The 54,637-nt window shown below is 66.2% G+C and carries 56 protein-coding genes, 2 tRNA genes and 2 pseudogenes (2 of these 60 cut by a window edge); 37 read left to right on the top strand and 23 right to left on the bottom strand.

Features of this window, described 5'->3' with window-relative positions:
• The 3 genes in view from ssuC to INR38_RS10625 are tightly spaced (at most 55 nt apart) and all read left to right on the top strand, a layout consistent with a single transcriptional unit that may run on beyond the window.
• A protein-coding gene (gene ssuC / locus INR38_RS10635) for an aliphatic sulfonate ABC transporter permease SsuC (protein ID WP_207443363.1) crosses the window boundary here: on the top strand, positions 1-783 show its 3' portion. It extends 69 nt beyond the left edge of the window; only the last 783 of its 852 coding nucleotides appear in the window; the start codon falls outside the window, past its left edge; the stop codon is at positions 781-783.
• Positions 784-798: 15 nt separating this feature from the next.
• Positions 799-1,779 (top strand): ATP-binding cassette domain-containing protein, encoded by a 981-nt coding sequence (locus INR38_RS10630; RefSeq protein ID WP_047218081.1) that lies wholly within the window; start codon positions 799-801, stop codon positions 1,777-1,779.
• Between the two features lie 55 nt (positions 1,780-1,834).
• A complete protein-coding gene (locus tag INR38_RS10625) occupies positions 1,835-2,050 on the top strand; it encodes a molybdopterin-binding protein (RefSeq protein ID WP_012206434.1) in 216 nt (71 codons plus the stop codon).
• 28 nt (positions 2,051-2,078) lie between these two features.
• On the opposite strand, the gene INR38_RS10620 is transcribed toward INR38_RS10625, so the two are convergent.
• Genes INR38_RS10620 through INR38_RS10605 form a run of 4 tightly spaced genes read right to left on the bottom strand, consistent with a single transcriptional unit; the run spans position 2,079 to position 4,414 of the window.
• Positions 2,079-2,558 carry a DUF2269 domain-containing protein gene (locus INR38_RS10620; RefSeq protein WP_012206433.1) on the bottom strand — a complete coding sequence of 160 codons (480 nt, stop codon included), beginning with the start codon at positions 2,556-2,558 and terminating at the stop codon, positions 2,079-2,081.
• Positions 2,555-2,959, bottom strand: a complete 405-nt coding sequence (locus INR38_RS10615) for a DoxX-like family protein (RefSeq protein ID WP_012206432.1) — start codon at positions 2,957-2,959, stop codon at positions 2,555-2,557. The genes INR38_RS10620 and INR38_RS10615 overlap by 4 nt, the downstream gene beginning before the upstream one ends.
• Positions 2,952-3,821, bottom strand: a complete 870-nt coding sequence (locus tag INR38_RS10610) for an NAD-dependent epimerase/dehydratase family protein (protein ID WP_207443364.1) — start codon at positions 3,819-3,821, stop codon at positions 2,952-2,954. Before INR38_RS10610 ends, INR38_RS10615 begins: the two co-directional genes overlap by 8 nt.
• A gap of 32 nt (positions 3,822-3,853) precedes the next feature.
• Positions 3,854-4,414, bottom strand: coding sequence for a MarR family transcriptional regulator (locus INR38_RS10605; RefSeq protein ID WP_207443365.1), 561 nt, complete (start codon positions 4,412-4,414; stop codon positions 3,854-3,856).
• A gap of 187 nt (positions 4,415-4,601) precedes the next feature.
• On the opposite strand from INR38_RS10605, the gene INR38_RS10600 reads away from it, so the two are divergent.
• Both INR38_RS10600 and rlmD read left to right on the top strand, forming a co-directional pair.
• On the top strand, positions 4,602-4,919 hold the full coding sequence (locus tag INR38_RS10600) for a hypothetical protein (protein WP_013801667.1): 318 nt from the start codon (positions 4,602-4,604) through the stop codon (positions 4,917-4,919).
• A gap of 76 nt (positions 4,920-4,995) precedes the next feature.
• Positions 4,996-6,468: a 23S rRNA (uracil(1939)-C(5))-methyltransferase RlmD gene (rlmD, locus tag INR38_RS10595; protein WP_034395354.1), complete on the top strand. Its 1,473-nt coding sequence runs from the start codon at positions 4,996-4,998 to the stop codon at positions 6,466-6,468.
• 101 nt (positions 6,469-6,569) lie between these two features.
• On the opposite strand, the gene INR38_RS10590 is transcribed toward rlmD, so the two are convergent.
• Together INR38_RS10590 and INR38_RS10585 are read right to left on the bottom strand one after the other, a co-directional pair.
• On the bottom strand, positions 6,570-6,929 hold the full coding sequence (locus INR38_RS10590; protein ID WP_198820203.1) for a hypothetical protein: 360 nt from the start codon (positions 6,927-6,929) through the stop codon (positions 6,570-6,572).
• A gap of 135 nt (positions 6,930-7,064) precedes the next feature.
• A complete protein-coding gene (locus INR38_RS10585; RefSeq protein ID WP_012206426.1) occupies positions 7,065-7,757 on the bottom strand; it encodes a Bax inhibitor-1/YccA family protein in 693 nt (230 codons plus the stop codon).
• Between the two features lie 190 nt (positions 7,758-7,947).
• On the opposite strand from INR38_RS10585, the gene INR38_RS10580 reads away from it, so the two are divergent.
• On the top strand, positions 7,948-8,355 hold the full coding sequence (locus tag INR38_RS10580; protein WP_063325750.1) for a heme-binding protein: 408 nt from the start codon (positions 7,948-7,950) through the stop codon (positions 8,353-8,355).
• A 260-nt stretch (positions 8,356-8,615) separates the two neighbouring features.
• Here the strand turns inward: INR38_RS10580 and INR38_RS10575 are convergent, their stop codons facing one another.
• The 7 genes and pseudogenes from INR38_RS10575 to INR38_RS10545 form a co-directional block, all read right to left on the bottom strand.
• Positions 8,616-8,837, bottom strand: coding sequence for a hemin uptake protein HemP (locus tag INR38_RS10575; protein ID WP_012206424.1), 222 nt, complete (start codon positions 8,835-8,837; stop codon positions 8,616-8,618).
• 200 nt (positions 8,838-9,037) lie between these two features.
• Positions 9,038-9,451, bottom strand: coding sequence for a biopolymer transporter ExbD (locus INR38_RS10570; RefSeq protein WP_013801671.1), 414 nt, complete (start codon positions 9,449-9,451; stop codon positions 9,038-9,040).
• Positions 9,452-9,454: 3 nt separating this feature from the next.
• The gene (locus INR38_RS10565) at positions 9,455-10,177 is read right to left on the bottom strand and encodes a MotA/TolQ/ExbB proton channel family protein (protein ID WP_207443366.1); all 723 of its coding nucleotides are present in this window, start codon (positions 10,175-10,177) and stop codon (positions 9,455-9,457) included.
• A gap of 15 nt (positions 10,178-10,192) precedes the next feature.
• Positions 10,193-10,504 (bottom strand): annotated as a pseudogene (locus INR38_RS10560) (energy transducer TonB); the annotation flags it as partial.
• Positions 10,494-11,513, bottom strand: a pseudogene (locus INR38_RS10555) (alpha-hydroxy acid oxidase); the annotation flags it as partial. The pseudogenes INR38_RS10560 and INR38_RS10555, both read right to left, overlap by 11 nt.
• Positions 11,514-11,631: 118 nt before the next feature.
• Entirely contained in the window at positions 11,632-11,931 is a 300-nt protein-coding gene (locus INR38_RS10550) for an SWIB/MDM2 domain-containing protein (RefSeq protein WP_012206418.1), read from the bottom strand.
• 216 nt (positions 11,932-12,147) lie between these two features.
• Positions 12,148-13,098, bottom strand: coding sequence for a DMT family transporter (locus tag INR38_RS10545; RefSeq protein WP_207444478.1), 951 nt, complete (start codon positions 13,096-13,098; stop codon positions 12,148-12,150).
• Between the two features lie 362 nt (positions 13,099-13,460).
• Between INR38_RS10545 and aceA the strand changes: the two genes are divergently transcribed.
• The 10 genes from aceA to INR38_RS10495 all read left to right on the top strand — a co-directional run bounded on the left by aceA (position 13,461) and on the right by INR38_RS10495 (position 23,282).
• The gene (gene aceA / locus INR38_RS10540) at positions 13,461-14,792 is read left to right on the top strand and encodes an isocitrate lyase (RefSeq protein WP_013801675.1); all 1,332 of its coding nucleotides are present in this window, start codon (positions 13,461-13,463) and stop codon (positions 14,790-14,792) included.
• 308 nt (positions 14,793-15,100) lie between these two features.
• Complete coding sequence (thrS, locus tag INR38_RS10535) at positions 15,101-17,032, top strand: threonine--tRNA ligase (RefSeq protein WP_013801676.1); 1,932 nt, start codon at positions 15,101-15,103, stop codon at positions 17,030-17,032.
• A gap of 80 nt (positions 17,033-17,112) precedes the next feature.
• On the top strand, positions 17,113-17,730 hold the full coding sequence (gene infC / locus INR38_RS10530) for a translation initiation factor IF-3 (RefSeq protein ID WP_012206414.1): 618 nt from the start codon (positions 17,113-17,115) through the stop codon (positions 17,728-17,730).
• 203 nt (positions 17,731-17,933) lie between these two features.
• Entirely contained in the window at positions 17,934-18,137 is a 204-nt protein-coding gene (rpmI, locus tag INR38_RS10525) for a 50S ribosomal protein L35 (protein ID WP_012206413.1), read from the top strand.
• 26 nt (positions 18,138-18,163) lie between these two features.
• Positions 18,164-18,523 (top strand): 50S ribosomal protein L20, encoded by a 360-nt coding sequence (gene rplT, locus INR38_RS10520; RefSeq protein ID WP_012206412.1) that lies wholly within the window; start codon positions 18,164-18,166, stop codon positions 18,521-18,523.
• A 110-nt stretch (positions 18,524-18,633) separates the two neighbouring features.
• On the top strand, positions 18,634-19,686 hold the full coding sequence (gene pheS, locus INR38_RS10515; RefSeq protein ID WP_012206411.1) for a phenylalanine--tRNA ligase subunit alpha: 1,053 nt from the start codon (positions 18,634-18,636) through the stop codon (positions 19,684-19,686).
• 75 nt (positions 19,687-19,761) lie between these two features.
• Positions 19,762-22,209 carry a phenylalanine--tRNA ligase subunit beta gene (pheT, locus tag INR38_RS10510; RefSeq protein ID WP_207444479.1) on the top strand — a complete coding sequence of 816 codons (2,448 nt, stop codon included), beginning with the start codon at positions 19,762-19,764 and terminating at the stop codon, positions 22,207-22,209.
• A gap of 33 nt (positions 22,210-22,242) precedes the next feature.
• Positions 22,243-22,575 carry an integration host factor subunit alpha gene (locus tag INR38_RS10505; RefSeq protein ID WP_012206409.1) on the top strand — a complete coding sequence of 111 codons (333 nt, stop codon included), beginning with the start codon at positions 22,243-22,245 and terminating at the stop codon, positions 22,573-22,575.
• 189 nt (positions 22,576-22,764) lie between these two features.
• The gene (locus tag INR38_RS10500; protein ID WP_013801679.1) at positions 22,765-23,175 is read left to right on the top strand and encodes a MerR family transcriptional regulator; all 411 of its coding nucleotides are present in this window, start codon (positions 22,765-22,767) and stop codon (positions 23,173-23,175) included.
• Positions 23,176-23,205: 30 nt separating this feature from the next.
• Positions 23,206-23,282: transfer RNA gene (locus tag INR38_RS10495), tRNA-Pro, on the top strand.
• A 100-nt stretch (positions 23,283-23,382) separates the two neighbouring features.
• On the opposite strand, the gene INR38_RS10490 is transcribed toward INR38_RS10495, so the two are convergent.
• Complete coding sequence (locus INR38_RS10490; protein WP_207444480.1) at positions 23,383-24,381, bottom strand: LysR substrate-binding domain-containing protein; 999 nt, start codon at positions 24,379-24,381, stop codon at positions 23,383-23,385.
• A gap of 53 nt (positions 24,382-24,434) precedes the next feature.
• Here INR38_RS10490 and INR38_RS10485 point away from each other — a divergent pair, with 53 nt between their 5' ends.
• From INR38_RS10485 to INR38_RS10470, 4 genes are all read left to right on the top strand, one after another.
• Positions 24,435-27,488, top strand: a complete 3,054-nt coding sequence (locus INR38_RS10485; RefSeq protein WP_207444481.1) for an FAD-binding and (Fe-S)-binding domain-containing protein — start codon at positions 24,435-24,437, stop codon at positions 27,486-27,488.
• Between the two features lie 107 nt (positions 27,489-27,595).
• Positions 27,596-27,672 (top strand) — tRNA-Pro (locus INR38_RS10480).
• A 272-nt stretch (positions 27,673-27,944) separates the two neighbouring features.
• A complete protein-coding gene (locus tag INR38_RS10475; RefSeq protein ID WP_017407326.1) occupies positions 27,945-28,253 on the top strand; it encodes a single-stranded DNA-binding protein in 309 nt (102 codons plus the stop codon).
• A 134-nt stretch (positions 28,254-28,387) separates the two neighbouring features.
• The gene (locus INR38_RS10470) at positions 28,388-29,206 is read left to right on the top strand and encodes a MetQ/NlpA family ABC transporter substrate-binding protein (protein WP_012206404.1); all 819 of its coding nucleotides are present in this window, start codon (positions 28,388-28,390) and stop codon (positions 29,204-29,206) included.
• 203 nt (positions 29,207-29,409) lie between these two features.
• On the opposite strand, the gene INR38_RS10465 is transcribed toward INR38_RS10470, so the two are convergent.
• The 6 genes from INR38_RS10465 to INR38_RS10440 form a co-directional block, all read right to left on the bottom strand.
• Positions 29,410-30,135 carry a nitroreductase gene (locus INR38_RS10465; protein ID WP_016453292.1) on the bottom strand — a complete coding sequence of 242 codons (726 nt, stop codon included), beginning with the start codon at positions 30,133-30,135 and terminating at the stop codon, positions 29,410-29,412.
• A 4-nt stretch (positions 30,136-30,139) separates the two neighbouring features.
• Positions 30,140-31,348: a thiolase family protein gene (locus INR38_RS10460; RefSeq protein WP_207444482.1), complete on the bottom strand. Its 1,209-nt coding sequence runs from the start codon at positions 31,346-31,348 to the stop codon at positions 30,140-30,142.
• The gene (locus tag INR38_RS10455; RefSeq protein WP_207444483.1) at positions 31,345-32,841 is read right to left on the bottom strand and encodes an AMP-binding protein; all 1,497 of its coding nucleotides are present in this window, start codon (positions 32,839-32,841) and stop codon (positions 31,345-31,347) included. Before INR38_RS10455 ends, INR38_RS10460 begins: the two co-directional genes overlap by 4 nt.
• Positions 32,834-33,427, bottom strand: a complete 594-nt coding sequence (locus INR38_RS10450; protein ID WP_207444484.1) for a biotin transporter BioY — start codon at positions 33,425-33,427, stop codon at positions 32,834-32,836. Before INR38_RS10450 ends, INR38_RS10455 begins: the two co-directional genes overlap by 8 nt.
• Before the next feature lie 70 nt (positions 33,428-33,497).
• Complete coding sequence (locus tag INR38_RS10445) at positions 33,498-34,091, bottom strand: energy-coupling factor transporter transmembrane protein EcfT (protein WP_013801686.1); 594 nt, start codon at positions 34,089-34,091, stop codon at positions 33,498-33,500.
• Between the two features lie 17 nt (positions 34,092-34,108).
• Positions 34,109-34,849: an ABC transporter ATP-binding protein gene (locus INR38_RS10440; protein ID WP_207444485.1), complete on the bottom strand. Its 741-nt coding sequence runs from the start codon at positions 34,847-34,849 to the stop codon at positions 34,109-34,111.
• Between the two features lie 386 nt (positions 34,850-35,235).
• Here INR38_RS10440 and INR38_RS10435 point away from each other — a divergent pair, with 386 nt between their 5' ends.
• From INR38_RS10435 to INR38_RS10420, 4 genes are all read left to right on the top strand, one after another.
• The gene (locus INR38_RS10435; protein WP_034395395.1) at positions 35,236-36,117 is read left to right on the top strand and encodes an ATP-binding cassette domain-containing protein; all 882 of its coding nucleotides are present in this window, start codon (positions 35,236-35,238) and stop codon (positions 36,115-36,117) included.
• 67 nt (positions 36,118-36,184) lie between these two features.
• Positions 36,185-36,850: a methionine ABC transporter permease gene (locus INR38_RS10430; protein ID WP_012206396.1), complete on the top strand. Its 666-nt coding sequence runs from the start codon at positions 36,185-36,187 to the stop codon at positions 36,848-36,850.
• 61 nt (positions 36,851-36,911) lie between these two features.
• Positions 36,912-37,742 carry a MetQ/NlpA family ABC transporter substrate-binding protein gene (locus tag INR38_RS10425; protein WP_013801689.1) on the top strand — a complete coding sequence of 277 codons (831 nt, stop codon included), beginning with the start codon at positions 36,912-36,914 and terminating at the stop codon, positions 37,740-37,742.
• A gap of 95 nt (positions 37,743-37,837) precedes the next feature.
• Positions 37,838-38,386 carry an NAD(P)H-dependent oxidoreductase gene (locus INR38_RS10420; protein ID WP_065345080.1) on the top strand — a complete coding sequence of 183 codons (549 nt, stop codon included), beginning with the start codon at positions 37,838-37,840 and terminating at the stop codon, positions 38,384-38,386.
• A gap of 100 nt (positions 38,387-38,486) precedes the next feature.
• Here INR38_RS10420 and INR38_RS10415 read toward each other — a convergent pair whose 3' ends face one another.
• Together INR38_RS10415 and INR38_RS10410 are read right to left on the bottom strand one after the other, a co-directional pair.
• Complete coding sequence (locus INR38_RS10415) at positions 38,487-38,975, bottom strand: hypothetical protein (RefSeq protein ID WP_034395398.1); 489 nt, start codon at positions 38,973-38,975, stop codon at positions 38,487-38,489.
• A 335-nt stretch (positions 38,976-39,310) separates the two neighbouring features.
• Positions 39,311-39,949, bottom strand: coding sequence for an FMN-dependent NADH-azoreductase (locus tag INR38_RS10410; RefSeq protein WP_012206392.1), 639 nt, complete (start codon positions 39,947-39,949; stop codon positions 39,311-39,313).
• A gap of 176 nt (positions 39,950-40,125) precedes the next feature.
• Here INR38_RS10410 and INR38_RS10405 point away from each other — a divergent pair, with 176 nt between their 5' ends.
• From INR38_RS10405 to INR38_RS10375, 7 genes are all read left to right on the top strand, one after another.
• Positions 40,126-41,055, top strand: coding sequence for a LysR family transcriptional regulator (locus tag INR38_RS10405; protein ID WP_207443664.1), 930 nt, complete (start codon positions 40,126-40,128; stop codon positions 41,053-41,055).
• Between the two features lie 115 nt (positions 41,056-41,170).
• Complete coding sequence (locus tag INR38_RS10400; protein ID WP_013801694.1) at positions 41,171-41,830, top strand: alpha/beta hydrolase; 660 nt, start codon at positions 41,171-41,173, stop codon at positions 41,828-41,830.
• A gap of 158 nt (positions 41,831-41,988) precedes the next feature.
• The gene (gene rpsI, locus INR38_RS10395; protein ID WP_013801695.1) at positions 41,989-42,990 is read left to right on the top strand and encodes a 30S ribosomal protein S9; all 1,002 of its coding nucleotides are present in this window, start codon (positions 41,989-41,991) and stop codon (positions 42,988-42,990) included.
• A 74-nt stretch (positions 42,991-43,064) separates the two neighbouring features.
• Positions 43,065-43,970, top strand: coding sequence for a sulfate ABC transporter permease subunit CysT (gene cysT, locus INR38_RS10390; RefSeq protein WP_013801696.1), 906 nt, complete (start codon positions 43,065-43,067; stop codon positions 43,968-43,970).
• 1 nt (position 43,971) lies between these two features.
• Positions 43,972-44,979 (top strand): sulfate ABC transporter permease subunit CysW, encoded by a 1,008-nt coding sequence (gene cysW, locus INR38_RS10385; RefSeq protein WP_099733236.1) that lies wholly within the window; start codon positions 43,972-43,974, stop codon positions 44,977-44,979.
• 43 nt (positions 44,980-45,022) lie between these two features.
• Entirely contained in the window at positions 45,023-46,150 is a 1,128-nt protein-coding gene (locus tag INR38_RS10380) for a sulfate ABC transporter ATP-binding protein (protein ID WP_013801698.1), read from the top strand.
• Positions 46,151-46,248: 98 nt separating this feature from the next.
• Positions 46,249-46,755 (top strand): disulfide bond formation protein B, encoded by a 507-nt coding sequence (locus INR38_RS10375; protein ID WP_012206385.1) that lies wholly within the window; start codon positions 46,249-46,251, stop codon positions 46,753-46,755.
• 3 nt (positions 46,756-46,758) lie between these two features.
• Here the strand turns inward: INR38_RS10375 and dhaL are convergent, their stop codons facing one another.
• A complete protein-coding gene (dhaL, locus tag INR38_RS10370; protein ID WP_207443663.1) occupies positions 46,759-48,555 on the bottom strand; it encodes a dihydroxyacetone kinase subunit DhaL in 1,797 nt (598 codons plus the stop codon).
• Positions 48,556-48,849: 294 nt separating this feature from the next.
• Here dhaL and rpiB point away from each other — a divergent pair, with 294 nt between their 5' ends.
• From rpiB to INR38_RS10340, 6 genes are all read left to right on the top strand, one after another.
• A complete protein-coding gene (rpiB, locus tag INR38_RS10365) occupies positions 48,850-49,323 on the top strand; it encodes a ribose 5-phosphate isomerase B (RefSeq protein WP_012206383.1) in 474 nt (157 codons plus the stop codon).
• A 2-nt stretch (positions 49,324-49,325) separates the two neighbouring features.
• The gene (locus tag INR38_RS10360; protein ID WP_207443662.1) at positions 49,326-50,822 is read left to right on the top strand and encodes a sugar ABC transporter ATP-binding protein; all 1,497 of its coding nucleotides are present in this window, start codon (positions 49,326-49,328) and stop codon (positions 50,820-50,822) included.
• Positions 50,823-50,885: 63 nt separating this feature from the next.
• Positions 50,886-51,941: a substrate-binding domain-containing protein gene (locus INR38_RS10355; protein WP_126312055.1), complete on the top strand. Its 1,056-nt coding sequence runs from the start codon at positions 50,886-50,888 to the stop codon at positions 51,939-51,941.
• Positions 51,938-52,702, top strand: coding sequence for a GolD/DthD family dehydrogenase (locus INR38_RS10350; protein WP_207443661.1), 765 nt, complete (start codon positions 51,938-51,940; stop codon positions 52,700-52,702). Before INR38_RS10355 ends, INR38_RS10350 begins: the two co-directional genes overlap by 4 nt.
• A gap of 48 nt (positions 52,703-52,750) precedes the next feature.
• On the top strand, positions 52,751-53,731 hold the full coding sequence (locus tag INR38_RS10345; protein WP_012206379.1) for an ABC transporter permease: 981 nt from the start codon (positions 52,751-52,753) through the stop codon (positions 53,729-53,731).
• A gap of 48 nt (positions 53,732-53,779) precedes the next feature.
• On the top strand, positions 53,780-54,637 hold the 5' portion of the coding sequence (locus tag INR38_RS10340; protein WP_207443660.1) for an alcohol dehydrogenase catalytic domain-containing protein. It continues 264 nt past the right edge of the window; the window shows 858 of its 1,122 coding nt (coding positions 1-858); it begins with the start codon at positions 53,780-53,782; the stop codon falls past the right edge of the window.

Here is a 54,637-nt window from a genome sequence, read left to right as displayed (position 1 = left end):
CCGCTGCTGCGCTTTGCGGCCGGCGTGGGCCGCCGCCTGGTGCCCTGGCTGGTGCCGCTGGCGCTGATCGCCGTCTGGCAGGCCGCCTCGGCGTGGGGCTGGCTGTCCACGCGGGTGCTGCCCGCTCCGCTGGATGTGCTGCGCGCCGCGCAGGCGCTGGCCGAGTCGGGAGAGCTGCTCAAGCATGTGCAGGTGAGCGCGGGCCGCGCGCTGGGTGGCCTGGCCATCGGCGGCGGGCTGGGGCTGGCGCTGGGCCTGCTCACGGGCTCGCTGCGCTGGGCGGAGACGCTGCTGGACTCCACCATCCAGATGGTGCGCAACATCCCCGCGCTGGCGCTGATTCCGCTGGTCATCCTGTGGTTCGGCATCGACGAGAGCGCCAAGCTGTTCCTGATCAGCGTGTCGGTGTTCTTTCCCATCTACCTGAACACCTTCCACGGCATACGCAATGTGGACCCTGCGCTGATCGAGATGGGGCGCAGCTACGGCCTCACGCGCTGGCAGCTGTACCGCGAGGTCATCCTGCCGGGCGCGCTGTCCTCCATCCTCGTCGGCCTGCGTTTTTCGCTGGGCCTGATGTGGGTGATCCTGATCGTGGCCGAGACCATCTCGGCGCAGTCGGGCATCGGCTACCTGACCATGAACGCCCGCGAGTTCCTGCAGACCGACGTGGTGCTGGTCGGCATCCTGCTGTACGCCCTGCTGGGCAAGCTGGCCGACTGGTTTGCGCGTGCGCTGGAGCACTGGTGGCTGCGCTGGCATCCGGGCTACCAGCCCAAGTGACACAAGGAGCACGACATGAGCCGATGGAACCGTATGAAGACCACGCTGGCACAGGCCGTGGAGCTGAACACCACCGCGCCGGCGATGGCCTGGGAGGCCTCGTTCGATGCCGATGGCCTGGACGTCAGCGACCGCCTGGCCCAGAACGACGATGCGCCGCAGTCCGCATCCCCCCAATCCGCACCGCGCCGTGGCGTGCGCCTGCAGGCCGGCGGGCTGACCAAGCGCTACGGCCAGCGCGAGGTGCTGCACGAAGTGCAACTGCAGGTGGAGCCTGGCGAATTCGTCGCCATCGTGGGCCGCAGCGGCTGCGGCAAGAGCACCTTGCTGCGCCTGGTCGCAGGCCTGGAGCAGGCCACGGCCGGCACCTTGCTGCTGGACGGCGAGCCCGCCCGCGCCGTGCAGGGCGCGCAGGGCGGCACGCGCATCATGTTCCAGGACGCGCGCCTGCTGCCCTGGCGGCGTGTGCTGGCCAATGTGACGCTGGGCCTGCCCGCCTCGGCCCAGGAGCGTGGCCGCGAAGTGCTGGCCCAGGTCGGCCTGGCCGACCGCGAGGGCGAATGGCCGGCACGCCTGTCCGGCGGCCAGCGCCAGCGCGTGGCCCTGGCACGCGCCCTGGTGCATCGCCCGCAACTGCTGCTGCTGGACGAGCCGCTGGGTGCGCTCGATGCGCTCACCCGCATAGAGATGCACCGCCTGATCGAAGGCCTGTGGCAGCGCCACGGCTTCACGGCGCTGCTGGTCACGCATGACGTGCAGGAGGCAGTGGCCCTGGCCGACCGCGTGGTGCTGATCGAGGACGGCCGCATCGCGCTGGATGAACGCATCGCCCTGCCACGGCCGCGCGTGCACGGCAGCGTGGCGCTGGCGGCCATCGAGCAGCGCATTCTCGACCGCGTGCTGCAAAAGCCCGCCGCCGAGCCCGACTCCAACCCGCTGACCGACACCACGGCCTGGCCCGGCGTACCGGCCCATGGCCTGCGCTGGGCCGTCTGACTTTTCGTTTTCCCCCAACCTTCCTTTGATTCCTTTTGATCCCCAGGAGAAAAACATGTCCATTCAAGCCATCAACGTGCGCAACCAATTCAAGGGCCAGGTGCGCGAAATCATCCGTGGCGATGTCGTCTCCGAAGTCGACGTGCAAACGCCCTGGGGCGTGGTCACCTCGGTGATCACCACGCGCTCGGTGGACGAGCTGGGCCTGGTCGTGGGCTCCGACGTGGTGGCCCTGGTCAAGTCCACCGAAGTGTCCATTGCCAAGCTCTGAGGCCAGGCACTGAAGGCACTGCCGATGCTCAGCCGCCCCAGAGCATCGGCTTGTTGACCATGAGGTAGTAGGTCACGGCCATGGCAATGAAGGCCGGGTAGCCCAGCGCCTCCCAGCGCCGGGCGTAGACGGCATACAGCGCGGGCAGGGCGGCCTGCGCTGCGTGCGCGCCGCGCGCCATGGCAGCCATGCGCACCTGCAGCCAGACCACGGGCAGCCAGCAGGCGCCGGCCAGCAGGTACAGGCCCAGCGACAGTGCCAGCCACGGCGTGGTCAACGGCCAGCCCGCCATGTGGGCCAGGGCAATGCCGCTCACAGGCTGTATGACCACGCAGGGCGTGGTGAACCACCAGTCCGCACGCACCACCAGGCGGCTGACCACGGCCTGGGCAGCGACGCTGCCGCTGCGGTTGGCGAAGAACATGTAGAAGGCCGAGCCCAGGCCGGTGCCGACCAGCAGCACGCTGGACGCGATATGCAGCGTCTTGAGCAACAGGTAGAGATTCATGCGGACTCCTTCGGGGTGACAGGTGCCGACATCAGGTGCAGAAGCATGGCGGCGATCGGCAGGTTCTTGAGCAGCGGCCCCAGCGGATGCAGCCACAGCGTGGGCTGCAGCACTGTGGCCAGCACGGTCATGGCGGCCATCAGCAGCAAGGCCGCCAGATAGCTCTCCCGGCCGGGCCGCAGCCACAGCGCCAGGCCCACGGCCAGGTCGGCGAGCAGGCCGCTCCAGATCAGGAATGTCTGCCAGCGCGCATCGTGGATGCCGGCATCGGCCAGCACCTGCACGCTCAGGCCGCGGTGCTCAATGGCGCTGACCAGGGCCGTGCCCAGCCAGACGGCGATCAGGCTCAAGTGCATGGTGCGCTGTGAAGGGGGCACCTGGCGCAGGCGGTGTTCACCCATGGCGCAGCGTGGCCAGCAACTGGGCGGGCGCAATGCCGGGCCGGCCCAGCAGGGCTTGCAATCCCGCCGGATCGGTGACGTTGTCGCTGGCCAGCAGTGCCAATGTCTCGCTGCACCAGGGTGAGGCGCTGACCCAGTCGCCAGCGCGTGCGCTGGCGCGGGTGAGCCAGCCGGGCAGCGTGCCCACGCGGGCTGGAGCGCGGCCCATCTGCGCACGCAGGCTGGCAATCAGCGCGGCCAGCGGCAAGGGCAGGGGGCCACCGATCTCGATCATGCCCACGGGTTCGGGGCTCGTCACCAGGCCGGCCACGGCCTCGGCCAGGTCGCGCACGGCCACCGGCTGCACGCGGGCCTGCAGCACGGGGCGCGGCAGCAGCAGCGCCGGCAGGCGCGCCATGGACAGGAACATCTCGCTGCTGGCGCCGCCAGCGCCGAACACCACGCTGGGGCGCACCACGCAGCCTTGCAGATGTCCGGCTGCCGTGAGTGCCAGCAGATGCTCGTCAGCGGCGCGCTTGGTGGTGGCGTAGCGCGTGGCACTGCCTTCTATGCCCAGGGCAGAGATCTGCACCACGCGCCGCACGCCAGCCGCCGCGCAGGCATCGAACAGGGCGATGGGGGCCTGGGCGTGCATGGCATCGATGGGCCGGGAGGCGCTGTCGCGCAGCACGCCCACGGCATTGACCACGGCATCCACGCCCGCCAGGTGCGGCAGCCAGGCGTCGGGCGTGGTGGCCTTGGCGTAGTCGAGCGCAGGCAGGGAATGGCGGCTGCGCGCCACGGGATCGTGGCCGGCCAGGGCCAGCAGGTTGACGATATGGCGGCCGATGAAGCCGTTGCCGCCGCAGACCAGAATGCGCATGGTGACCTCCAGTTTCTCTTGTGACGGAAATTTCAGGCTCGGCGTCTGCGCTTGACGCGGGTGTCAGCGGCCTCGGAGCGCACGAAGCGCTGCACGCTGGCGCCCAGGCGCAGCAGCTTGTCCAGCGTGGAGGGCGACAGCCGCAGCATCTCGTCGGTCCAGATGCCCAGTGACTCCATGAGGCGCAGCGTCTCGTGCACGCGGTCCTGGGTGTCGGGGGATTCGTCGTCGAAGCCAGGCTCGGCGATCAGTTCGCGCAGCATCTCGGAGGTCGGGTCGAACTCGCGCTGCTTGCGCTCTCGCACGATGGTGCGCAGCAGCTCCCAGACATCGGACGAGGTCTCGAAGTAGTCGCGGCGGTCACCAGGCCTGCGGCTGGTGCGGATCAGCTCCCAGCCTTGCAGTTCCTTGAGGCTGTTGCTCACGTTGGAGCGAGCGGCGCCCAGCGTGTCGGCAATCTCTTCCGCGTTGAGCGGGCGGCCATGGAAGAACAGCAGGGCGTGGATCTGGGCGACCGTGCGGTTCACCCCCCAGGAGCTGCCCATGTCGCCCCAATGGTGGATGAAACGGTGTGCGATGGAACTCAGTTGCATGGCCTCAGTGTCTGCAGGCCTGAAATTTCTGTCAAGAGAGAAATTTATGAAAGCTGAAAAATCAAAACCGGCTGCAGAGCGGAGGCGGCGCCTGGCGTGGCGCGGCATGTGCTGCTCCATAATGCTGGGCAGCTTGGCCTGCCACCCAGTACATACACAGGCGGGCCGCCGTTTTGAGGGTAACACCATGACTGCTGTGCAAAACCTGCGTGCCATCACCGTGCTGGCCGCCTGCGCGCTGGCGCAGGCCGCGTCTGCTGCCTGCTATTCCGTCTACACGCCCGAGCAGGAACTGATCTACCGCTCCAACCGCCCGCCGGTGGACCTGACCTTGCCGCTGCACCAGACCGTGGACAAGATCGAGCGCGGTGCCACCATGGTGTTCACGCTGGACGAATTCAACTGCATCACCGAAATCAACCTGCTGGCCGAACGCGAGCAACTGGCCCGGGCGCGCCAGGAGCGGCAGCGGGACCTGGGCCGCAGCAGCACTCCGCGGTCCTGAGAGGCAAAAGCGAGTTGGGGGCTTTTTTGGGGAGCCGCCAACAGGGCAAGGGGAGAGCCTGAGACAATCGTGCCCCATGAGTGAACCCCGCGACAACAAGATCCCCGACAACCTGCCCGAAGCCGACATCGACGCCCCTGCACTGCCCGAAGGCTGGCTGCAGGTGCTGTCCATGGATATGGACGCCCAGGGCGTGGCCCGCAAGAGCGATGGCAAGGTGGTATTCATCGACGGCGCCCTGCCGACCGAACTGGTCAGCGCCAACACCCATCGCAAGAAAAACAACTGGGAAGCCGCCAGCCTGACGGCCATCCACCGCGAATCTTCCCAGCGCGTGCGCCCCGGCTGCCCGAATTTCGGTCTGCATGCCGGTGCCTGCGGCGGCTGCAAGATGCAGCATCTGCACGTGGGCGCCCAGGTGGCCATCAAGCAGCGCGTGCTGGAAGACAATCTCTGGCATCTGGCCAAGGTCAAGCCCGAGACGCTGCTGCGCCCCATCGAAGGTCCGTCCTGGGCCTACCGTTTCCGCTCGCGCCTGTCGGTGCGCTATGTGGCCAAGAAGGGCAAGGTGCTGGTGGGCTTTCACGAGCGCAAGAGCCGCTACATCGCCGACATGGAGACCTGCAAGATCCTGCCGCCCCATGTGGACGCCATGCTGCTGCCCATGCGCGCGCTGATCGCCTCCATGGATGCGCGCGAAACCTGCCCGCAGATCGAGGTTGCCTGCGGCGACTCCGTCACGGCCCTGGTGCTGCGCCATCTGGAGCCGCTGTCCGAGGACGACCAGGCCCGGCTGCGCGCTTTCGCAGTCGAGCACAACGTGCAGTGGTGGCTTCAGCCCAAGGGCCCGGACACCGTGCACCTCATGGAGCAGGGAGGCGCCCAGCTCGACTACGGCCTGCCCGATTTCGGCATCACCATGCCGTTCAAGCCCACGGACTTCACCCAGGTCAATCCGCACATCAACCGCGTGCTGGTCACGCGCGCGCTGCGCCTGCTGGATGTCAAGAAAGACGAGCGGGTGATCGACTGGTTCTGCGGTCTGGGCAACTTCACCCTGCCCCTGGCTACGCAGGCGCGCGAGGTGCTGGGCATCGAGGGCAGCGATACTCTGGTCAAGCGCTCCCATGAAAACTACGCGGCCAACAACGCACAGCGCGCAGAGGGCGACAAGCTCGCGCCCACGCGCTTTGTGGCGCGCAACCTGTTCGAGATGACGCCCGAGATGCTGTTCGCCGACGGCGTGGCCGGCAAGTGGCTGGTGGATCCGCCGCGTGAAGGCGCGTTTGCGCTGTCCAAGGCCCTGGCCGACATCCACCAGGCGCGCATCGGTGCCGAAGGCGCCGAGCCCCTGCCGGCAGGGCATGAGGCCTGGCGCTTTCCCGAGCGCATCGTCTATGTCAGCTGCAATCCCGCAACGCTGGCGCGCGATGCCGGCCTTCTGGTGCATCTGGCCGGCTATCGCTGTGTGTCGGCAGGCGTGGTCAACATGTTCCCGCACACGGCCCACGTGGAGAGCATGGCGGTGTTCGAGCGCTGCGCAGACTGACGGCTTGGCTGCCCGTGCCATGAAAAAAGCCGTGGAGCCCTCGGGCGGCCACGGCTTTTTGACGGGCAGATCCAGATCTCAAATCCGGATCTCAAAAGGGGTCAGCTGCGATTGCGGCCTGAGGTCGGCTCGGCAGGTGCCTCGTCCTTGTCGCTGCGGCGGCGGTCGCTCTGGCCCAGGACCGAAGGCGTGCCTTCCATCTTGTTGGCGCGCATGTATTCGTCCATATCCTTCCAGCCTGCAAACACCAGGGCCTTGGACGATTTGGGGTTGAGCGTGTAGCAATCCTCCAGCCCGCGCAGGGCATGGCGGCACGCCCCGCCGATGGCCTTGGCCTCGGCCTCCTTGGCGACGGTGCGGGGGTCCGGTCCCAGGCCCGGAATATCATCCAGCTTGCAGCCGGCGAGCAGCGTGGGCAGCAGCAGGATGGCGAAGGTGCGGGGAAGATTAGGCATGGTCATCTTGAGGAGATTATCGGCAGGCCTCGGAAGAAGTTGAGTCCGCTTTGCACAAATGATGATCCCGGACATGCAAAAGGCCTCCCGAAGGAGGCCTCTGGTGTGCAGCAGGGAAGGCGAAGCCTTCCGCGTGCGGCATCAGTCGCGTTCGCCGCCCATGATGCCCAGCAGGGCCAGCAGGCTCTGGAACACGTTGAACAGGTCCAGGTACAGAGCCAGCGTGGCGCTGATGTAGTTGGTCTCGCCGCCGTCCATGATCTGCTTGAGGTCATAGAGCATGTAGGCGCTGAAGATGCCGATGGCCGCCACCGAGATCGCCATCATGCCGGCCGTGGAGCCGATGAAGACGTTGATGATGGAGCCCACGAACAGCACCAGCACGCCGACGAACAGGAACTTGCCCATGCCCGACAGGTCGCGCTTGATCACCGTGGCCAGCGAGGCCATGACCAGGAACACGCCGGCCGTGCCTGCAAAGGCGGTCATGATCAGCTCGGAGCCGTTCTTGAAGCCCAGGATCATGCCGATCATGCGCGACAGCATCAGGCCCATGAAGAACGTGAAGCCCAGGAGCACGGGAATGCCGGCTGCCGAGTGCTTTGTCTTCTCGATGGCGAACATGAAGCCGAAGGCGCCGCCCAGGAAGACGATGAGCCCCAACCCGCCGCTCAGCGAGCGCGTGATGCCCGTGGCCACGCCCAGCCAAGCGCCCAGCACGGTGGGGAGAAGACTCAGGGCCAGCAGCCAGTAGGTGTTGCGCAATACGCGATTGCGCTCTTGCTGCGAGACACCGTAGCCCGCAGAGCCCAGTGTGGTGACTTGATCATTCATGTGGCCAGTCCTCCGAAGGAGTGTTGTTGCGACTTGCCCATTCTAGGTGGCGGCTTGCGCGCGACTTGCAATACCCCGAGCCGCCGCCATGGTTTGGTTTCGAATGTTTTGTTCTGCGCATGCATTGTCAGTCCTCATACGATTGCTATGCTTATAGGACATTTGTGATGGAATGGATAATTGGAATCTTATGAAGACCAAGCATGAACTCGAACTGGCCGACGTGAAGGCCATTGCCGCCGCCGCAGAAGCCGAGGCGCTGAAGAACAAGTGGGCCGTGACCATTGCCATCGTCGATGACGGCGGCCACCTGCTGTGGCTGCAGCGCCTGGATGGCGCCGCCGCCGTGTCGGCCCACATCGCTCCGTCCAAGGCCCGCTCGGCGGCCCTGGGCCGCCGCGATACCAAGGGCTATGAAGACATGATCAACAACGGCCGCACGGCCTTCCTGAGCGCGCCCACGCTGGACGGCCTGCTCGAAGGTGGCGTGGCCATCATGAAGGACGGCCAATGCCTGGGCGCCGTGGGCGTCAGCGGCGTCAAGGCCAGCGAGGATGCGCAGGTTGCCAGCGCCGGCATCGCTGCTCTGGGCCTGTAATAGCCCTTGTGCACCCATGCTGCGTGAATCGGTCCCTGGGGACTGATCCATGCAACCAAGAAAAAGCCCCTGTGCCGATGGACAGGGGCTTTTTCTTTGGTCAATCTGCGCTGCAGCACGGGGAAAAAATGCTTGGCTACGCAAAATCCGAAGATTTTGTTGGCTGGCTAATCGACCTCTGAGACTGGAAGTCCCAAGGTCGCCCCACGATGAAACGAAGAAGCCGCCGGTCGGGCATCCGACGACGGCCGGAATCTTGCTTATTTGGTCAGGATGAGCTTGCCCAGCTTTGTGGCCTGCAGGCGGTAGGGCGTGCCGTTGTGCACGATGGTCACAGCCTTTTGTCCATTGAGCAGCAAGGTGCTGTCGAGTCCGCTGGCGGCCCCGGTCAGGGCTGCAGATGCTGCGGCCTGCAGCGCTGCAAAGGCCTGGGCGTTGGAGTTGCCGGACAGATGCGAGGTGGCGGCGGAAGTGGCAGACATGCAGGGAATTCCTCAAAAATTGGAAAGTTTTGTGAATGATAACAATTCTCAATTAAAAATCAAGTGAGACTTACTCGCATTGTGGTTTCTGGGACCAGTCCTATCCCTGCGACTCGATGCACTGCCAACGCAAAGAGAATGAAAAACGGCCCCGAAGGGCCGTTGTCGTTGATCGCCAGGCAAGGAATGCCTGCCACGGCCTACTTGGCCGGGTCCGTCACGAAGCCGATCTTGCGCACGCCTGCACGCTGTGCGGCGGCCATGGCCTGGGCCACGCGCTCGTAGCGCACTTCCTTGTCACCCTGGATATGCAGGTCAGGTTGCGGCTCCTTGGCCGCCTCGGCCTTGAGGTTCTCCTCGAACTGCGTATCGCTGACGGCAACGCCATTCCAGTGGTACTGGCCATCGGCGGAGACGGCTAGGCGCACGGTGGCGGGCTTGACGTCCTCTGGCTGGTTGGTGGCGCGGGGCAGGTCCACGTTCACCGAATGCTTCATCACCGGCACGGTGATGATGAAGATGATCAGGAGCACCAGCATGACGTCGACCAGCGGCGTCATGTTGATCTCGTTCATTACCTCTTCGCCGTCATCGTCCATTGTTCCGAATGCCATGGCTTACGCGCCTTTCTTCAGCGGCAGCACGTTGCCGGCTTCCTTGCCGTCGATGGACACGCGGGCGCCGGTCACGAAGTAGGCGTGCATGTCGTGGGCAAAGCTGTTGAGGGCGTTGAGGATGGACTTGTTGCCACGCACCACGGCGTTGTAGCCGAGCACGGCGGGAATCGCCACGGCCAGGCCCAGGGCGGTCATGATCAGCGCTTCACCGATGGGGCCCGCGACCTTGTCGATCGAGGACTGGCCGGACAGGCCGATGGCGACCAGCGCGTGGTAGATGCCCCAGACGGTGCCGAACAGGCCGATGAAGGGAGCGGTCGAGCCCACGGAGGCCAGAATGGCCAGGCCCGATTGCAGGCGGGCGGTGAATTCGCTGATGCCGTTGCGCATGCAGCGGGTCACCCAGTCGCTGATGTCCAGCGTGTCATGCAGGTGGGCGCTGGTCTTGCGGTGGTGGGCGGTGGCTTCGCGGCCTTCGAGCACCAGGTAGCGGAAGGGGTTGGAGCGGTCATTGCCCAGCTTTTCCAGGCCGCTGGCCAGGTCGGGGCTGTGCCAGAAGTCCTGGGCGTTGCGCGCCAGCTTCTTGAACTTCACGATGTCCAGGGCCTTGATGATCATCACGAGCCAAGAGGCCACCGACATGGCCAGCAGGATGATGGCGACGGCACGGGTGACGAAGTCTCCCTGCGTCCAGACGTGGGCAATGCCGAATTGGGAATCCATGGATACTCCTGAGAATCAATTGAGGGTGAATTTGACCGGGACGGTGACCCACATGGGGGTTGGCGTGCCGTTGCTCTTGCCGGGGACGAATTTCCAGTTCTTGACGCCGTCCACGGCCTGCTGGTCCAGACGGTCGTAGCCGCTGGATTTGCTGACCTCGATCTTTTGAGGCAGGCCTTGCGCGTCCACGAAGATGCGCAGCGTGACCGTTCCCTGTTCCCCCATGCGTCTGCTGATGGCGGGGTAGTTGGGGGCCGGGTTGTTGAGGTAGGCCGCGTTGTTGGACGGCAATTCGATCTTGGGCGGAGCCGGTGGTGCCGGCGGCGCCCGCATTGGCCAGCCCCCAGAGTACGGGGCGGCCTATCAGAACCGCCGTCGCCCCGAGGGCGATCGCCTTGAGCACGTCTGTGCCGCGCCGTATGCCCCCGTCGGCCAGCAAGGGGAGCTCGTGGCCCGCGCCGCGCACGGCCCTGGCCACGCGGGCTAGGGCTGTTGCCGTGGCCGGTGCGGTGTCCAGCGTGCGCCCTCCATGGTTGGAGACGATGATGCCCGCTACTCCCAATCTCGCGGCCTGCAGCGCATCGGCCGGGTGGAGCACTCCCTTGAGCAGCAGCGGCAGTCGTGTCTGCTGCTGCAGCCAGGCGACGTCATCCCAGGTAGGGGCATGGTGGAGCAGGCCGTCGAACAGGGGGCTATGGCCTGATGCGAGTTGCATGGCTGCAAGTGGCGCCATCCCCTGCAGATTGACGGCCGACACTCCCGGCGGAAGACAAAAGCGCGCGCGGCGTTCACGGTCCCGCACACCGCTGGTGGGCGCGTCCACCGTCAGCACCAGCGCTTCGTAGCCTGCGGCCTCTGCGCGCTTGATCAGTTGCGTGGTGAAGCCACGGTCATGCTGCAGATAGAGTTGGAACCACAAAGGGCCATGGCCCGGCGTGAGCCGTGCGGCCTGTGCCACTGTCTCCAGCGGCAGGCTGGCCTGTGTGCTGAGCACCATGCCCGCGCCCAGCGCCGCAGCGGCATAGGCCGTTGCAAGCTCTGCGTCCTCATGGGCCATGCGCTGGAAGGCCATGGGGGCCACCAGCAGCGGGCAGGCCAGCTCCCTGCCCAGCAACTGCAGCCGGGTATGGCCGCCTGCAAGGGGGCGGAGCACGCGCGGCCACAGTGTGAGCGCGTCCCAGGCGCTGCGGTTGGCCGCAAGACTGCGCTCATCGGCCGCGCCGCCCGAGAAATAGGCCCAGGCGTTGTCGTCCATCCGCTGCCGCGCATGCGCCTCGTGGTCGGCCAGATTGATGATGCCGTCGGGAACGGCTTGCAGCGCGGGCACTTGGCTCATGGCATTGGAATGTTGTCGGTGTGCAGCATCTCCGGCAAGAAGAGGAGGTGGCATCCCGGAAAAAAGAAAAGCCGGCCCAGGGGGCCGGCTTTCATCCGTCGTGGCGCAGGCCCGAGGATTACTTGACGTGCTTGCCGATCAGGCCAGCCATCTCGAACATCGAGACTTGGGGCTTGCCGAACACTTCCTTGAGCTTCGCGTCGGCGTTGATCATGCGCTTGTTGGCAGCGTCTTGCAGCTTGTTGGCCTTGATGTAGACCCACAGCTTGCTGATGATCTCGGTGCGGGGCAGGGGAGTGGAACCCACCACGGCAGCCAGAGCGGGGCTGGGGGTGAGGGGTTTCATGAAGGCGGCGTTGGGAGTGCGCTTCTTTGCGGGAGCTGCCGGAGCAGCCGTTGCCTTCTTTGCAGTTGCCATGTTGCTTGTTCCTAGTATGGAGTGGATTCTTTACCAGCGAAAAACCGTCGCTATCCACTGGCAGGCTGATGCTAATGGGAAAAAAACGCTCTTCCAAGCTTACCCGTCAAATTTTTGCCTCGATTTGTTGCTGTGGCGCTGTTTTTTGAGGAGTTTTTGCATTCTGGCTCGCTTTCGAGGGGCGCACTGGCAGGTTGGCCGTCGGCGGCAGCGTCTTCAGAGGGGGCTGGCACCGCTCGCGGAAGGGTGTTGTGCAAGGCGTTTTCTGCCCGGCCAGGTGGCCACGAGAATGCCCAGCAGGGCGATCGCAAAGGCCAGCGCCTGCATGGATGTGACCCGTTCGCCCAGCACGCACATGCCGACCACGGCAGCGCTGATCGGCAGCAGTACCGTAAAGGTGCCGGCCTGGGAGGCTGGCACGTTGCGCAAGCCTGTCATCCACAACCACACGGTCCACACGCAGGCGGCAAGGGCGTAGAACAGCAACAGACCCCAGATGCTCCATGCCACGCTGCCGAAGTCGAAGCGCCACGCCAGATACAGCCCGAAGGGCGTAGACAGCGCAAATCCCCAGAGATTGACGATGGATGTGATGCGCTTGGGCCCCAGGGACGTGGTCAGGCGCTTGCCGATGACGGCGTAGAACGCCTCGCAAAGCACGGCACCGACCAGCAGCATCTGCCCCAGCCACGCCTGCGGTGAGGCTGATGCTGCCGAGGCGGCGCCAGCGTCCGGGCGGGACAGTGCATACAGGCCGATGCCCGCCACGGCCAGCGCGATGGCCAGCCAGGTGCGCGCAGCCACGCGCTCGCGCAGAAACAGCCAGCTCATCAAGGCCACGGCAGCAGGGATGGCAGCCATGGTCACGCCGGCCGTGACGGCGCTCGTCAGGCTCACGCCAGTCACCATGCAGATGGTGAAGAGAAAGTTGCCGAACAGCGACTCAAGAAACAGCAGGCCCTGCGTGCGCCGAGACAGGGGTGGCTCGTCAGTCGGCTTGCGCAGCCAGCGCAGCATGGCGATGGCCCCGATGCCAAAGCGCAGCCAGGCCAGCAGGAGCACTGGAAAAATGGCCGCCAGAGGCTTGGAGAGGGCGACATAGCTGCCGACCAGGGACATGCTCAGCGCCAGGCAGGCATAGGCAGATCTGCGATGGGAGGTGTTCACGGCAAGTGCAGGTTTGAGAGGCGGGAGCGCCACCTGAACGCGCGATGGTACCTGTGAGCGCGTCCGGTGTGCGTGACATGTGCCTGTCGCGGACGCTTGCCATGCTGTGGTGACTTTTCATGGCATGGAATTCATGTTTTGCATTGTGAAATATTGAAATGCTGCAATGCGTCAATTTTTCTCAATACGAGAAATGTGATTTCATATTGAAAAATATGAAAATAACTCGTTGATTTATATGATGAAAAATTTAGTCTTGTATAAGACACAAGATGTTGATGAGGTCTTCTATAAGACTTAAATTTGATCCCAAGGCCGACGCAAGAAAGCCGCTTGTTTCAACCACCTCCCAGGAGAGCAACATGCCCCAATCCCTGACCCAGCAACTGAGCCGTGAACAGCAGATTTCCGCCCTTGAGAAAGACTGGGCGCAGAACCCCCGTTGGAAGGGCGTCAAGCGCGGCTACAGCGCCGCCGACGTGGTGCGTCTGCGCGGCAGCCTGCAGCCCGAGTACACGCTGGCCCAGCGTGGCGCGGAACTGCTCTGGGACAGGATCAACGGCGGTGCCAAGAAAGGCTATGTGAATGCCTTTGGCGCCATCTCCGCAGGCCAGGCCATGCAACAGGCCAAGGCTGGCCTGGAAGCGGTGTACCTGTCGGGCTGGCAGGTGGCTGCCGATGGCAACACCAGCGAAACCATGTACCCCGACCAGTCGCTGTACGCCTATGACTCGGTGCCCACCATGGTGCGCCGCATCAACAACACCTTCAAGCGTGCCGACGAAATCCAGTGGGGCCGTGGCATCAACCCCGGCGACAAGGAGTTCATCGACTACTTCCTGCCTATCGTTGCCGATGCGGAAGCCGGTTTTGGCGGCGTGCTCAACGCGTTCGAACTGATGAAGAACATGATTGCCGCTGGCGCAGCCGGCGTGCACTTCGAGGACCAACTGGCTGCCGTGAAGAAGTGCGGTCACATGGGCGGCAAGGTTCTGGTGCCCACCCAGGAAGCCGTCGAGAAGCTGATCTCCGCCCGCTTTGCCGCTGACGTGATGGGCGTGCCTACCATCGTGCTGGCCCGCACCGATGCTGAAGCCGCCAACCTGATCACCTCCGATCACGACGCCAACGACAAGCCGTTCCTGACCGGCGAGCGCACACAGGAAGGCTTCTACCGTGTCCGCAATGGCATGGAGCAGTCCATCAGCCGCGGTGTGGCCTATGCGCCCTATGCCGACCTGGTGTGGTGCGAAACCGGCGTGCCCGACATCGGCTTTGCCCGCGAGTTCGCCCAGGCCGTGCATGCCGCCTGCCCAGGCAAGCTGCTGAGCTACAACTGCTCGCCTTCGTTCAACTGGAAGAAGAACCTCAACGACAGCCAGATCGCCTCCTTCCAGGAAGACCTGTCTGCGCTGGGCTACAAGTTCCAGTTCATCACGCTGGCCGGCATTCACATCAACTGGTTCAACACGTTCAAGTTTGCCCACGCCTACGCCAACGGCGAAGGCATGAAGCACTACGTGAACATGGTGCAAGAGCCCGAATTCGCAGCCCGCGAACAAGGCTACACCTTCGTGTCGCACCAGCAGGAAGTGGGCGCAGGCTACTTCGACGACGTGACCACGGTGATCCAGGGTGGCTCGTCCAGCGTCAAGGCACTGACCGGCTCCACGGAAGAGGAGCAATTCCACTGAAGCGCGGCTTCGGTGAGTGCAACTTCAGGTAGATAGGGGTGAAGAAGCGTCCGGGGCCTTGTGCTTCGGGCGCTTTTTCTTTGCTGGGGTTAAAATGGCGGAAGTTTTCAATTGACAACAACTGACAAGGGCGAGAAAGGCATCATGGTTATGACACCGCGAACTACATCGGAGATGTACACCGGCCGCTAGCGGCTGGCGGTTCGCGCCTGCACGAGATTCACTCGACCCCAAGAAAGCGCGGACCTGGCTCCGCGCTTTTTGCTTTTGGGGGATGCGCGCCCCCTGAGAAATATTTTAGGAATCCCATGATCCACATTACGCTTCCCGATGGTTCGCAACGTGAGTACCCCGGCCCGGTCACCGTGGCCGAAGTGGCCGCATCCATAGGCACGGGCCTTGCCAAGGCTGCACTGGCTGGCAAGGTTGGCACGGGCGACGACGCCAAGGTGGTGGACACCAGCTTCGTCATCGACAAGGACATGCCCTTGTCCATCGTGACGGCCAAGGACGCCGATGGCCTGGAGGTGATCCGCCATTCCACGGCCCACTTGCTGGCCTATGCGGTCAAGGAACTGTTCCCGGAGGCCCAGGTCACCATCGGTCCCGTGATCGAGAACGGCTTCTACTACGACTTCTCGTACAAGCGCCCCTTCACGCCCGAGGACCTGGTTGCCATTGAAAAGCGCATGGCCGAACTGGCCGCCAAGGACGAGCCCGTGGTGCGCCGCGTGCTGCCGCGCGACGAGGCCGTTGCGTACTTCAAGGGCATCGGCGAGAACTACAAGGCCGAGATCATCGCCAGCATCCCCTCCAATGAGGATGTGAGCCTGTACCGCGAAGGCAGCTTCGAGGATCTGTGCCGCGGCCCGCACGTGCCCAGCACCGGCAAGCTCAAGTTCTTCAAGCTGATGAAGGTGGCTGGCGCCTACTGGCGTGGCGACCATCGCAACGAGATGCTGCAGCGCGTATACGGCACGGCCTGGGCATCGAAGGACGACCTGCAGCAGTACCTGCACATGCTGGAGGAGGCTGAAAAGCGCGACCACCGCAAGCTGGGCCGCGAACTGGACCTGTTCCACATCGACGAGCATTCGCCGGGCACCGTGTTCTGGCACCCGAAGGGCTGGTCCCTGTGGCAAGAGGTCGAGCAGTACATGCGCCGCGTGTACCGCGACAACGGCTATCAGGAAGTCAAGGGTCCGCAGATCCTGGACAAGACCCTGTGGGAGAAGACGGGTCACTGGGACAAGTACCGCGAAAACATGTTCACGACCGAGTCGGAAAAGCGCGACTACGCGCTCAAGCCGATGAACTGCCCTGGCCACATCCTGATCTTCAAGCAGGGCATCAAGAGCTACCGCGACCTGCCGCTGCGCTACGGCGAATTCGGCCAGTGCCACCGCAACGAGCCCACGGGCGGCCTGCACGGCATCATGCGCGTGCGCGGCTTCACGCAGGATGACGGCCACGTCTTCTGTACCGAAGACCAGATCCAGCCCGAGGTGCTGGCCTTCACCACGCTGCTGCAAAAGGTCTACGCGGACTTCGGCTTCAGCGACATCATCTACAAGGTCGCCACGCGCCCCGAGGCGCGCATCGGCTCCGATGAAAGCTGGGACAAGGCAGAAGCTGCGCTGATCAACAGCCTGGAGGCTTCGGGCTGCGAGTACGTGATCTCGCCCGGCGATGGCGCGTTCTACGGCCCCAAGATCGAGTACACGCTCAAGGACGCCATCGGCCGCCAGTGGCAGTGCGGAACCATCCAGGTGGATTTCTCCATGCCCGAGCGCCTGGATGCGGAGTACGTGGGCGAGGATGGCGACCGCCATCGCCCCGTGATGCTGCACCGTGCCATCGTCGGCAGCCTGGAGCGTTTCATCGGCATTCTCATCGAGCAGCACGCTGGCGCCATGCCGACGTGGCTGGCTCCCGTGCAGGCCGCCGTGCTCAATATCACCGACGCGCAGGCGGACTATGTGCGGGAAGTCGCACAAAAGCTGCAAAAAGCATTTCCGAATCAAGGCCTTAGGGTGGCGACAGATCTGCGCAACGAAAAGATTACGTATAAAATACGGGAGCATTCGTTGCAAAAGCTGCCTTACATCCTTGTTGCTGGCGACAAGGAGAAGGCCGCTGGTGCAGTGGCAGTGCGCGCACGGGGCAACAAGGACCTCGGTGTGATGTCGGTTGATGCGTTCATTGAACTCGTGGCCAAGGACATCGCGGCGAAGGCCTGATGGAGCATCTCCAAAGGCGGTAGCCGCTTGCGTGTACTGCACACAAGCGGCTACGCTGTTGTAGCAACTTAAATCCAAGGGTGAGAACCATAGCTACTGAATTTCGTGATCGGCGCCACCGTGAAGAGCGCAAGCATCGTCTCAACCGTGAAATCATGGCGCCTGAAGTGCGTCTGTCCGGCCCGGAGAACGAGCCGCTGGGCATCGTGCCTCTGCAGGAAGCGCTGCGCATGGCGGGCGAGCTGGACGTGGATCTGGTGGAAATTGCCGCCACTGCCACTCCACCTGTCTGCCGGTTGATGGACTATGGCAAGTTCAAGTACCTTGAACAGAAGAAGGCTGCCGAAGCCAAGGCCAAGCAGACCGTCATCGAAATCAAGGAAGTGAAATTCCGCCCTGGTACCGACGACGGCGACTACAACATCAAGCTGCGCAACATCCGCCGTTTCCTGGCCGATGGTGACAAGTGCAAGATCACGCTGCGGTTCCGCGGCCGTGAAATCACGCACCAGCAGATTGGTCTGGATCTGCTGAACCGTCTGCGTGACGATCTGGCGGATTCCATCCAGGTGGAGCAGTTCCCCAAGCTGGAAGGCCGCCAGATGGTGATGATGATCGCCCCTGCGCGCAAGAAGCCCACAGCTGGCGGCAAGCCGGCAGAAGTTTCTGCTGCACCTGCGGTGGCTGATAAGGCATAATCGCGGTTTCGCCCTTCGTTGAGGGGCGACAGAATTTGCAGGCCGTGCGCGAGTTGATTGCGCTGGGCGTGCGATGCAAGGGACATGGTTTCCATGTCCCTTGTTCTTGCCGGCCTCCGGGCTGGCACAGAAGTGTCTCGGGGCCAGCAAGTGCGCGCAGTGTTGCGAGCCGCCTCACGAGCACAAACAACAGGAGCATTCAAATGCCCAAAATGAAGACCAAGAGCAGCGCGAAGAAGCGTTTTCGCGTTCGTCCCGGTGGCACCGTCAAGCGCGGTCAAGCCTTCAAGCGTCACATCTTGACCAAGAAGACCACCAAGAACAAGCGTCACCTGCGTGGTGCAGTGTCTGTGCATGAGACCAACATGGGCTCTATCGCACAAATGCTGCCGATGGCTGGCCTGTAATTCACTGACGAACAAGGAGAAAACACATGCCTCGCGTCAAACGTGGTGTAACGGCCCGCGCCCGTCACAAAAAAGTTCTGGCCCTTTCCAAGGGTTTCCGCGGCCGCCGCGGCAATGTCTTCCGCATCGCCAAGCAGGCGGTGATGAAGGCTGGGCAATATGCCTACCGTGACCGCCGTGCCAAGAAGCGCGTGTTCCGCCGTCTGTGGATCGCCCGTATCAACGCCGCTGCACGTGAACTGGGCCTGACATACAGCCAGTTCGCCAACGGCCTGAAGAAGGCAGCCATCGAGATCGACCGCAAGATGCTGGCCGATATCGCGGTGCACGACAAGGCTGCGTTTAGCAGCATCGTTGATCAAGTCAAGGCCAAGCTGGCTGCTTGAGATAACGGTCTGCGGCCATCCTCGTGATGGTCTGCAGCGCAAACAGCAAGGGCTAGGGCTTGAAAAGGCTGCTAGCCCTTGTTTCTTTTCACAGTCGATAAAGAGTCGATATGAACGAGTTGGATTCTCTGGTCGAGAGCGCGCAGCAGCTGTTCGCGCAGGCACAAACCCCCGCTGATCTGGAAAACGCCAAGGCGCAGTTTCTGGGCAAGTCGGGCAAGGTGACCGAGCTCATGAAGGGCATGGCGCAGCTTTCCGTCGAAGAGAAGAAGTCGCGCGGAGCCGCCATCAACGTGGCCAAGCAAGGCATCGAGGCCGCGCTGACCGCGCGCCGCAAGGCCCTGGCCGATGCCGAACTGCAGGCCCACCTGAAGGCCGAGGTGCTGGATGTGACCTTGCCGGGCCGTCGCCGCGGGCAGGGCGGCCTGCACCCCGTGTCGCTGACGCTGGAGCGCATCGAGGGCATCTTCGGCTCCATGGGCTTCGATGTGGCCGAGGGCCCCGAGATCGAGTCCGACTGGTTCAACTTCACGGCGCTGAACACGCCTGAAGACCATCCCGCCCGTTCCATGCACGACACCTTCTACGTGGAAGGCGGCACGGAACAGGCTCCCAATCTGCTGCGCACGCACACCAGCCCGATGCAGGTGCGCCACGCTGTGCAGCACGTCAAGAAATACCGTGAGCGGCTGGACGCCGGCCAGGGCATGCCCGAGATCCGCGTGATCGCGCCGGGCCGCACCTACCGCGTGGACAGCGATGCCACGCACTCGCCCATGTTCCACCAGTGCGAAGGCCTGTGGATCGGTGAGAACGTCAGCTTCAAGGACCTGAAGGTGGTCTTCACCGACTTCTGCAAGACCTTCTTCGAGAGCGACGACCTGGTGCTGCGCTTCCGTCCCAGCTTCTTCCCCTTCACCGAGCCCAGCGCCGAGATCGACATCCAGTTCCAGAGCGGCCCGCTGGCCGGCCGCTGGCTGGAAGTGGCTGGCTCCGGCCAGGTGCACCCCAACGTGGTGCGCAACATGGGGCTGGACCCCGAAAAGTACATCGGCTTTGCCTTTGGCATGGGGCCTGACCGCCTGACCATGCTGCGCTATGGCGTCAACGATCTGCGACTGTTTTTTGACGGCGATATCCGCTTCCTGTCGCAATTCCGTTGATCCGGCTGCAAGCCTTCGCCAAAGAGTCCGCCAGCGCCACGGCGCGCGGACTGAACCAACGCCAAAGAGTCTGATATGCAATTTCCCGAATCCTGGCTGCGCGAGTTCTGCAATCCGCCGCTGACCACCCAAGAACTGGCCGACACCCTGACCATGGCCGGCCTGGAGGTGGAGGAGCTGGAGCCCGTGGCGCCGCCGTTCACCAAGATCGTCGTCGGTGAGATCAAGGCTGCCGAGCAGCATCCCAATGCCGATCGCCTGCGCGTGTGCCAGGTCGATGTGGGCGGACCCGAGCTGCTGACCATCGTCTGCGGCGCGCCCAACGCGCGCGTGGGCATCCGCGTGCCCTGCGCCACGGTGGGCGCCGAGCTGCCGCCCGGTGAAGATGGCAAGCCTTTCCTGATCAAGATCGGCAAGCTGCGCGGTGTGGAGAGCTTCGGCATGCTGTGCTCGGCACGCGAGCTCAAGCTGTCCGAGGATCATGGCGGCCTGATGGAGCTGCCGCTGGACGCGCCCCTGGGCCAGAACATCCGCGAGTACCTGAACCTGGATGACACGCTGCTCACGCTCAAGCTCACGCCCAATCTGGCGCATTGCCTGAGCGTCTACGGCGTGGCGCGCGAAGTGGCTGCGCTGACCGGCGCGCCGCTCAAGCCCCAGTCGTTCACGCCTGCCGCCGTGGGCGTGCAGGACAGGCTGGCCGTGAAGATCGAGGCGCCCGACCTGTGCGGCCGCTTCTCGGGCCGCGTGGTGCGCAATGTCAACACCCAGGCGAAGACGCCGCAGTGGATGGTCGATCGCCTGGCGCGCTGCGGCCAGCGCAGCGTGGCGCCGCTGGTGGACATCTCCAACTATGTGATGTTCGAGCTGGGCCGTCCTTCGCACATCTTCGACCTGGACAAGATCCACGGCGGCCTGCAGGTGCGCTGGGGCAAGGAAGGCGAGCAGCTCAAGCTGCTCAACGGCAACACCGTCACCGTGGATGGACAGGTGGGCGTGATCGCCGATGAGCGCGAAGTCGAGTCGCTGGCCGGCATCATGGGCGGCGACGCCACGGCCGTGTCCGACGACACGCGCCACATCTACATCGAGGCCGCATTCTGGTGGCCCAAGTCGATTGCCGGCCGTTCGCGCCGCTACAACTTCTCCACCGATGCGGGCCACCGCTTCGAGCGGGGTGTCGATCCCGAACTGACGGTCGAGCACATCGAGCGCATCACCGAGCTGGTGCTGCAGATCTGCGGCACGCCCGAGACCGTCTGCGGCCCCATCGACGACCAGCAGGCCAACATGCCCCAGCCCAAGCCCGTCACGCTGCGCGTGGCGCGTGCGGCCAAGGTCATCGGCATGCCGCTCACGCAGCAGCAGTGCCACGATGCGCTGGCCGGCCTGGGCCTGCCGGTGGAGCAGGGCGATGGCGTGCTCACCGTCACGCCGCCCAGCTTCCGCTTCGACATCAACATCGAGGAAGACCTGATCGAGGAAGTGGCGCGCATGGTGGGTTACGAGAACCTGCCCACGACCAAGCCGCTGGCGCCCATTGCGCCCAAGCTGCGCGCCGAAAACCGCCGCAGCCAGTTCGCCGTGCGCCGCGCGCTGGCCGATCTGGGCTACCAGGAAACCATCAACTTCAGCTTTGTGGAAGCCGCGTGGGAGAAGGATCTGGCCGGCAACGCCAATCCCATCCAGCTGCTCAACCCCATCGCAAGCCAGCTCAGCGTGATGCGCTCCAGCCTCATCGGCTCGCTCATGCAGGTGCTCAAGTTCAATGCCGACCGCAAGGCCGAGCGCGTGCGCGTGTTCGAGCTGGGCCGTGTCTTCCTCAAGGATGACAGCGTTGTTGACAGCGACACCACGGTCAAGGGCTTCTACCAGCCCATGCGCGTGGCGGGCCTGGCCTGGGGTGCTGGAGAACAGCTGCAATGGGGCCGCGCCGAAGCCAAGGTGGACTTCTACGACGTCAAGGGCGATGTCGAGGCGCTGCTGGCGCCGCGCAAGCCCGTGTTCGAGCCGGCCGAGCATCCGGCCATGCACCCGGGCCGCTGCGCGCGCGTGCTGCTCGATGGTCAGTCCATCGGCTTCATCGGCGAGCTGCATCCCCAGTGGCGCCAGCAATGGGATCTGGCCCAGGCGCCTGTGCTGTTCGAGCTGGAGCTCGATGCCGTGCTGGCGCGCGAGGTGCCGGTGTTCAAGCCCGTGGCCAAGCACCAGGCCGTGGAGCGCGACATTGCCGTGGTCGTGAACGAAAAGGCCACGCATGCCCAGCTGATGCAGGCGGTGGAAGCTGCCCAGACCGGCGGCCTGCTGCGCTCCGCCGTGCTGTTCGATGTGTTCCGCCCCAAGGCGCTCAAGGCCGGCGAGACAGCGGCACCGGGCGCGCTGGCGCAGGACGAAAAGAGCCTGGCCGTGCGCCTGACGCTGGGCCATGACGACAGCTCGCTGACCGATGTGCAGATCGAACAGGCCGTGCAGGCCGTGCTCGAGCAGCTGCAGCAACGCCTGGGCGCGCGCCTGCGCGCCTGATGGAAGGCCCATGCCGTGAAAGGAGATCCCGTGATGGAACTGACGGTGGAAAGTCTTGATTCGCCCGCGCTGACCAAGGCGCAGCTGGCGGACCTGCTGTTCGACGAGATCGGCCTGAACAAGCGCGAATCCAAGGAAATGGTGGATGCGTTCTTCGAGCTGATCTCGCAAAGCCTGGTGACGGGCGAGGATGTGAAGCTGTCGGGCTTCGGCAACTTCCAGATCCGCACCAAGGCACCGCGTCCGGGGCGCAACCCGCGCACGGGCGAGGCCATTCCGATCGAGGCGCGCCGCGTCGTGACCTTCCATGCGAGCAGCAAGCTCAAGGAGCAGATCCAGGAAGGCACGACGGGCTCCGCGTCCTGAAGGGTCGCCCCCCGGGGCCCGGCTTGCCGTGGCCCAGCTGTCGTCAGCCTGTCTGCCTTGCGGTGGATGGGCTGTTTTTACGACAGGGTGCTGGCCTGCAAGCGAGCTGTGCAGTAGGCTCGGCCTTCTTCCCGGATCGGCGTCCGCGCACCAGCGGCATTGCACATCCTGACCTCATCCACATTTGCCATGGCTTCACTTCTGCCCCAGATTCCCGCCAAGCGCTACTTCACCATCGGTGAGGTCGCGGATCTGTGCGACGTCAAGCCGCATGTGCTGCGCTATTGGGAGCAGGAGTTCACGCAGCTGCGTCCCATGAAGCGGCGCGGCAATCGCCGCTACTACCAGCACCACGAAGTGCTCATGATCCGGCGCATCCGTGAGCTGCTGTACGAACAGGGCTTCACCATCAACGGCGCGCGCAACCGCCTGCGTGAGGCCTCGGGGTCTGCCGTGGTTCCCGCGCTGCAGGCCGGTGTCGTGGTGTCGGCGCCGGCTGCCGCGCCGCTGCTCGGCGGCGATGCCGCGGCCAGCGTTCCGCTGGAACCGGAGGCCGTGCGCGAGGAGCTTTTGCAGATTCGTGCGCTGCTTTCTATTTGAGAGCAAAAAGCTGTATATAATTGAATTCTTCGGCGTGTAGCGCAGCCTGGTAGCGCACTTGCATGGGGTGCAAGGGGTCGCGAGTTCGAATCCCGCCACGCCGACCATAAATGAATACGGACCACAGCTTCTGGCTGTGGTCCGTTTTTCTTTGTGCCATTGCCAACCGCTACCAACCGCTGAAGGGGAGCGGCCGTTGCGCAGAGATCAGCCCTGGGCGCAGGTTGCAAGCAGCCATTGCCGGAAGGCTGCCAGCGCCGGCAGTGTCGCGTTCCTCTCGGGATAGACCAGGTAGTAGCTGCGCTGGCTGGGGATGGCGTCTCCCACCACGTGCAGCTCACCGCGCGCTATCTCCTCTTCCACCAGCACCCGTGGCACCAGGCCCACGCCCATGCCTGCCAGCACGGCCTGTATCAGGTGCGAGGTCAGCTCGAAGCTCGGCCCTATCCGCATCTGCCGGTGATCGAGCCGATAGTGCGTGAACCACTCGCTCCAGGCCTGCCGGTTGCTGGCCACCGTGAGCAGCACCTGCTGGCCCGCCCAGTCCGGCGAGGCTGCTGCCTGCCCGGCCTGCTGCAGCGCCTGCGGGCTGGCCACCGCCACCAGAAACTCGTGGTACAGGCGATGTGCGGTCAGCCCGGGCCAGTCTCCCGTGCCCACGGTGATGGCGGCGTCTATCTCTGCGCTGTCGAAATCGATATCGCCGATGCGCGAGTGGATGTGCATCGTCACCCCGGGCTGCGCCTGGTAGAAGCCATGCAGGTGCGGCAGCAGCCATTTGGAGCCGAAGGTGGGCAGGGTGGCCAGATTGAGGGTGCCACCGCCGGACTGGCGTGACATGGCCTGCAGGGTGGCGCTGCGTATGCGGCCCAGCGCGGCGCCCAGGTCGATGAAGTAGCGGCGCCCCACGTCGGTCAGGCGCACCGTGCGGCCCTCGCGGCGGAACAGGCTGATGCCCAGCTGCGCCTCCAGCGTCTGCACCTGCCGGCTGATGGCGCTCTGGCTGAGCGACAGCTCCTCGGCCGCACGCGCATAGCTTTCGTGGCGCGCGGCCGCCTCGAAGACCAGCAGCAGGGACATGGAGGGCGTCAGGCGTCGGTAATTCATGAGTTTTATGCAGTGTTTACGGCAGCAATTTTCGTTTGTTCCAGAGGAAGAGTGTAGAGATACTTGCGGCCATGGTCGGCCTGAAATCGTGTATTGCATGCATGGGTTTCCTGGGCTGATCGCCTGCAACAAAACTCCCCACCTTGCCCTCCATGTCGATTGCCCCACTGCCCCACGCCGGCGCCCCCGTGCCTGCCCAATACCTTGAGTTTCTTGAAGCACTGAAGGCCGCCGGCTTCGAGGGCGACGTGGACACGGACCATGCCAGCCGCACCGTGCTGGCCACGGACAACTCCATCTACCAGCGCATGCCGCAGGCGGCCATCTACCCGCGTCACGCCGAGGATGTGGCCAGGGCGGCGCAGGTGCTGGCGCGGCCTGAGTTCCGCGATGTGGTGCTGACACCGCGCGGCGGCGGCACGGGCACGAACGGGCAGTCGCTCACGCATGGCGTGACCATGGACTTGTCGCGGCACATGAACGGCATCCTCGAAATCAATGCCGAGCAGCGCTGGGTGCGCGTGCAGGCCGGCGTGGTCAAGGACCAGCTCAACGCCGCGCTCAAGCCATACGGGCTGTTCTTTGCCCCCGAGCTGTCCACCTCCAACCGCGCCACCATCGGCGGCATGATCAACACCGATGCCAGCGGGCAGGGCAGCTGCACCTATGGCAAGACGCGCGACCACGTGCTGGCGCTGGACTTCGTGCTGCTCGGCGGCGAGCGCCTGCACAGCGTGCCGCTGGATGCCGAGGCGCTGGAGCGCATGTGCGCCGATTCGGGCCGCATCGGCAAGGTGCACCGCACGGCACGGCGCATCAGCGAGGACCAGGCGGAGTTGATCGAGGCCAGATTCCCCAAGCTCAACCGCTGCCTCACCGGCTATGACCTGGCCCATCTGCGCGAAGGCGACGGGCGCTTCAACCTCAACAGCGTGCTGTGCGGCGCCGAAGGCTCGCTGGGCTTCGTGGTGGAGGCGCGGCTCAACGTGCTGCCCATTCCCCGCTACTCGGTCCTGGTCAACGTGCGCTATGCGGGCTTCATGGATGCGCTGCGCGATGCGCGCGCGCTGATGGCGCACCGGCCGCTGTCCATCGAGACGGTGGATTCCAAGGTGCTGTTGCTGGCCATGAAGGACTTCGTCTGGAGCAGCGTGGCCGAGTACTTCCCGCAGGACGGCCAGCGCCCTACGCTGGGCATCAACCTGGTGGAATTCAGCGGCGACGATCCGCAGGAGGTCGATGGCCGCGTGCAGGCCTTCCTCGGCCACCTGGGCGCCGACGCCTCGGTGGAGCGGCTGGGCCACACGCTGGCGGCCGGCAATGCGGCGGTGCACCGCGTCTATGCCATGCGCAAGCGCGCCGTGGGCCTGCTGGGCAACGTGGCGGGCGAGGCGAGGCCCCAGCCCTTTGTCGAAGACACGGCCGTGCCGCCCGAGAACCTGCCCGAGTTCATTGCCGAGTTCCGCGCGCTGCTGGACAGCCACGGCCTGCAGTACGGCATGTTCGGCCACGTCGATGCCGGCGTGCTGCATGTGCGCCCCATCCTGGACATGAAGAACCCCGTGGACGCCGCCCTGGTGCGCCCCATCTCCGACGCGGTGGCCGAACTCACGCAGCGCCATGGCGGCCTGCTGTGGGGCGAGCATGGCAAGGGCCTGCGCTCCGAATATGTGCCGGCCTTCTTCGGCGAGCTGTATCCCTCGCTGCAGCAGCTCAAGGCCGCCTTCGACCCGCACAACCAGCTCAACCCCGGCAAGATCGCCACGCCGCCGGCCAGCAAGACCTTGCTGCTCAAGGTGGACGGCGTCACCACGCGCGGCGAGCTGGACCGGCAGATCGACGAGCGCGTATGGCAAAGCTATGGCGCGGCCATGCACTGCAACGGCAATGGCGCCTGCTACAACTTCGATCCGGACGATGCCATGTGCCCTTCCTGGAAGGCCACGCGCCAGCGCGTGCATTCGCCCAAGGGCCGGGCCTCGCTGATGCGCGAATGGCTGCGCCTGCAGGGGCAGGCCGGCGTGAACGTGCTGGAGGTCGCGCAGCAGCCCCAGCCCTTCCTGTCCAGCCTGGCCGCGCGCTGGCGCAACAGCCGCGCGGCGCGCCGCGGCGAGGCCGATTTCTCGCACGAGGTCTATGACGCCATGGCCGGCTGCCTGGCCTGCAAGTCCTGCGCCGGGCAATGTCCCGTCAAGGTCAACGTGCCCGAATTCCGCTCGCGCTTTCTGGAGCTCTACCACCGCCGCTACCTGCGGCCCGTGCGCGACTACCTGATCGGCTCGCTGGAGTTCACCATGCCGTGGCTGGCGCGCATGCCCGCGCTCTACAACGGGGTGATGGGCTCGCCATGGATGCGCGATGTGCTCAGCCGTCGCATCGGCATGGTCGATGGCCCGCTGCTGAGCCGGCTGGACCTGGCAGCCACCTTGCGGCAATGGAAGGTGCGCGCGGCCGATGCCCAGGCGCTGGCTGCGCTCACGCCCGAGCAGCGCGCACGCAGCGTGGTCATCGTGCAGGACAGCTTTACCCGCTACTTCGAGACCGGCCAGGTGCAGGTGCTGATCGAGCTGGCGGCGCGCCTGGGATTCCAGGTCTGGCTGGCGCCGCTGCTGCCCAATGGCAAGCCGCTGCATGTGCAGGGATTCATGGGCGCCTTTGCCAAGGCGGCCATCCGCAATGCCGCGCAGCTGGCGCAACTGGCGCAGTCCGGCGTTGCGCTGGTGGGGCTGGACCCGGCCATGACGCTGGCCTATCGGCAGGAATACCTCAAGGTGCCGGGCATGGGCGAGGTGCCGAAGGTCGCGCTGCCCCAGGAGTGGCTGCTGCAGGTGCTGCCCGAGGCAGTGACCAGCGTGGCCAGCGTGGCCTACCGGCTGCTGCCGCACTGCACTGAAAAGACCAACGCGCCCGACAGCGGCAAGCAGTGGACGCAGCTTTTCGAGCGACGGGGGCTGCGCCTGAGCGTGGAGGCGACGGGCTGCTGCGGCATGTCGGGCACCTACGGGCATGAGGCGCGCAACCTCGAAACCTCCAAGACCATCTATGCCCAGTCATGGGAGAAACAGATCGAGAGCAAGCAGAACCTGGGCGAGCCGCTGGCCACCGGCTATTCCTGCCGCAGCCAGGTCAAGCGACTGTCTGCACGCCAGCTGCGCCATCCGTTGGAGGCCTTGCTGGACCACGTGCGCGCCACGCATCAGGGGTGAGAAGATGCGGGGGCTGATCGTCGCCATTTCAGGAATTTGCAGACATTTTTGAAAAATCTCTGCGTTTTCCCTGAAGGCCTGTTTTTAGTCCCTATAATTCAATGCTTCGGCGTGTAGCGCAGCCTGGTAGCGCACTTGCATGGGGTGCAAGGGGTCGCGAGTTCGAATCCCGCCACGCCGACCAAAACGCAAAGCTCCTGACGGAAACGTCAGGAGCTTTTTGCTTTGTGCGTTCGTTTTTTTGCGCGTTCGATTTTGCGCGCGATGGCGCCTTGCCGCGAAGAGCAAGGGCATGTGCAAGTGCAGCTTCGCCAGGCAGGTCCATCACGGATGGCGAGGGCAGCCAGCGCATGAAAAGTCCATGCACCGCGAAGATGCGCGTCCCGGTCTGGGCACGTAAAACCTGCACCTACAATGGCGTCTTTTGTAACTGACGATTTCTTCCTGGTCTCGCACATGATGGATGGACTGATTACCGGCAGACTCACCGGTACGCCCGAACACCGCAGCGACCGCAATCGGCGCCCCTTCATGGTGGCCCGCGTGCGTTCCGAGGCATCCGATGGCACCTCCATCCCGGTCAACGTGGTTGCATTCGATGCCCAGGCCTGCGAGGTGCTGCGCAATCTGATCGAAGGCGATGCCGTGGCGCTGCGTGGCAGCTTCACGCCCAAGGTCTGGATAGACCGCCAGGAACAACCCCACCCTGTGCTGGACGTCGTGGCCCACCAGGTAATGGCAACGCCCGAGTTCCAGGACCGCTGACGCCCGCGCTGCGGCGCCGGTTGTGAGCTACTGAAAAAACTGTCTAGCCGCAGTGTGCCGGTACGGCCGCCGCGCGCTGTGTTGGCGCTACAGTGTGCGCCTGTGTTTTTGACAGGTTACAAGGAACCGCATCCATGCCCACCAAGCGCCATTTCCTCCGCCGCACGCTCACGGCCGCCGCGATTGCCAGCACCGCCGCCATGACCCTGCTGGCCATGCCCGCGCAGGCGCAGGACAAGCCCATCAAGGTCGGCGTCACGGCCGGCCCGCACGCCCAGATCATGGAGCAGGTCAAGAAGGTCGCCGAGAAGAACGGCCTGAAGATCCAGATCGTGGAATTCGGCGACTACGTGCAGCCCAATGCCGCGCTGTCTGCCGGTGACCTGGACGCCAACAGCTACCAGCACCGCCCCTACCTCGACGCCCAGGTGCGCGACCGCGGCTACAAGATCGGCTGGGTGGCCGACACGGTGAATTTCCCCATCGGCATCTATTCCAAGAAGATCAAGCAGCTGGCCGACCTGCCCCAGGGCGCCAAGTTCGGCATCCCCAACGATCCCACCAACGGTGGCCGCGTGCTGCTGCTGCTGCAGGCCCAGGGCCTGATCAAGCTCAAGGAAAGCGCGGGCCTGAAGGCCACGCCGCTGGACGTGGTCTCCAACCCCAAGAAGCTGCGCTTCGTGGAGCTGGACGCAGCCCAGCTGCCACGCTCGCTGGATGACCTGGACGCCTCGGCCATCAACACCAACTTCGCGATCTCGGCGGGCCTGAACCCCAAGACCGATGCCATTGCGCAGGAAAACGCCAAGAACCCCTATGTGAACATCCTGGTCGCGCGCGATGCCGACAAGGGCAAGCCCTGGGTGGCGCAGCTGATCAAGGCCTACCACTCCGATGAAGTGCGCCAGTTCATCGATGTGCAGTTCAAGGGATCGGTGATTCCTGCGTTTTGAAGAACGCACCCCCTGAGGCGCTGACGCGCCTTCCCCCTCTCTACCCGCTTCGCGGGGGAGGGGGACGACACCCTCGGTGCGGGGCGGCGCGGCCGGCGTAGGCCCTTCCTCGGTGTCCCCCGGGTTGGGCCTTGGTGGTGCCATCGCCATGACCCGTACTAGTGGGCGCGAGCTCGCAAAGCTGCCGATTTCGGCAGCTTTTTTTATTCTCCCAGCACTCTGAAGTATTCGGTCAGCGGTGCGCGGGTGGTCTGGGTTCGGTTGACGGGGGCGGCCTCGTCGGGCCAGCCCAGGGCCAGGCCGCAGACGATGTGCTCGCCGGGCGCAAGGTCGAGCACGCGGCGCACGGTGTCGGGGTAGGAGGCCAGGGCGCCGATGGCGCAGCTGCCCAGGCCCTGGGCGGCTGCGGCCATTTGCAGGCCGTACAGGGTCATGCCCAGGTCCATGTAGCCGCCTGCGCCGAAGCGGGCGTCGATGCTCACGACCAGGGCCACGGGCGCGTCGAAGAAGCGGTAGTTGCGGCCGAACTGCGCGTCGCGCCCTGCGCGGTCCTCGCGGGCCACGCCCAGGGCGCTGTACAGGGCCTGGGCCGACGCCACCTGGCGCTTGCGCAGCGCCATGGGCATGGGGCGGGGGAAGTAGCCGTAGTCCTCGCGCTCAGGTGCTCCGCCTTGCCAGTCGGCCAGCAGCGCCTGTGTGAGTGCGCCGCGCAGGCTGCCGCGCACCTGGATGAACTGGCCGGGCTGCAGGTTGCCGCCGCTGGGCGCCCGGCGGGCCGATTGCAGCAACTGGTGCAGCAGCGCGTCCGGCACGGGATCGGGCCGGTAGGCGCGCACGGAGCGGCGCGCGTGCACCAGGGCTTCATGCGCATCGCCAAAGGGAAGGGTGTCGGACGGTGGGTTGGCGGACATGGGAAATGCGGAGTCCATGGATTCAAAGCGCCTGCACCAGGCAGGCCGCGCCTATGCCGCCCGCACCGGCAATGGCGGCCAGCCCCAGGGCCGGTCTGTGGGCTGCTGGCGTGCGGTGCAGGTCGCAGAGCATGCGCACCAGCGCAACCGCGCCCGATGCGCCTATGGGATGGCCGCGCGCCAGGCCACCGCCGCCGGTGTTGAGCTGCTGCAGCGGCAGGCCCAGGGTTTCGGCAAAGGCCAGGGCCTGCACGGCGAAGGCATCGTGCAACTCCACAGCCTGGAGCTCTGCCGCAGTCAGGCAAGGCAGCTGCAGCGCTGCGGCTGCACGCTCCAGCACCTGCTGGGCCGCCAGTGCGGCGGCGACCAGCGGTGTTTCGGGCGCATGGCCCAGCGAGGCACTGGCCACCCAGCGGGCGCGTGGCTGCAGGCCCAGGCGTGCACAGGCCTGCGGCGTGGCCAGCAGCACCAGGGCTGCGCCATCGGCCTTGGGCGAGATGGTGGGCGTGCTCAGCGCATGGCGCTGGCGTGCATGGGCGTCAACGGCGCCAGCCGCTTCGGCCACCACGGGCATGCGGGCAACGCGGGCCGGGTTCAAGGCGCGCGGATAGGCGTCATGGTCCAGCCCGGCCATGGGCACGATCTCTTGGGCCAGCCGGTCGCGGTGCGCGAGCGCCAGCGCGTGGCTGTGGATGGCATGGGCCTCCTGAACGGCGCGGGTGATGCCGTGGGCCAGTGCATGGTCTGCGGCCGATTGCAGCAGGTCCAGGTCGCGTGCGGGGTCGGGAGCGAACGCGGGGCGGTCATAGGTGACGGGCAACTCGCCTGCATGGCGCGGGCGTGTCTGGCGGATGGGGGCACGGCTCCAGGCCTCGGCACCACCGGCCACCACGATATCGGCCTGGCCCGACAGCAGCAGGCCCGCAGCCAGGGCCACGCTGTCCAGGCCTGAGCAGCACTGGGTATCCACGCTGTGGGCCGCGCAGCGCTCCGGCAGGCCCGCAGCCAGGGCCAGCATGCGGGCCGGGTTGCCGCCTGCGCCCAGGGCGTTGCCTAAGACCACGGCATCCACGGCATCCACGGCCCGGGCAGGCAGGCCGGCCCGGGCCAGCAGGGCCTGGAGCACGGGCGCGCCCAGTTCGTGCGCCGCAAGCTCGCGCAGCGCACCGCCCACGGGGGCGACGGGGCTGCGCGCCCAGGCCAGGATGACGGGGGCGTCTTGCGGGTTCATGGCAGGGGCAGCAGCGCGGGTTCGCCGGGCAGGGCCTGGCCAGTGTCCGTGGCCGCCAGCATGCGCGCCAGACGGCCGTGGTCGGTCTTGCCGCTGGCGGTCTGCGGCCAGTCGGCGCAGCTCCACCATTGGCGCGGCAGCTTGTAGCTTTCCAGCCGCTCGCGCAGCCAGGCCGCCAGCGCCTGTGCGGAGCCTGCGGGCGCGGCGCCGTGCCATTGCACGACGGCGTGCACCTGCATGCCGCGCAGCGCGTCGGGCAGGCCTTGGATGGAGACCTGGGCCACGCCCGGGTGCGCGGCCAGCAGGGTTTCGACTTCTTCGGGGAACAGGTTCTTGCCCTGGGTGACGAGCATGCGGCTCTGGCGCCCGGCCAGGCACAGCTGGCCGCCGGCATCGATATGGCCCATGTCGCGCACGGACAGCCATTCGCCATCGCGCAGCGCGGCCGTGCCATCGCGCGCCTCGCCCACATAGTCCATGAACAGCATGGGGCTGCGCATGTAGATCAGGCCGTCCTCGCCCGGCTGCAGGGGCTGGTCGCCGGGCTGCTGCGTGGCGGGGCGGATCTGTAACTGCACATTGCTGAAGGGCCGGCCCACGGCCTGGGGCGGGGCCTGTTCGTCGGCCTCCATCCAGGCGATGAAGCTGGCTTCCGAGGCGCCGTAGAACTCGATGATGCGTGCGCGCGGAAACAGCGCGCGCAGGGCCGGGGTCTGGGCGCGCATCCAGCGCGCGCCGCTGATCATGATCAGCTCCACCTCGGGGATGGGCGCCAGCGCGCGGTGTGCGGCCCATTGCAGCATCAGCAGCAACTGGCTGGGCACGGCGACCAGACAGGGCGCCTCGCCGCGCGCCAGCGAGGCCAGGCAGCGCGCCGCCGAGAACCGCTCCTGCACCACGGCGCCTTCGCCGCACCACAGGCCCTGCATCACGCCGAACAGGAACAGCGAATGCGAGATGCGCCCGGGCGCCATGGTGCGCTGCGCGGCCACGGCGCCGAAGTCCTGCAGGCAGACGCGAAAGCTCTCTGTCCACGAACGGTGGTGGCGCATGAAGCCCTTGGGCAGCCCGGTGCTGCCCGAGGTGAAGCCGGTGTAGAAGGCGCCGGTGGCGGTGGCCTCGGCCAGAGCGCTGGGCGCCGTGGGTAGCCAGCCCTCGATGCGGCTGCGCACGGCATCGGGCCAATCAGGGTCGGCCACGGCGGCGCAGCGGCCGCTGTGCAGGATGGCGAGGAATTCGACGATGGCATCCACGGTGCTGGCGCTGCCGCCCGTGTCCAGCAGCAGCATCTCTGGCGCCTGGCCGGCCACCAGCGCGGCCGAGCGCTGCAGCACGGCGGCATGCAGCGCGGCAAAGCTCCATTGGCCCGCCTCGCTTTGCAGCGCCAGCGCATCGGGGCGCTGCCGGGCCCAATGCTCCAGCGGGCCATGGACCAGGGTCCACGGGTACTGCAGCGGCGCGGCCAGCGGGTGGGGCGCGAGTGGCTCAACCATGCTGACGGCCTCCGAACGGCCAGTCCGGCATGCCGCGCGCCACCGTGTGCACCACCAGGGCGCACAGCACGCACTTGATCAGATCGCCGGGCACGAACAGCAAGGTGGCCATGAAGGCCTGCGACAGGCTGAGCTTGGCCATCAGCATGAGGCCCAGCACGCCAAAGGCATGCAGGGCCACCAGCCCGCCCAGCGCCGAGGCTGCAAAGGCGCTGAATGCCACGCGCCGGGGCGCGCCCTGGGGCAGCGCACGCATGACCAGGCCGGCAATGCAGGCCGCCAGCGGGTAGCCCAGCAGGTAGCCGGCCGAGGGCGCCATGAAGACGGCAATGCCGCCGCGCCCGCCCGACAGCAGGGGCAGGCCCACGGCCACGGCCGCGAGGAACAGCAGCATGGACTGCATGCCGCGCCAGGGGCCGAGCATCACGCCGGCCAGCATCACGCCCAGCGACTGGATGGTGATGGGCACGCCCAGCGGCAGGTCGATCTTGGGAATCAGGCCCATGACCGCCATCAGCGCCGCAAACAGCGAGACCTGGGCCATGGAGCGCGCGGAGGCGCGTGAGACGGTGGAGGGGGCGGTCATGGACGTTTCTCGGAAGGTTCTCGCAAGGCTCTTGCGTATGGATCGGTCGGGAAATGGGGCAGGGCAGGCCTCAGCGGCCCAGGCGCGCCCACAGCGCGTCGGACACGCGGCGCGTGGCCTGCAGCATGTGGATGGTCAGCGGCGCAATCAGGCGCAGGCCGCCGGCACGGCCCGTGCGCAGCCGGTGGGCATCGTCCATGCGCTTCCACTGCACGAAGAAATGCTCGGTGAAACGCAGCATCAATGCCAGCTGCAGGGCCACCTGTTCGGGGGAGATGCCGATGCGCTCCAGCGGCGCCAGCAGCCGCTCCAGCACATCGACCAGATCGCTGGGGCGTGTGCTCACGGTCAGCGCCATGCCCAGCGTGGAGGCGCAGACCAGGCGCAGCGCGCTGGCGGCGGCCAGGGCGTAGTGCTGCATCCACGCATGGAAGGCAGCGACCAGCAAGGCGGCCACGGTGACCGACAGCATGAGCCGCCGTGCGCCCTCGGTGGCGCGGCCCAGCGACAGCCACAGCAGGCCGCAGGCGGCGCCGGCCAGGGCCAGCAGCCACGGTGAATCGATGAGGAACAGGCCCGTTCCCAGCAGCGCCATGAGCAGCAGCTTGCGGCCCGCGCTCCAGGCATGGAGCCAGCTGGTGTATTCGCTGTAGAGGCTTCCCATGGCGGCCGGCTCCTGCGTCAGTCCTGCGCTTGCAGCCGCCGGGCCACGTCGGCTTCATAGGCCGCGCAGACCTCATGGCCGGGGCCCTCTGCGCGCACTTTGCCGCGCTCCAGCCAGAGCACGCGGCCAAAGCTGCGCACGTGGTCCAGCACATGGGTGGAGACCAGCACCTGCTGCTCGGCGGCCGCGATGTCCCGGGCCAGCCGCGCCTGGCCCGGCAGGTCCAGGCTGGCGAAGGGCTCGTCCAGCAGCAGCACGCGCGGCGCGGCAATGAGCAGGGCCAGCCAGCACACCTGCTGGCGCTGGCCCTGGCTGAGCCCGGCCACGGCGCGCGGTGCCCAGTCGGCCAGGCCGCGGCTGGCCAGCAGGGCACGGGCGCGCTCCGTGGCCTCGCGCCGCGAGATGCCCGAAGGGCGCAGACCCAGGGCCAGCTCTTCCTCCACGGTGGGGAAGATGATCTGGTCGTCGGGGTTCTGGAACATCAGCCCGACCTGGCCCGGGCGCTGTGCACGGGCCTCGTGCAGTTCGGTGCCGTCCAGCAGCACGCGCCCGGCCTCGGGCGCATCCAGGCCGCACAGCAGGCGGAACAGGCTGGTCTTGCCGGCGCCGTTGTCGCCGATGAGGCCCACGCGCGGCTCGTCCAGCCGCAGGTCGAGGCCGTCAAAGACTGTTGTGATGCCGCGCCGCAGGCGCACGGCTTCCACGCGCAGGCTGGCGGTGCTGGCAGGGCGGTCGGCAGTTCGGGAGGATTCGGGCATGGCAAAGGAAAGCGGGCACTTACCTGTAATGCACGCAACCGCAAGGGATCTTGCCGTTGTACAGGCCTGTCGGGGGCGGATTCTAGCAATGCCGTCCAGGCCGTACATCAAGGCTTGAAAGACGGCAATCGATATAAGCACCGTATTTTTTATTCTTTTGTTTGAACAACGTTTTGCAACACACTCGTTAGAACACTAATGACGGCAGATCCTGGGGATTCGCCTGTGCTTGGCGACGACGCAAGACAACGCATGCCCATCGGCTTGCAACTGCGTCCAACTGCGGAGCACAGGGCCCGGAAATTGCGCGCCATTGCCTGGAGATGGCGGTGCAAAGGCTGCCGTTGCCGATCCCAGGACCGTTTTCACTGCCGAACCGAGACTCCATGACCGTCCAGACCGCCCATTTGGCCCCGGAAAACGCGCTGATCCGCCTGCGCGACCTGCAAAAGAAATTTGTAACAGCCGATGGCAAGCACTTCGATGCCGTGCGTTCGGTATCGCTGGACATCGGCCAGGGCACGGTCTTCGGCCTGATCGGCAAGAGCGGCGCGGGCAAGTCCACGCTGCTGCGCCTGATCAACCTGCTGGAGCGTCCCGACAGCGGCGAGGTGGTGGTGGCAGGCCAGCGCCTGACCGACCTGGGCCGCCGCGCGCTGCGCGAGGCGCGCCAGAACATCGGCATGATCTTTCAGCAGTTCAACCTGCTGCAGAACGCCACCGTGTTCGAGAACGTGGCATTTCCGCTGCGCATCCACGGTGGCCATTCGCGTGCCCAGATCGAGCAGCGCGTGCGCGAGTGCCTGGACATCGTCGGCCTGACCGACAAGGCAGCCAGCCATCCTGCCCAGCTGTCGGGCGGCCAGAAGCAGCGCGTGGCGATTGCGCGCGCCTTGGCGCCGCGCCCGCAGGTGCTGCTGTGCGACGAGCCCACCTCGGCGCTGGACAGCGAGACCACGCGCTCCATCCTGGCCACGCTGGCGGACATCAACAGCCGCCTGGGCGTGACCATCGTCATCGTCACGCACGAGCTGGCCGTCGTCGATGCGCTGTGCAGCGAAGTGGCCATCATCGAGCAGGGCCAGGTGGCCGAACGCTTCACGCTGCCCGCCCTGCCGCAGGGCCGTGCCTACGAGGCGCCGCAGCGCGCCACGCTGCTGGGCAGCGAACTCGAGGCCCTGCGCGTGGAGCGCGCCGACAAGGCTCTGCGCGAGCGCGGCGCCACCCGCCCCGTGGTGCTGCGCGCCGTGGGCGGCTCCGAGCACTGATGGGGCTTTCGCCCGTTCCCGCTTTTCGCCTCTTCCTGTTTTTCCTTCTTTTCGATTCCGCATTCCCATGTCTGAAAACATCGTCGAAATCCTGCCCGAGCTGTGGCTGGCCATGGGCCAGACCCTTTTGATGCTGGGCATCGGCCTGTCGGCCGCCGTGCTGATCGGCGGCCCGCTGGGCGTGCTGCTGTTCCTGCTGGGTCCCGGCCAGTCGCTGGACAACCGCCCGGCCTTCGCCGTGCTGAACTGGACGGTCAACACCGTGCGGTCCTTCCCCTTCATCATCTTGCTGGTCGCGCTGGTGCCCTTCACGCGCTGGCTGGCCGGCACCTCCATCGGCCCGCTGGCTGCGGCCGTGCCGCTGTCCGTGGCGGCCATTCCCTACCTGGCACGCCTGGTGGACCAGTGCCTGCGCGATGTGCCGCGCGGCGTGATCGAGGCCGCGCACGCCATGGGCGCCTCGGAGCTGCAGATCGTCTGGCGCGTGCTCATCGTCGAGGCGCGCTCGGGCCTGGTGCTGGCGCTGACCGTGCTGGCCGTGAGCTTTCTGTCGTACTCGGCCATTGCCGGCGTAGTGGGCGGCGGCGGCATTGGAGACCTGGCCATCCGCTACGGCTACTACCGCTTCCAGACCGATGTGATGGTGCTCACCGTGACCATCCTCGTGGCCATGGTCCAGGTCATCCAGTTCGTGGGCAACACGGCGGCCCGCCGCCTGGACAAGCGCGGCTGAGCGCGCTGTCCAGACCCGCTTTCTTCTTTCTTCCCGCTCTCTCCCAAAAAAGGATTCCGAAATGACCGCATCCCTTTCCTTCGTGCGCCGCCATCTGCTGGCCTCGGCCGCCGCCCTTGCCGCTGCCAGCGTGCTGGCGCTGCCCGCCCACGCCCAGGCCGACAAGAAGCAGCTGGTGATCGGCGGCACGGCAGGCTCCAACATCGACCAGCTCAAGCAGGGCATCGTGCCGCTGCTGCAAAAGAAGGGCTACCAGGTCAAGCTGGTGGAGTTCAACGACTACGTGCAGCCCAACCTGGCGCTGGCCCAGGGCTCGCTGGATGCCAACTTCTTCCAGCACCGTGTCTACCTGCAGAAGTTCGCGGCCGACCAGAAGCTGGATCTGGTGGAGCTGGTGCAAGGCCCCATTGCCCCGCTGGGCGTGTACTCCAAGACCCGCAAGACCCTGGCCGAGGCCAAGGAAGGCGACCGCGTGACCCTGCCCAACGACCCGAGCAACCTGGCGCGTGCCCTGGTGCTGCTGGAGCAGGCCGGGCTGATCAAGGCCAAGCCCGGCATCGATCCGCTGCGCGTATCTGAAAAGGACCTGGCCGAGAATCCGCGCAAGCTCAAGTTCATCCCGCTGGAAGCCGCACAGCTGCCGCGTTCGCTGGGCGACACCGAGTACGCCATCATCAACGGCAACTTCGCCATCTCTTCGGGCCTGAAGCTGACCGAGGCCGTCTCGCTGGAAAAGACCCCCGACCACTACCTGAACGTGGTGGCCATCAAGAAGAAGGACCAGGGCACGGCATGGGCCAAGGACCTGGCCGAGGTCTACCGCTCCGCCGAATTCAAGGCCGTGGTGGACAGCAAGTTCCAGGGCTACGCCAAGCCCTCCTTCCTACAGTGAGCCTGCTGAAGGCGGCCACATAATGGCTGCTTGCGGGAGGTGCCCCTCCCGCCTCTTTCCCGCCCGTTTCCCGCCACTTCCTCCAGGAGCAATGCATGAGCCAGATCAAGGTCGCTGTCATCGTGGGCAGCCTGCGCAAGGATTCCTTCAACCGCAAATTCGCCGACGCCATTGCGCGCCTGGCGCCCGAAGGCCTGGTCTTCGAGCAGGTCGCCATCGACAACCTGCCCCTGTACAACCAGGACCATGACGGCAATGAGGTGGACGTGGTCAAGCAGTTCCGCGCCCAGATCCAGTCGGCCCAGGCCGTGCTGTTCCTGACGCCCGAGTACAACCGCTCGATTCCCGGTGTGCTCAAGAATGCGCTGGACCAGGGCTCGCGCCCCTACGGCAAGAGCGTCTGGGCCGGCAAGCCCGCTGCCGTGGCCGGCGTCTCCGTGGGTGCCATCGGCACGGCGCTGGCGCAGCAGCATCTGCGCAATGTGCTGGCCTACCTGGACATGCCCACGCTGGCCCAGCCCGAAATCTTCATCCAGGCCAAGGACGGCCTGTTTGCCGAAGACGGCTCCATCGGCACCGGCAGCCGCGACTTCGTGAACGGCTTCGTGCAGAAGTTCGCTGCCTGGGCGCGCAAGCACCAGTGAGCGGTGCGGCAAGGCCGCTCAAGACACAAAAAAGCCCGGCAATGCCGGGCTTTTGCGTTGCGGCTCCTGTGAGCGCAGAGGTCAGGAAGCGTCAGAAACGTCAGGAAGCGGGAGACGGGTTGGCAATCGCCGCAGCAGGGCGTGCGGCGGACGATGCCTTCTCGCGCGCCTGGGCCTGGTCGATGGCGTCGATGATCACCACGCCCGTCGACTTGACGCCGGGCGCCGAAAAGCCCGCACCGGGCGTCACGCCGGGATGGGCCAGCAGCTTGCGCGTCATTTCCTGGTTCAGCTGCTGCTGGCTGGGCTTGGCGGGGGTGGGCGCTGCGGCGGGCTGCTCGGGCTCCTCGGGCGCAGGTGCCTCGTCGGTGTTGCGCACATAGCTGCGGTACACGCGCGAATTGAGCTGCTCCTGATCCTGCTCGCGCTGGTACTGCATGAACTGGTAGACGCCGATGCCCAGCACGGTAATGGCCAGCAGGGACACGGCAATCACCGTGATCACCAGGTTTTCATCGGACGGCGGGCGGACATGGACATGGACAGGGCCGCGGGGCCGGGCATGGGGACGGTGGCTTGTGGCTGGCATGGATGGAAGGCAGTGAATGCAATAAGGCTGCCTGGATATCGGCAGGTCCGCCGTCCTTCTGAAATACAGACGGTTCGTGTCGGACAAGGCCGCGAATATGGCGGTGATGGTTCAGCCTACCAGCTTCGTGTGTCTGCGAAAGCCCATCGCGCATTGCTTTTTTCAAAGGAGGTGCAGAGGCGGATACCTCTTTTATTCGCCACAGTCCATTGGGAGCATTCCGGACGGCCCGGCACGGCCGCTGTCGTGCCTATCCAAAAGCAAAAGCGCCTGGGCCGAAACCCAGGCGCTTGTCCATTCATTGAGCAGGCAGCCCCTGCGGGCTGCAATGGCCATCAGGCGGCGATGGCCGCTTCCTGATTGGCGGCAGCCGCTGCACGCACGATGTCGCTGCGGGCCGACTCCAGGGCCTTGGCCTTGGACTCATCGCCCATGGCCACGCCTTCTGCGCGCACGATGCTCACATCGGTGATACCCAGGAAGCCGAACACCGTCTTCAGGTAGCTTTCCTGGTGCTCCAGGGCCTGGCCCATTTCGCTGGTGGAGTACACGCCGCCGCGCGTGGAGGCCACGATGACCTTCTTGCCCTTGGCCAGGCCTTCGGGGCCGGCTGCGGTGTAGCGGAAGGTGCGGCCGCCCTGGGCGATGCGGTCGATCCAGGCCTTGAGCTGGCTGGAGATGGTGAAGTTGTAGAACGGAGCGCCGACCACGACCACATCGGCCGCCAGGAACTGGCTCACCAGGGCTTCGGATATGGCGTTCTGTGCGCGCTCGGCTTCCGTCGTGGCGGCCTGGCCGGTGCGAAAGCCCATGGACACTGCGTTCAGATGGTCGGGGGCGTTCACGGCCAGATCCAGGTATTCGACCTTGGCGCCGGGGTTGGCGGCGACCAGGGCAGCCACGGTCTGGGCGGTCAGCTGGCGGGACACCGAAGCGGCGCCGGTGATGGAAGAGTCGATGTGCAGCACTTGCATGGAAAAGCTCCTGAGATGTCGGTTGGGATCGCGGTTGGGATCGGCCACTCGGGAAAGCTTGTAGGGCCGACGATGGGATCAATTGTGAATTTGGACAGAGTCTTTGATAAGCCGCCGAAATTGCGATAGATTGTCCTGAATTTGCAGTCAATGAGCACAGGGGAGGGATGCGCGACATGATGGATCTCAACGACATGCTGTACTTCGCCGAGGTGGTGGAGCGCGGCGGCTTTGCCTCTGCCGGGCGGGCGCTGGGCATACCCAAGTCGCGGCTGTCGCGGCGGGTGGCGGAGCTGGAGGCCCGGCTGGGCGTGCGCCTGCTGCAGCGCACCACGCGCAAGCTCTCGCTGACCCAGGTGGGTGAGGCCTATCTGCGCCATTGCCAGGCCATGCGCGATGCGGCCCTGGCCGCCGCCGACACCGTGGCCGAGGTGCAGACCGAGCCGCGCGGCACCATCCGCGTGAGCTGCCCCGTGACCCTGGCCCAGACCGTGCTGGGCGAGCTCATGCCCCAGTTCCTGCAGCGCTGCCCGCTGGTGCATGTGGAGATGCAGGTGACCAACCGGCCCGTGAACCTGGTGGAGGAGGGCATCGACGTGGCGCTGCGCGTGCGCCCCAGCCTGGAGGACAGCGGCTCCATGGTCGTCAAGCGGCTGGATGTGGCGCGCCAGATCCTCGTGGCCAGCCCGGAGCTGCTGGAGCGCCAGGGCACGCCGCGTGCATTGGTCGACCTGCAGCACCTGGACAGCATGTCCATGTCGGCGGTGGATGGCCAGTCCAGCCTGCTGCTGGTCGGCCCCGAAGGCCGCGAGCAACGCCTGCAGCTGCAGCCGCGCTACGTGGTGGATGACCTGCTGACGCTGAAATTCGCGGCGCTGGCCGGCAGCGGCATGTGCTGGCTGCCTGACTACATGTGCCACGAGGAACTGGCCGAGGGCCGGCTCGTCCATCTGCTGCCGGGCTGGGAGCCGCCCCAGGGCATCGTGCACGCGGTCTTTCCCTCGCGGCGCGGCCTGGCGCCGGCCGTGCGGCATTTCCTGGACTTCCTCGGCGAGACCGTGCCGGGGCGCAACAGCCATGCCACGCGCGAGCCGGCGGCACGCTAGGGTTGGGTTGCACCTCTCCACGCCATAAGAAAACAACAAAACGTTCGTTGGGATAGTTGGCGGTGTTCTCCACAATCGGGGCCCATGTCCAGCAATGGACAGTCCAGGAGAACCCATGAATCCCCACCGCATCATCATCGTGCCCGGCTGGCGCAACTCCGGTCCTGACCACTGGCAAAGCCTGTGGGCGCAGCAGCTGCCGCATGCTGAGCGCGTGGAGCAGGACGACTGGCTGGTGCCCCACCGCGATCCCTGGGTGGCCGCGCTGGAGCAACTGGTGCTGTCCCGGCCCGAACCGGTGGTGCTGGCCGCCCACAGCCTGGGCTGCATCACGGCCGCGCACCTGGGCCCCGAGGCCAGTGCGCGCGTGCGCGGTGCGCTGCTGGTGGCGCCGGCCGATCCCGAGCGCCGTGCCCAGCTGGCCGACTTTGCGCCCGTGCCCTATGCGCCACTGCCGTACCGCAGCGTGCTGGTGGCCAGCAGCAACGACCCCTACTGTCCGATCCGCCGGGCCGGCGCCTATGCGCGGGCCTGGGGAAGCGAGTTCGTGCGGCTGCAGAATGCGGGGCACATCAATGTCGAATCAGGCTTTGGCGACTGGCCCCTGGGCCTGGCGCTGCTGCAGTCGCTGATGCAGGGCGACAGCTGGCAGCCGGCCCAGCCCCGGCCTGCCGTGCGTTCGCCGCGCTCGCCGCGTCCGCCACGTGTGGCGGCTGCGCATGCCTCCGTCTCTGCGGGTACTGGCGCTGGCGCGCCATGGGCTGCCGGTCTGTGATGGGCCGGCGGGTGACCGCGGGCAGGGCAGGTTCTTTATATGGTGACAGGCCATTAACAAACAAAAATATATTCTTTTGAGTTTTAAGTCAGCGTTCGCACAATGTGACTGTCTGTGAATACACCGCAGAGATGTCCACTAATAAAAGGCAGCGAACCATGCATTCTTTGAAGCTCAAGACTTTGTTGGCCACCCTGGCGCTGGCCGCCGCGGGAACGGTATCGGCGCAGAACCAGCTGCTCAACGTTTCCTACGACGTGGCACGCGAGTTCTACAAGGACTACAACGCCGCCTTCGTCGCCCACTACAAGAAGACCAAGGGTGTGGACATCAAGGTGGACCAGTCGCACGGTGGCTCCAGCGCCCAGGCGCGTGCCGTCAACGACGGCCTGGCCGCCGACGTGGTGACCTTCAACACCACCACCGACGTGCAGTTCCTGGCCGACAGCGGCGTGGTCGCCAAGGACTGGGCCAAGAAATTCCCCAATGACGCCTCGCCCACCACATCGACCATGCTGTTCCTGGTGCGCAACGGCAATCCCAAGAACATCAAGGACTGGAGCGATCTGATCCGTCCCGACGTGAAGGTCGTGGTGGTCAATCCCAAGACCGGCGGCAATGGCCGCTACGCCTACCTGGCGGCCTGGGGTTCGGTGCGCGAGAAGGGCGGCACCGACGCGCAGGCGGCCGAGTTCGTGCAGCAGCTCTACAAGAACGTGCCCGTGCTGGGCAAGGGCGGCCGCGACGCGACCAGCATCTTCCTGCAGCGCAATATCGGCGACGTGCTGATCACGTTCGAATCCGAAGTGGTCTCCGTGGACCGCGAATTCGGCAAGGGCAAGGTCGATGCCGTCCATCCCTCGGTGTCCATCGTGGCCGAGAACCCCGTGGCCGTGGTCGAGCGCACCGTGGCCAAGAAGGGCACGGGCCAGCTGGCGCACGACTACCTGGCCTGGCTGTACTCCGACGAAGCCCAGGAAATCGCCGCACAGCACGCGCTGCGCCCCCGCTCCGAGGCCGTGCTCAAGAAGCATGCCGATGTGTTCAAGCCCATCAAGCAGTTCACCGTGGCCAAGTATTTCGGCTCGCTGTCCGAAGCCCAGAAGGTGCACTTCAACGACGGCGGACAGTTCGACAAGATCTACGTCCCCGGCAAGTAAGCACGCAAGCAGGCATGAAGGCGGCGCAGTCCGCCTGAGGCCCCCTCCCCACATTGGCTGATTTGGAATCCAACATGGTGTCTGCCGTTCCGACCAGCCCAAGGCCTGGCGCCGACGCTCCTGTGCCCGCACCGTCCGGTGCGGCGCGCAAAGGGCGCGGCGCCAAGCGCGTTTTGCCCGGCTTCGGGCTGACCTTGGGCTATACGCTGTTTTATCTGAGCCTGATCGTGCTGATCCCGTTGTCGGCACTGCTGTTCAAGACCTTCTCGCTCACCTGGCCCCAGTTCTGGGAGGCCGTGGCCTCGCCGCGCGTGCTGGCCTCGTACCGGCTGACGTTTGGCGCCTCGTTTGCGGCGGCCTGCGTGAACCTGGTGTTCGGCTTGCTGATCGCATGGGTGCTGGTGCGCTACAAGTTCCCGGGCAAGAAGATCGTCGATGCCCTGGTGGACCTGCCCTTTGCCCTGCCCACGGCCGTGGCCGGCATTTCGCTGACCGCCTTGCTGGCCGGCAACGGCTGGGTGGGCCAGTACCTGGAGCCCTACGGCATCCAGCTGGCCTTCAACCCGAACGGCGTGGTCATTGCGCTGATCTTCATCGGCCTGCCCTTTGTCGTACGCACGGTGCAGCCGGTGCTGGAAGACTCCGAGAAGGAGCTGGAAGAGGCTGCCACCAGCCTGGGCGCCTCGCGCTGGCAGATCTTCTACAAGGTAATCCTGCCGGCCATCACGCCCGCGCTGCTCACGGGCTTTGCCATGGCCTTTGCACGCGCCATCGGCGAGTACGGATCGGTCATCTTCATCGCGGGCAACATGCCCATGATTTCTGAAATCACACCGCTGATCATCATCGGCAAGCTGGAGCAATACGACTACGCGGGCGCCACGGCCGTGGCCGTGGTGATGCTGCTGTTCTCCTTCGTGATGCTGCTGGTCATCAACGCGCTGCAGGCATGGCAGCGCAAGCATTCGGGAGGGGCTTGAGATGGCGTTGTCTCCACAGGAAGCATTGCTTCTCAAGATCATTGGCGCGGTGCTGGTCGCCGTGCTGGTGCTGTACAGGCTCACCGCGCCCCCGAAGGGCCGCCGCGAAAAGCTCACCACCACCGAGCCGCGCGCCGTGCGCTGGATTCTCACGGGCATTGCGCTGATCTTCATCGGCCTGTTCCTCGTGCTGCCACTGGCGGCCGTGTTCACCGAGGCGCTGCGCAAGGGCTGGGATGCCTATGTCGCCGGCCTGCAGGAGCCCGATGCCTGGTCGGCCATCAAGCTGACCCTGATCACGGCGCTGATCGCCGTGCCGGTGAACCTGGTGTTCGGCGTGGCGGCGGCCTGGTGCATCGCCAAGTTCGAGTTCCGGGGCAAGGCCTTTCTGATCACCCTGATCGACCTGCCGTTCTCGATCTCGCCCGTGGTGGCGGGCCTGATGTACGTGCTGGTGTTCGGTGCCCATGGCTGGTTCGGCCCCTGGCTGGCCGAGCATGACATCAAGATCATCTTCGCCGTGCCCGGCATCGTGCTGGCCACCATCTTCGTGACCTTCCCCTTCATCGCCCGCGAGCTGATCCCGCTGATGCAGGCGCAGGGAAGCGACGAGGAGCAGGCTGCCATCGTGCTGGGTGCCACGGGCTGGCAGACCTTCTGGAAGGTCACCGTGCCCAACATCAAGTGGGGCCTGCTGTACGGCGTGATCCTGTGCAATGCGCGTGCCATGGGCGAGTTCGGCGCGGTGTCGGTGGTCTCGGGCCACATCCGCGGCCAGACCAACACCATTCCGCTGCATGTGGAGATCCTCTACAACGAGTACCAGTCCGTTGCCGCCTTCGCTGCCGCCTCGCTGCTGGCCCTGCTGGCGCTGGTGACCCTGGTCATCAAGTCGGTGGCCGAGTGGCGTGCCGAGCAGCAGGCCAAGGCCGCTGCCGACCTGCCTCCCGAGCGCCCCACGGCGGCATCCCAGGCTTCCCAGGCATCCCAGGTGCCGCAGGTGTCCTGAACCTCGGCCCCGACCAGACAAAAGCAAGAGCAAGAGCAAGACCATGAGCATTGAAATACGCAACGTCAGCAAGCAGTTCGGCGATTTCCAGGCCCTGCGCGATGTGAGCCTGGACATCCAGTCCGGCGAACTCATCGCACTGCTCGGCCCCTCGGGCTGCGGCAAGACCACGCTGCTGCGCATCATCGCGGGCCTGGAGACGCCTGACGTGGGCAGCATCCACTTCAGCGGCGAAGACACCACCGATGTCCATGTGCGCGAGCGCAACGTGGGCTTCGTGTTCCAGCACTACGCGCTGTTCCGCCACATGACCGTGTTCGAGAACGTGGCCTTCGGCCTGCGCGTGAAGCCGCGCAGCCAGCGCCCCAGCGAGGCCCAGATCCGCGAGAAGGTGATGAGCCTGCTCAAGCTGGTGCAGCTGGACTGGATTGCCGAACGCTTCCCGTCCCAGCTGTCGGGCGGCCAGCGCCAGCGCATTGCCCTGGCCCGCGCCCTGGCGGTGGAGCCCAAGGTGCTGCTGCTTGACGAGCCTTTCGGCGCGCTGGATGCCAAGGTGCGCAAGGAGCTGCGCCGCTGGCTGCGCCGCCTGCATGACGAGCTGCATGTGACCTCCATCTTCGTGACCCACGACCAGGAGGAGGCACTGGAAGTGGCCGACCGCGTGGTCGTCATCAACCAGGGCCGCATCGAGCAGGAGGGCACGCCCCAGCAGGTCTGGGACAACCCGGCCACGCCCTTCGTCTACGGCTTCCTGGGCGATGTCAACCTGTTCAAGGGTCGCGCCAGCGATGGCCGCGTCTACCTGGACGACGGCACCCAGCTGGACAGCCACGACGCCAAGGGCGCCAGCGACAGCAAGGCCTTCGCCTATGTGCGCCCGCACGATCTGGAGGTGGAGCGCTACTCGCCCGGCCAGAACCTGGACGTCCAGGGACGGCCCACGGGCATCGTCGTGCAGCTGGCCCGCGCCATCGTCGTGGGGCCTATTGCGCGCCTGGAACTTATTCCATCGGAGAGCACCGAAAGCACGGACAATGCCGAAGAGGGTGGCCTGATCGAGGCGCAGATTCCTGCGCAGCAGTTCAGGGACATGGCCCTGCGCGAGGGGGAAACCCTGGTGGTGACACCGCGCCGTGCCAAGGTGTTTCTGGACGAGGCGGCTGGCATCTGACGGCGCGGCAACGGCTTCCTGCACCCGCTGAACAGGGCTGCAGCGCCGGGCCGGCGCCGCAGCCCTGATTTCATTCAACCGGGTGACGAAAGACAAGAATGCTTCAATGGTTTGACAACGCTCCGCGCCGCATCCTGGCGCTCATCAGCCTGGCCTGCGTGGCCATGCTGGCCTTCGGCATGTATCTGCAGCATGTGGTCGGGCTGGAGCCCTGCCCGATGTGCATCGTGCAGCGCTATGCATTGATCGGCGTGGCCCTCTTCACGGGCCTGGGCAGTGTGCGCGGCGGTCGCGGCTGGCTGATCAGCTGGGGCGTGCTGGCGCTGGTGGCTGCAGGTTTTGGCGCCTTCGTCGCCGCGCGCCAGAGCTGGCTGCAGTGGTATCCGCCCGAGTTCGCCACCTGCGGGCGCGACTTCTACGGAATGATCGAGAACTACTCCATCAGCCGTGCCGTGCCCATGATCTTCCGTGGCTCGGGCGACTGCGCTGCCGTGGACTGGAGCTTTCTGGGCGGCTCCATCGCCAACTGGTCCTTCATCTGCTTCGCCATCATGAGCGTGGCGGTCTTGGTGCTTCTGGTGCGCGGCGCTGCCCGCAGGCGCTGAGCCCTAGGCTGAGCCTTGCGCCAGTCGCCGCTGCAGCGACTGGGACATGGTGCTCAGGATGAGCCAGCAGGACGTGGCGCCCGCGTCCAGCACGCCGATGGAGCGCGGCCCCAGCCGGGCCGAGCGCCCGATGCGGGCCTGCAGGTGGCGCGTGGATTCCTTGCCCGCCTCGGCCGCGGCCTCCATGGCCTGCAGCGCCTCGCGGAAACCGGCGCCGGCCTGCAGCGATTGCCGGTAGGCCTGCAGGGCCGGGGCCAGCGTGTCGATGAGGGTCTTGTCGCCCACCTGGGCCTTGCCCATCTCCTGCACATCGGCGACGGCCCGCGCCAGCGCCTGGCCGAACAGGGTGGCATCCATCTCCTGCTCCGGCCCAAGAACATCGGCGAAGCCTTGGAAGAAGCTGCCGTACAGCGGGCCCATGGAGCCGCCGATATCGTCCATCAAGGCCTGGGACAGCTGCTGAAGCGCCGCAGGCAGCTGCGCCGCCTGGCTGGCGTCCATGGCATCGAGCCGTGCGCCGCAGCCGGAAAAGCCCTTGGCCATGTTGATGCCGTGATCGCCATCGCCGATCAGGCCGTCGATCTCGCTGAGGAACTCCCGGTGGCCGACGATGGCCGTGATCAGTTCACGCACGATGCTGCCCGCGCCATCGAGCGCAATGGCCGGCCCTTTGCTGGTGCGCCTTGCGGCTTGGGGGCGGGCGGTTTGTGCTTGTTCCTGGGCCTGTGCTGGCGTCCTTGCCGGAACAGAGGGCGGCGTTGGAATGGCCTCCTGCGGCTGGGGCGGCAGCCCGCCGGCCAGGGTCAGGGCGACTGACTGGCAGGGTGCCTTGAGGCAGGCCAGCAGCTCGTCGTCCAGCTGCATCAGCGTGAGTGTGATGCCCATCATCTCCAGCGACGTGAAGAGATTGCCCACCAGCCGGAAGGCCGCCTGAATGCCGCGTTCTTGCAGGCGCCGGGCCACCTCGCCATAGAGGATGTACTGCTCCATCAGCGGCGTGGCGCCCAGGCCGGACAGCAGCACGGCCACGCGGTCGCCCGGGGAGAAGGGCAGGTCGGGCAGCAGGGTGTCCAGCATGCGCTCGGCCATATCGGCCGCCGTGGCCGTGCGGTGCACGGACATGCCGGGCTCGCCATGGTGGCCAATGCCCACCTCCATGCTGCCGCGCTCGATATGGAAGTTGGCCTTGCCCACGGCGGGAATGGTGCATGCCGACAGGCCGATGCCGATGCTGCGCGTGCGGGCCATGGCGTGCCGGGCGATGGCGATGACTTCGTCGAGGCTGGCGCCCATGGCCGCCCGGGCGCCCGCCACCTTCCACATCAGGATCTCGCCGGCCACGCCGCGGCGGCTGGCCTCGTCGCCCCGCGCGGCAGAAGGCACGTCGTCGTTGGCCACCACGGTCCTGACCGCCATGCCTTCGGCTGTCGCCATCTGCACGGCCATGGCCACATTCATGTTGTCGCCCGCGTAGTTGCCATACAGGCAGGCCACGCCGGCGCCGCCATCGGCTGCGCGCATGGCGTCGTAGAAGCTTCGGGCCGTGGGGGACGAGAACACCTCGCCCACGGCGGCGGCGTCGCACAGGCCTGCGCCCACATAGCCCAGAAAGGCCGGCTCGTGCCCCGACCCGCCGCCCGTCACGATGCCCACCTTGCCCCTGCGTGGCGCGCCATGCAGGCGCACGACGCGGGGGCTGCCTGCGTCGATGCGCAGGGTGTCGCCATGGGCGGCGATCCATCCCTGGAGCATGTCCTCCACCACCCGGTCGGGGTCGTTGATCACGCGGTTGGTCTTCATGCCTTTGTCTCCTCCAGGTGCGGTCCCGGCGGGTGTGCCGAAGACTGTTCATATGATCATTGAATGGTCATTTTTGATTTGTTGAAATTGGCATGTCAATGCCTTTTGGCTATTCAACAGCCAAGGGAAAACGATAGGATTTGATGATTTATTTAGAAAATTCAACAGGTTACGTCTTAATATTGCTGATGCGCATAGCTTTCGTTGTTTGACAAATGATCTCCGATTGAGAAGACTCTCAAAAAACATTGATCAAATGATCATGTGATGGTCTTTTGTAATGAAGGGGATGCCATGAAACTGGCCATCGGCTGCGACGAAGCCGCCTGCGACCTCAAGAACGCCGTGAAGCAGCATCTGCTGGCCCAGGGCCACGAAGTGGCCGACTTCGGCACGCACGACGGCGAGCCGGTGCTCTACCCCGACATCGGCATCGCGGTGGCGCAGGCCATCGTCCAGGGCCGCCATGAGCGCGGCGTTCTCCTGTGCGGCACGGGCATAGGCATGGCCATTGCCGCCAACAAGGTGGCGGGCATCCGCGCCGCGCAGGCGCATGACACCTATTCGGCCGAGCGCGCCAGCCGCAGCAACGACGCGCAGATCATCACGCTGGGCTCGCGCGTGATCGGGGTGGAGCTGGCCAAGGCCATCGTGGACCGCTTCCTTGCATCGCGCTTCGATGGCGGCAGCTCGGCCCTGAAGGTGGATGCCATCACCGGCTTCGAACGCTCGCAGGCCGCCGCAGCCGGGCGCGGGCAGGGCGCGTGACCATGGGCACCGGCACCGGCACCGCACTGCTGCAGGCGCGCGGGGTGGCCAAGAGCTTCGGCGGCGTGCCTGCGCTGCGCAACGGCTGCCTTGAGCTGCAGGCGGGCAGCGTGCACGCGCTGTGCGGCGGCAATGGCGCAGGCAAATCCACCTTCCTGAACATCGTGATGGGCCTGTTGCGGCGCGATGCCGGCGAGATATTGCTCAAGGGCCGGCCGGTGGATTTCGCCACGCCGCACGAGGCGCTGGCACACCGCCTGTCCATCATCACGCAGGAGCTGTCGCCCATCCCGGGCATGAGCGTGGCCGAGAACATCTTCCTGGGCCGCGAGCCCCGGCGCGCCGGCATAGTGGTCCGCCATGCCGCGCTGCTGGAGCAGGCGGATGCGCTGCTCAGGCAACTGGGCTTCGATATTGATCCGCGCGCGCAGATGGGCCGCCTGAGCCTGGCGCAGACCCAGTTGGTGGAGATTGCCCGCGCCCTGAGCCGGCAAAGCGAGCTGATCATCATGGACGAGCCCACCTCGGCCATCGGCGAAAGCGAGACCGCCATCCTCTTCGACGCGATACGCCGCGTGACCGCGCAGGGCGCCGGCATCCTCTACGTGTCGCACCGCCTGACGGAGATCTTCACCATTGCCGACAGCTACACGGTGTTCCGCGATGGCGGCTTCGTGCAGACCGGCGCGCTGGCCGATATCGACCGGCGCCAGCTGGTGAAGTTCATCGTGGGCCGGGAGGTCCGCGCTGCCGCCAGCGAGCGCAGGGCTGCGGCGCCGGGCGAGCCGCTGCTGTCGGTGCAGGGGCTCACGCGCCGGGGCGAGTTCGAGGACATCAGCCTGGACGTCGCCCCTGGCGAGGTGCTGGGCATCTACGGACTGATGGGATCGGGCCGCAGCGAATTCCTCAACTGCCTGTACGGCCTTACGCGCGCCGACCAGGGGCAGGCGAGCCTGGGCGGACGGCCCCTGCCGCGCGGCAATCCGGCGGCGTCGATCAAGGCGGGCCTGGCCCTGGTGACCGAGGACCGCAAGGCCACGGGGCTGGTGATGAGCTCCTCGGTGCGCTTCAACGCCAGCTTGCCCGCGCTGCCGGGCCTGCAGCGCGCCGGGGTGGTGGATGGCGCGGCAGAGCGCGTGCTGGTGGGCGGCCTGCTGCAGCGCCTGCGCGTGAAGCTGGCCAGCCCGGCCATGCCGGTGTCGGGCCTGAGCGGCGGCAACCAGCAGAAGGTGGTGCTGGCCCGTTGCATGGCCACCAATCCCGTCTGCCTGCTGTGCGACGAGCCCACGCGCGGCATCGACGAAGGCGCCAAGCGCGAGGTGTACGCCTTCCTGGCCTCGCTGGCCGCGCAGGGCCATGCCGTGGTGGTGGTGTCCTCCGAGGCGCCGGAACTGCTGGAGCTGAGCGACCGCATTGCCATCTTCCGCAAAGGCCGGCTTGACCGCGTGGTGGCCGGCCACGGCATCACGCAGGAGGCGCTGATGCACCTCGCGTCCTGAGCCCGGGCGATGCCCGTGCTGCGTTTTTCCCCTTGCCTTTCACAACACACAGGAGACATGACCATGCCGTTTTTCCGCTTCACCACCGTGCTTGCAGCCGCGCTTGCCGGTGGGCTGTTCCTGGCCGCAGCGCAGGTCCGGGCCCAGGCTCCGGCCCCGCTGTCGGCACCAGCACCAGTACCAGCGCCGGCCAAGCCCTACCGCATAGGCGCGGCCGTCTATGGGCTCAAGGGCGAGTTCATGCAGATGTGGACCAAGGAGCTGAAGGCGCATCCGGCCGTGAAGGACGGCACGGTGCAGATCACCGTGTTCGACGGCAACTACGACGCGCTGACGCAGAGCAACCAGTTCGACACCATGATCACGCAGAAGTACGACGGCATCCTGTTCGTGCCCATCGACCTGAAGGCGGGTGCGGCGCCCGTGCAGAAGGCGGTGAAGGCCGGCATTCCCGTGGTGGGCTCCAACACGCGCGTGCAGGGCGATGTGCTGACCTCCTACGTGGGCAATGACGATGTGGTGGCCGGCCGCATGCAGGCCGAGGCATTGATGAAGGCCATCGGCGGCAAGGGCAATATCGTCGTCATCGAGGGGCCCATAGGCCAGTCGGCACAGATCGAGCGGGCGCGCGGCAATGACGAGGTGCTGGCTCGCCACAAGGACGTGAAGGTGCTGGCGCGCAAGACCGCCAACTGGTCGCGCGCCGAGTCCATGGGACTGATGGAGAACTGGCTGACCGCATTCCCGGGCCAGATCCAGGGCGTGATCGCCCAGAACGACGACGAGGCCCTGGGCGCGGTGCAGGCCATCAAGACCAAGGGCATCGATATCAAGACCATCCCGGTGGTGGGCGTGGACGGCGTGGCCGCTGCCATCACGGCCGTCAAGCGCGGCGAGATGACCACCAATTTCCAGGATGCCCAGGCCCAGGCGCAGGGCGCGCTGGATGTGCTGCTGCGCCAGCTTGTCGGCCCGTCCTACCGGCCGCGCTCGGTGGTATGGAGCGAGTATGCCCAGGCCATGCCCTGGGGCGATGGCACGGCCAAATCCTACGAGGTGCCCTGGACCGCCATCGTGCCCGCCAATGCCGACGCCTTCTTGCAGAAGGTGCGCAAATGAGCGCCGCCAGCCTGGAGCGGGACTTCGACGGCCGCACGGCCCTGGTCACCGGCGGCGCGGGCGGCATCGGCCTGGCGATTGCCCGGCAGCTCGCCGAAGGCGGTGCGCGTGTCGTCCTGGTGGACCTGGAGCGGCAGGCACTGGACGTGGCCGCTGCCAGCCTGGCGGAGCCCCGGCACCACCTGGCGCTGGCGGTGGATGTGACCAGGCCCGAGGGCGTGGAGCAGGCGGTGGCCACGGTGCTGGAGGCTACGGGCCGCATCGACATCCTGGTCAACAGCGCCGGCGTGGCGCTGCTGGAGCCGGCCGGCGAAATCAGCGAGGCGGCCTGGGAGCGCACGCTGGCCGTCAACCTCACGGCGCCGCTGCTGCTGGCCCAGGCGGTGGCACCGGCCATGCGCCGCCAGCGCCACGGACGCATCATCAACCTGGCCTCGCAGTCCAGCGTGGTCGCGCTCCGGCGCCATGCCGCCTATTGCGCCAGCAAGGCGGGCCTGGTGGGACTGACGCGCGTGCTGGCGCTGGAGTGGGCGTCCGACGGCATCACCGTCAACGCCATCTCGCCGACGGTGGTGGACACGCCGCTGGGCCGCAAGGCCTGGGCCGGGCAGGTGGGGGAGGCCATGCAAGCACTCATCCCCACGGGCCGCTTTGCGCAGCCCGAGGAGGTGGCGCGGCTGGCCGTGTTCCTGGCCGGTACGCACGCCGGCATGCTGACGGGCGAGAACATCGTCATCGACGGGGGCTACTCCATCCAGTGAGCGGCCTGCCGGCCCCACGCCTTTCTTCCATCAACGCGGGAGTCCTCCATGACGAATCTTCAAGCCGCATCTTCGCCGCCGCTCTTGGGGCGGCGCGCGCTGGACCTGCGCAGCCTGCGCGAGCGCTACGGCGTGGTCATCGCGCTGATTGCACTGTGCGCGGCGCTGGCGCTGGCCAACCCCCATTTCATGACCTGGGGCAACTGGGCCGACATCCTGCGCCAGACCTCCATCAACGGCATCCTGGCCATCGGCATGACGTGCGTGGTGCTGACGGCGGGCATCGACCTGTCGGTGGGCGCCATCCTGGCGCTGGCCGGCATGGTCGGCGCCTGGCTGGCGGCCGATGGCCAGGGGCTGGCGGTGAGCGTGGGCGCCGGGCTGGGCGTGGGCATGCTGCTGGGCGGCGTCAACGGCCTGCTGGTGGCCTGGTTCGCGGTGCCGCCCTTCGTGGCCACGCTGGGCATGCTCAGTGCGGCGCGCGGCCTGACCTACATCTACAACGACGGCATGCCGGTGTCCGAGCTGCCCGACGGCTTTCTTGCCATCGGCGCCGGCCAGCTGGGACCCGTGCCCATGCCCATCGTGATCTTTGCCGTTGCCGTCGCGGTGTTCGCCTTCGTGCTGCGCTACACCGTGTATGGCCGCTACATCTACGCCGTGGGCGGCAACCTGCGCAGCGCCAAGACCAGCGGCATCAACACCCGCGCCATCGTGCTGCTGGTCTATGTGGTCAGCGGGCTGCTCGCGGGGCTGGCCGGTATTTTGCTGGCATCGCGCACCACGGCGGCGCTGCCGCAGGCCGGCGTGTCCTACGAGCTGGACGCCATTGCGGCCGTGGTGATCGGCGGCACCAGCCTGTCGGGCGGCACGGGCAGCCTGGGCGGCACGGTCGTCGGAGCCCTGCTCATCGGCGTGATCAACAACGGGCTGAACCTACTGGGAGTTTCCTCGTACTACCAGCAGCTGATCAAGGGCGTGATCATCGTCGGCGCCGTGCTGCTCGACAGTTCGCGCCGCAGGGCATGAAGCGCTGCGCCCACGTCCTGTCCACCATCTGCAACCCGGGAGAGTTCCATGCAAAACACCCTGCCTGACGCCGCCGATACGAACATGCTGGCCGTGGTCTGCCACGGGCCCAGGGATTACCGGCTCGAACGCGTCGCGCGTCCGCAGGCCGGGCCGCGCGAGCTGGTCATCCGCGTGGCTTCCTGCGGCATTTGCGCGGGCGACTGCAAATGCTGGGCTGGCGCGCCGCGCTTCTGGGGAGACCCGGAAAAAGGCCGCCCCGCCTATGTGCGCCCGCCGGTGATCGCGGGCCACGAGTTCTGGGGCCATGTGGTGCAGGTGGGCGAGGGTGCCCAGGAGCACCACGGCGTGCAGCTGGGTGACCGGGTGATCGCCGAGCAGATCGTGCCCTGCCATGCCTGCCGCTATTGCAAGACCGGCTTTCGCTGGATGTGCGAGGTGCACGATGTCTACGGCTTCCAGGGCCAGGTGGCCGATGGCGGCATGGCCGAGTACATGCGCCTGTCCGCCCGCGCCGTGGTGCACCGGATCCCCGAGAGCGTGGACTTCGAGGATGCGGCCATCACCGAGCCGCTGTCCTGCGCCATCCATGCCGTCAACCGCGGCGACATCCAGCTCGACGATGTGGTGGTCATCGCCGGCGCGGGCACGCTGGGCCTGCTCATGGCCCAGGTGGCGCGCCTGAAGACGCCGCGCCGGCTGGTGGTCATGGACCTGTCGGACCAGCGCCTGGCGCTGGCGCGCCGCTGCGGCGCCGACGTGACCATCAACCCCGCGCGCGAGGATGCCCGCGCCATCGTGCACGCACTGACCGACGGCTATGGCTGCGATGTGTACATAGAGACCACGGGCGCGCCCTCGGGCGTGACGCAGGGGCTGGACCTGGTGCGCAAGCTCGGCCGCTTC

Source organism: Delftia sp. SD018 (assembly GCF_017355445.1).
Lineage (GTDB): Bacteria > Pseudomonadota > Gammaproteobacteria > Burkholderiales > Burkholderiaceae_C > Comamonas > Comamonas acidovorans.
Note: the sequence above shows the minus strand (reverse complement) of the source record. Positions and strands in the feature narration are given on the sequence as shown.

Bases quoted from the DNA above. Each gene is read 5' to 3' on its own strand.
- INR38_RS10630 (WP_047218081.1), top strand. From the start codon at position 799: ATGAGCCGATGGAACCGTATGAAGACCACGCTGGCACAGGCCGTGGAG.
- INR38_RS10625 (WP_012206434.1), top strand. From the start codon at position 1,835: ATGTCCATTCAAGCCATCAACGTGCGCAACCAATTCAAGGGCCAGGTG.
- INR38_RS10620 (WP_012206433.1), bottom strand. From the start codon at position 2,558: ATGAATCTCTACCTGTTGCTCAAGACGCTGCATATCGCGTCCAGCGTG.
- INR38_RS10615 (WP_012206432.1), bottom strand. From the start codon at position 2,959: ATGGGTGAACACCGCCTGCGCCAGGTGCCCCCTTCACAGCGCACCATG.
- INR38_RS10610 (WP_207443364.1), bottom strand. From the start codon at position 3,821: ATGCGCATTCTGGTCTGCGGCGGCAACGGCTTCATCGGCCGCCATATC.
- INR38_RS10605 (WP_207443365.1), bottom strand. From the start codon at position 4,414: ATGCAACTGAGTTCCATCGCACACCGTTTCATCCACCATTGGGGCGAC.
- INR38_RS10600 (WP_013801667.1), top strand. From the start codon at position 4,602: ATGACTGCTGTGCAAAACCTGCGTGCCATCACCGTGCTGGCCGCCTGC.
- rlmD (WP_034395354.1), top strand. From the start codon at position 4,996: ATGAGTGAACCCCGCGACAACAAGATCCCCGACAACCTGCCCGAAGCC.
- INR38_RS10590 (WP_198820203.1), bottom strand. From the start codon at position 6,929: ATGACCATGCCTAATCTTCCCCGCACCTTCGCCATCCTGCTGCTGCCC.
- INR38_RS10585 (WP_012206426.1), bottom strand. From the start codon at position 7,757: ATGAATGATCAAGTCACCACACTGGGCTCTGCGGGCTACGGTGTCTCG.
- INR38_RS10580 (WP_063325750.1), top strand. From the start codon at position 7,948: ATGAAGACCAAGCATGAACTCGAACTGGCCGACGTGAAGGCCATTGCC.
- INR38_RS10575 (WP_012206424.1), bottom strand. From the start codon at position 8,837: ATGTCTGCCACTTCCGCCGCCACCTCGCATCTGTCCGGCAACTCCAAC.
- INR38_RS10570 (WP_013801671.1), bottom strand. From the start codon at position 9,451: ATGGCATTCGGAACAATGGACGATGACGGCGAAGAGGTAATGAACGAG.
- INR38_RS10565 (WP_207443366.1), bottom strand. From the start codon at position 10,177: ATGGATTCCCAATTCGGCATTGCCCACGTCTGGACGCAGGGAGACTTC.
- INR38_RS10550 (WP_012206418.1), bottom strand. From the start codon at position 11,931: ATGGCAACTGCAAAGAAGGCAACGGCTGCTCCGGCAGCTCCCGCAAAG.
- aceA (WP_013801675.1), top strand. From the start codon at position 13,461: ATGCCCCAATCCCTGACCCAGCAACTGAGCCGTGAACAGCAGATTTCC.
- thrS (WP_013801676.1), top strand. From the start codon at position 15,101: ATGATCCACATTACGCTTCCCGATGGTTCGCAACGTGAGTACCCCGGC.
- rpmI (WP_012206413.1), top strand. From the start codon at position 17,934: ATGCCCAAAATGAAGACCAAGAGCAGCGCGAAGAAGCGTTTTCGCGTT.
- rplT (WP_012206412.1), top strand. From the start codon at position 18,164: ATGCCTCGCGTCAAACGTGGTGTAACGGCCCGCGCCCGTCACAAAAAA.
- pheS (WP_012206411.1), top strand. From the start codon at position 18,634: ATGAACGAGTTGGATTCTCTGGTCGAGAGCGCGCAGCAGCTGTTCGCG.
- pheT (WP_207444479.1), top strand. From the start codon at position 19,762: ATGCAATTTCCCGAATCCTGGCTGCGCGAGTTCTGCAATCCGCCGCTG.
- INR38_RS10505 (WP_012206409.1), top strand. From the start codon at position 22,243: ATGGAACTGACGGTGGAAAGTCTTGATTCGCCCGCGCTGACCAAGGCG.
- INR38_RS10500 (WP_013801679.1), top strand. From the start codon at position 22,765: ATGGCTTCACTTCTGCCCCAGATTCCCGCCAAGCGCTACTTCACCATC.
- INR38_RS10490 (WP_207444480.1), bottom strand. From the start codon at position 24,381: ATGCAATACACGATTTCAGGCCGACCATGGCCGCAAGTATCTCTACAC.
- INR38_RS10485 (WP_207444481.1), top strand. From the start codon at position 24,435: ATGTCGATTGCCCCACTGCCCCACGCCGGCGCCCCCGTGCCTGCCCAA.
- INR38_RS10475 (WP_017407326.1), top strand. From the start codon at position 27,945: ATGATGGATGGACTGATTACCGGCAGACTCACCGGTACGCCCGAACAC.
- INR38_RS10470 (WP_012206404.1), top strand. From the start codon at position 28,388: ATGCCCACCAAGCGCCATTTCCTCCGCCGCACGCTCACGGCCGCCGCG.
- INR38_RS10465 (WP_016453292.1), bottom strand. From the start codon at position 30,135: ATGGACTCCGCATTTCCCATGTCCGCCAACCCACCGTCCGACACCCTT.
- INR38_RS10460 (WP_207444482.1), bottom strand. From the start codon at position 31,348: ATGAACCCGCAAGACGCCCCCGTCATCCTGGCCTGGGCGCGCAGCCCC.
- INR38_RS10455 (WP_207444483.1), bottom strand. From the start codon at position 32,841: ATGGTTGAGCCACTCGCGCCCCACCCGCTGGCCGCGCCGCTGCAGTAC.
- INR38_RS10450 (WP_207444484.1), bottom strand. From the start codon at position 33,427: ATGACCGCCCCCTCCACCGTCTCACGCGCCTCCGCGCGCTCCATGGCC.
- INR38_RS10445 (WP_013801686.1), bottom strand. From the start codon at position 34,091: ATGGGAAGCCTCTACAGCGAATACACCAGCTGGCTCCATGCCTGGAGC.
- INR38_RS10440 (WP_207444485.1), bottom strand. From the start codon at position 34,849: ATGCCCGAATCCTCCCGAACTGCCGACCGCCCTGCCAGCACCGCCAGC.
- INR38_RS10435 (WP_034395395.1), top strand. From the start codon at position 35,236: ATGACCGTCCAGACCGCCCATTTGGCCCCGGAAAACGCGCTGATCCGC.
- INR38_RS10430 (WP_012206396.1), top strand. From the start codon at position 36,185: ATGTCTGAAAACATCGTCGAAATCCTGCCCGAGCTGTGGCTGGCCATG.
- INR38_RS10425 (WP_013801689.1), top strand. From the start codon at position 36,912: ATGACCGCATCCCTTTCCTTCGTGCGCCGCCATCTGCTGGCCTCGGCC.
- INR38_RS10420 (WP_065345080.1), top strand. From the start codon at position 37,838: ATGAGCCAGATCAAGGTCGCTGTCATCGTGGGCAGCCTGCGCAAGGAT.
- INR38_RS10415 (WP_034395398.1), bottom strand. From the start codon at position 38,975: ATGCCAGCCACAAGCCACCGTCCCCATGCCCGGCCCCGCGGCCCTGTC.
- INR38_RS10410 (WP_012206392.1), bottom strand. From the start codon at position 39,949: ATGCAAGTGCTGCACATCGACTCTTCCATCACCGGCGCCGCTTCGGTG.
- INR38_RS10405 (WP_207443664.1), top strand. From the start codon at position 40,126: ATGATGGATCTCAACGACATGCTGTACTTCGCCGAGGTGGTGGAGCGC.
- INR38_RS10400 (WP_013801694.1), top strand. From the start codon at position 41,171: ATGAATCCCCACCGCATCATCATCGTGCCCGGCTGGCGCAACTCCGGT.
- rpsI (WP_013801695.1), top strand. From the start codon at position 41,989: ATGCATTCTTTGAAGCTCAAGACTTTGTTGGCCACCCTGGCGCTGGCC.
- cysT (WP_013801696.1), top strand. From the start codon at position 43,065: ATGGTGTCTGCCGTTCCGACCAGCCCAAGGCCTGGCGCCGACGCTCCT.
- cysW (WP_099733236.1), top strand. From the start codon at position 43,972: ATGGCGTTGTCTCCACAGGAAGCATTGCTTCTCAAGATCATTGGCGCG.
- INR38_RS10380 (WP_013801698.1), top strand. From the start codon at position 45,023: ATGAGCATTGAAATACGCAACGTCAGCAAGCAGTTCGGCGATTTCCAG.
- INR38_RS10375 (WP_012206385.1), top strand. From the start codon at position 46,249: ATGCTTCAATGGTTTGACAACGCTCCGCGCCGCATCCTGGCGCTCATC.
- dhaL (WP_207443663.1), bottom strand. From the start codon at position 48,555: ATGAAGACCAACCGCGTGATCAACGACCCCGACCGGGTGGTGGAGGAC.
- rpiB (WP_012206383.1), top strand. From the start codon at position 48,850: ATGAAACTGGCCATCGGCTGCGACGAAGCCGCCTGCGACCTCAAGAAC.
- INR38_RS10360 (WP_207443662.1), top strand. From the start codon at position 49,326: ATGGGCACCGGCACCGGCACCGCACTGCTGCAGGCGCGCGGGGTGGCC.
- INR38_RS10355 (WP_126312055.1), top strand. From the start codon at position 50,886: ATGCCGTTTTTCCGCTTCACCACCGTGCTTGCAGCCGCGCTTGCCGGT.
- INR38_RS10350 (WP_207443661.1), top strand. From the start codon at position 51,938: ATGAGCGCCGCCAGCCTGGAGCGGGACTTCGACGGCCGCACGGCCCTG.
- INR38_RS10345 (WP_012206379.1), top strand. From the start codon at position 52,751: ATGACGAATCTTCAAGCCGCATCTTCGCCGCCGCTCTTGGGGCGGCGC.